This is a genomic window from Janthinobacterium rivuli (assembly GCF_009208735.1).
Lineage (GTDB): Bacteria > Pseudomonadota > Gammaproteobacteria > Burkholderiales > Burkholderiaceae_D > Janthinobacterium.
The window spans coordinates 57672-113747 of record NZ_WFLJ01000019.1 but is presented as its reverse complement, the minus strand read 5'-3'; the positions used below and the strand labels follow the sequence as shown (position 1 = coordinate 113747).

The following is a 56076-nucleotide window of genomic DNA, read 5'->3' as shown; positions in this document are numbered from 1 at the left end:
GCTGATCTCAGCATCGAATTTTGCGGCATCAAGGCGCCGAATCCCTTCTGGCTGGCATCCGCACCGCCGACCGACAAGGCCTACAACGTGGTGCGCGCCTTCGAGGCGGGGTGGGGCGGCGTCGTGTGGAAGACGCTCGGTGAAGACCCTGCCGCCGTCAACGTCTCGTCGCGCTATTCCGCCCTGTACGGCAAGAACCGCGAAGTGGTGGGTTTCAATAACATCGAACTGATCACCGACCGCTCGCTGGAGATCAACCTGCGCGAAATCACCCAAGTGAAAAAGGACTGGCCCGACCGCGCCATGATCGTCTCGCTGATGCTGCCCTGCGAAGAGCACTACTGGGCCGACATCCTGCCGAAGGTCGAGGCGACGGGGGCGGATGGCATTGAACTCAATTTCGGTTGCCCGCACGGCATGCCGGAGCGGGGCATGGGTGCGGCCGTGGGCCAGGTGCCCGAGTACGTGCAGATGGTCACCGCCTGGTGCAAGAAGCACAGCAAACTCCCCGTCATCGTCAAGCTCACGCCCAACATCACGGACGTGCGCATGCCGGCGCGCGCGGCCAAGGCGGGCGGCGCGGACGCCGTCTCGCTGATCAACACCATCAACTCGATCACCTCGCTGGACCTGGACCGCATGGTGGCCTTGCCCATCGTGGGCGGCGCCAGCACGCACGGCGGCTATTGCGGGTCTGCCGTCAAGCCGATCGCGCTGAACATGGTGGCGGAAATCGCCCGCGATCCGCAGACGCGCGGCTTGCCCATTTCCGGCATCGGCGGCATCGGCAACTGGCGCGACGCGGCCGAATTCCTCGCCCTGGGTGCCGGCTGCGTGCAGGTGTGCACGGCCGCCATGCTGCATGGTTTCCGCATCGTCGACGAGATGAAGGATGGCCTGTCGCGCTGGATGGACGAGAAGGGCTATGCGCGCATCAGCGATTTTTCCGGCAAGGCCGTGGCCAACACGACGGACTGGAAATACCTGGACATGAATTACCAGGTGATCGCGCACATCAACCAGGACGACTGCATCAAATGCGGCAAGTGCTATGTGGCTTGCGAAGACACCTCGCACCAGTCGATTGCGCAGCTGATCGACGCCGCCGGCACGCGCACGTACGAGGTGATCAAGGAGGAGTGCGTGGGCTGCAACCTGTGCGAGATCACCTGTCCGGTGCAGGGCTGCATCACGATGGTGCCACAAGCCACGGGCAAGCCATACATGAACTGGACGCAGGATCCCAGGAATCCCCGCGCGTTGACGGAGACGGCATAGGGCACGGTTATTGCGTGCGTTTATTTTATAAACAGCGGCGCGTCTTTGCAGTAAGCTAGATTACTTAAAAGCCGAGCCGTTTCCACACTGCCGTATCCCTGGCGCCTTCGCGTGCCAGCGGTCTAACCGATGGAGCAACCCTGTGAACCACGACTATTCAGGCAACACGCAACTCTGGAATGAAGACCTGGCGCCCACCACGGCGGCGCAGCGCACCTGGCGCTGGTATCACTTCGCCGCGCTGTGGGTGGGCATGGTGATGTGCATTCCCGCCTACACCCTGTCGGCCAGCCTGATCGACAGCGGCATGTCCGGTTACCAGGCCGTGCTCACGGTATTTCTCGCCAACGCCATCGTGCTCCTGCCCATGCTGCTGATCGGCCATGCGGGCACCAAGTACGGCATCCCGTACGCGGTGCTGGCGCGCGCTTCGTTCGGCACCATGGGGGCGCGCTTGCCGGCGCTGATGCGCGCCATCGTCGCCTGCGGCTGGTACGGCATTCAGACCTGGTTCGGCGGGCAGATGATCTATACCCTGATGGGCGTGCTGGTGGGCCATGAGCTGGGCGGCGAGAAGATCGCGGGCCTGGGCATCAACGGTAGCCAGCTGCTGTGCTTCCTGGCTTTCTGGGCCATCCAGTTCTATTACATCCTGCACGGCATGGAGTCGATCCGCAAGCTGGAAACCTATACGGCACCGCTGAAAATCCTCATCTGCTTCGTGCTGCTGTACTGGGTGCACAGCAAGGCCGGCGGCGTGGCCAGCCTGCTGGACCAGCCGTCGCAATTCATCCCCGGCGGTAAAAAGGCGGGCCAGTTCTGGAGCGTCTTCTGGCCGTCGCTGACCGCCATGGTGGGCTTCTGGGCCACCCTGGCCTTGAACATCCCCGACTTCACGCGCTTTGCCAAGACGCAGCGCGACCAGGTGATCGGCCAGTCGATCGGTTTGCCGGTGCCGATGGGATTGCTGGCCATGCTGGCCGTGATCGTGACGGCAGGCTCCGTCGTCATGTACGGCAAGGCCATCTGGGACCCCGTCGACCTGGCCAGCCGCATGACGGGCGCCGCCGTGCTGATCGCGCTGATCATCCTCTTGATCGACACGGTCAGCGTCAACCTGGCGGCCAACCTGGTGGGTCCGGCGTACGACTTTTCCTCGCTGGCGCCGAAGCAGATTTCATACAAGATGGGCGGCTACATCACGGCCTTCATCGCCATCGTCATGATGCCGTGGAAGGTGCTCGAATCGACGCAGGGCTATATCTTCACGTGGCTGATCGGTTACTCGGCCTTGCTGGGTCCCATCGCCGGCATCCTCATCGTCGACTATTATTTCGTGCGCAAGACGCAGCTCGACGTCAGGCAGCTGTACCGCGACGACGGCGTCTACTCGTATGGCAATGGCTGGAACAAGGCGGCGCTGATCGCCTTCGTCATCGCCGTGCTGCCGAACATCCCGGGCTTTTTGAACGCGGCCTTTCCCACGGCGTTTCCCGGCGTGGCCGAAGGGTTTAAAACCATCTACACCTACGCCTGGTTCGTGGGCGTGGCCATCGCCGCCGTCGTGTACGGCGCCATGATGAAGGGCAAGGCCGTGGCGCACGCGCAGCAGGTGCCGCAGTCCTGATCTTTTCGAGAAGGAGACAAGATGACTATACTGATACGTGGCGGCACCGTCGTCAACGCCGACCGGGCGTTTCGCGCCGATGTGCTGATCGAGGGCGACACCATCGCCGCCGTCGGCGAGAACCTGTTGGCACCCGCTGGTGCCTCGGTGATCGACGCGGGCGGCCTGTACGTGATGCCGGGCGGGATCGACACGCACACGCACATGAATTTGCCTTTCATGGGTACCGTGACGTCGGACGATTTTTTCACGGGCACGGCGGCGGGTCTGGCCGGCGGCACCACCACCATCATGGACTTCGTCATTCCCGCGCCGAAGCAGTCGCTGATCGAGGCCTATCACCAGTGGCGCGAATGGTCGGCCAAGGCCGCCGGCGACTATACCTTCCACGTGGCGATCACCTGGTGGAGCGAACAGGTACATGAAGAGATGGGAGTGCTGGTGCGCGAGCATGGCGTGAACAGCTTCAAGCACTTCATGGCCTACAAGAACGCCATCATGGCCGACGATGAAACCCTGGTGAAAAGCTTTACCCGCTCGCTGGAGCTGGGCGCGCTACCCACCGTGCATGCGGAAAACGGCGAGCTGGTTTTCCAGTTGCAGCAAGCCTTGCTGAAGAAGGGGATTACCGGGCCGCAGGCGCATCCGCTGTCGCGCCCTCCGGCCGTGGAGGCGGAGGCGGCCAACCGCGCCATCGCCATTGCCAACGTCTTGCATACCCCCGTGTACATCGTGCACGTTTCGTGCGCCGAGTCGCTCGACGCCATCACGCGGGCGCGCGCCAACGGCCAGCGCGTGTATGGCGAAGCGCTGGCGGGCCATCTGGTGATAGACGACAGCGTCTACCAGAGCGATGATTTCGACTACGTGGCCGGCCACGTCATGAGTCCGCCGTTTCGCGGCAAGCACCATCAGGCGGCCCTGTGGCACGGCCTGCAAAGCGGTAATCTGCACACGACGGCCACCGACCACTGCACTTTTTGCGCCGAGCAGAAGGCGGCCGGCAAGGATGACTTCACGCGCATCCCGAACGGTTGCGGCGGCGTGGAGGAGCGCATGGCCGTCGTCTGGGACGCGGGCGTCAATTCGGGCATGCTGACGCCGTCCGAATTCGTCAAGGTCTCATCGACCAATGCGGCGCAGATCTTCAATATGTATCCGCGCAAGGGCGTCATCGCGGCAGGCAGCGACGCCGACATCGTGCTGTGGGAGCCGCAAGGCACGCGCACCATTTCCGCCGCCACGCAGTTCGCCAGGGGAGGCTTCAACGTCTTCGAAGGGCGCACCGTGCGCGGCATCCCCAGCACCACGATTGCCGCCGGCAAGGTGGTCTTCCACAAGGGTGAATTGATGGCCGTCGAAGGGGCCGGGCGCTATGTCGAACGGCCCGCCTTTTCCCCCACCACCGCATAAGGAGTTGACGATGGATGAATTGCGTATCAATGGCGAACGATTGTGGGCGGCCCTGATGGAGCTGGCGCAGATCGGCGCGACAGCGAAGGGCGGTGTCAAGCGCCTGGCCCTGACGGACCTCGACAAGGAAGGCCGCGACCTGGTGGTACGCTGGGGCAGGGAGGCGGGCATGAGCATCACCATCGACCAGATCGGCAATGTCTTCATGCGCCGCGACGGCACGGACAACACCCTGCCGCCCGTGATGACGGGCAGCCATATCGATACGCAGCCCACCGGTGGCAAGTTCGATGGCAATTACGGCGTGCTGGCCGGCCTGGAAGTGGTGCGCACACTGAACGATTTACAGATCAAGACGCGGGCTCCCATCGAGGTGGCCTTCTGGACCAACGAGGAAGGCTCGCGCTTCGTGCCCGTGATGATGGGTTCGGGCGTGTTCTGCGGCGCCTTTTCGCTTGAAACCGCCTATGCGGCGAAAGACACGGAAGGAAAAACGGTGGGCGAGGAGCTGGCGCGCATCGGATACAAGGGCGAGCAGGTGCCGGGTGAGCATCCCATCGGCGCCTACTTTGAAACGCATATCGAGCAGGGTCCCGTGCTGGAAGACGCCGACAAGGTGATCGGCGTGGTGCCTGCCGTGATGGGACTGTCGTGGTACGACTGCGTGGTAACGGGCATGGAAGCGCATGCGGGACCGACGCCCATGGGCTTGCGCAAGGATGCGCTGCAGGTGGCCACCACCATCATGCAGGAAGTGGTGGCGATTGCCAACCGCTACCCGCCGTACGGCCGCGGCACGGTGGGCATGGTGCAGGTCTTCCCGAACAGCCGCAACGTGATTCCCGGCGAAGTCAAATTCAGCATCGACCTGCGCAACGTGAACGATGAACTGCTCAATACCATGCATGGCGAGATCACGGCCTTCATCGACGCCACGCGCGACAGGACTGGGCTGGGCATTTCATTGGAAAGAGTCTCCTACTATCCGCCGTGCCCGTTCCACCCCGATTGCGTGGGCGCCGTGCGCAACGCCACCGCCAAACTCGGCTACTCCGTGATGGACGTGGTCTCGGGCGCCGGCCACGACGCCATCTACGCGGCCAGGCTGGCGCCGGCCGGCATGATCTTCGTGCCGTGCAAGGACGGCATCAGCCACAATGAAATCGAGGACGCCAAGCCCGAGCACCTGGAGGCGGGCTGCAACGTGCTGCTGCACGCGATGCTGGAGCGGGCCGTCGCCGTGTAGCAGCGCCGGCCCATGCCTGCATCAGGGCTTGGGCTGGAAGTTGCGCAAAAATGCCAGCAGCGCGCGCGCCGCGATGTCGGCGTCGTCGGCCGTCATGGTTTCCAGCGGATTGTGGCTGATGCCGCCATTGCCGCAGCGGGTAAACAGCATGGCCACGTCGGTGATGGCGGCCATCGCCATGGCGTCGTGGCCGGCGCCCGACAGCAGCGCATACGGTGCGATGCCCACCGATTCCACGGCCTGCGCCAGCTGCGCCATCAGCCATGGCGCGCACGGCGCCGCACGCGCCGACAGCAGCAATTCCAGCTGGTAGTCGATCTGGCGCCGCGCGCAGATGGCGGCGATGCCGTCGAGAATATCGTCGACGGCCGCCTGGCGCACGGCATCAACGGCCGCGCGGATATCGAGCGACAGGGTGCAGGCGCCGGCGATCACGTTGACGGAGCCGTTGGGCACGTGCAGCTGGCCCACCGTGCCCACCAGCGCTTCGCCCTGGCTGCAGCGCTGTTCCACCAGCAGGATGATTTCGGCCGCCGCGCTGGCCGCGTCCTTGCGCATGGTCATGGGCGTGGTGCCCGCGTGGCTGGCCACGCCGCCCAAGGTCACGAGGTAGCGCGAGCTGCCGGCGATCGCCGTGACGATCCCCAGCGGCAGGTCGCGCTCGAGCAGCACGGGGCCCTGTTCGATATGCACTTCCACGTAGCCGAGCAAATCGGCGGGATCGCGCGCGATGGCGCCGATGGCGCTCGCCTCGTGACCTGCGGCGGCCAGCGCGTCGCGCATGCTCACGCCATCCGCATCGAGCTGCTCCAGCAGCGACACGTCGAACCTGCCCGTGACGGCCGTGCTGCCCAAAAACGTGCTTTTAAAACGCACGCCTTCCTCTTCGGCGAAGCCGACGACCTCGAAATGAAACGGCAGCTTTTCACCCCGTTCATGCAGGTGGCGCACGACGGCGATCGGCAGCACGATGCCCAGCCGGCCATCGTACTTGCCGCCGTTGCGCACCGTGTCGTAATGCGATCCCGTCATCAGCGTCTTCGCGCCGGGCGTGTCGGAATGGTAGCGTCCGACCACATTGCCGACGGCGTCGATGTGCACCTGCATGCCCGCCTCGCGCATCCAGTCCGCCAGCTGCGCGGCCGTTTTCAGGTGCGCCGGTGTCAGGTAGGCGCAGGTCAGGTTGTAGTCGCTGTCGCTCCAGCCGGCCAGGGTTTCCGCCTGCTGCATGATGGCCGGACCGAATTCCAGGCGCACGTCGAACAGGTCGTTCAAGCGCAGCTCGGCGATGCGCTTGATCTGCCGCAGCGATTCGGCCAGTTCATCGGCGTGGCGGTTTTTCAGGCGCCGCGCAAACGTGGCGATGATGTCCTGGCGCGTCAAGCCTTCGCCCGTTGGGCCTTTGACGGCCAGGATGAAGGGAAAACCGAACTTGGCGTTGTACTCGCTATTGAGGCGCTGCAGGGTGGCGAATTCATCGGCGCTGCACAGGTTCAGGCCGGACTTGGCCTGCTCGCGCGTTGATTCCGCCGTCAGTTGCCCGGCGATGGCGGCCTTGCCGGCCAGCTCGGGGTGGGCGCGTATCAGGCCCAGCTGCTCTTCGGGCGAGGCTTGCGCCAGCACGCGCTGCAGTTCCGTCTTGAGCGCCGTCAGGCTGGCGAACGGCCGGGCGGGGGCCGCGCGCTGGGCGATCCAGGGCGAATGTTCGTAAATGCCATGCAGGTGCGCGATAAAATCGGCCTGGCTGCCGGTGTTCAGGTCTGAAAGGGTGGTCATGGTTTTCCGATCATGCAAGCGGTGATGATAGCGCCCCGTTCCTGTCTCCATTATATGCGCGTGCTGATAGCGGCTATCGCTGCACCAGCGCCTTGGCGGCCGCGCTGACCTGGTCGCGCAGCCATTTGTGCTCGGGCGCCTGATGCACGCGCTGGTGCCACAACTGGTAAAAGCGCATGGGCGGGAATTTCAGGGGCACGGTATACGTTTTCAGCGGCAGCGTCTTTTCATAGAAGCGCATGAATTGCCGGCCCGTGGTGAGCACCAGGTCCGTCTGCGTCAGCATGTAGGGGATCAGGCCGAAATACGCCGATTCCACCACCACGTTGCGCTGCAGGTTTTGCCGTTCGAGGAAGGAATCGATCACGCCGTGGTAGCCGGGCATCATCTGCGACGGCGCCACGTGGGGCAGGCTCAGATAATCGTCCAGCGTCATGGCGTCGCTGGCCGTGCGGCGCGCATAGGCGTTTTCCGCATGCATGGCGCAGATGATGGGGTCTTCGAACAGCTTCGAGATGTGCAGGTGCGCGGGCGGCTCGTCCCAGTTGGCGATCACCAGGTCCAGGCCACCATCGGACAGTTGGCGGATATGGTCGATGCCCGGCCCCAGGCTGTGCAGCACGACGCGGCTCTTCGGCGAGCCGCGGCGCAGCAGGGCCACCACGTTGGGCAGGAACTGACTGTCCAGGTAGTCGGGCGCGGCGATATGGAAGGTGCGCGCCTCTTCCTGTGCGACGAACGGCGTCTTCTTGACGAACAGGCTTTCCGTCTGGTCGAGGATGCGCTTGGCCGGATTGAGCAGGCTTTCGCCATGCTGGGTGGGCACCATGCCGCGCGCGCCGCGCACGAGCAGCGGGTCGCCCGTCAGTTCGCGCAGCTTGCGCAAGGAGGCGGAAATCGAAGGCTGCGGCTGATTGAGTTTGAGCGCCACGCGCGAGACATTCTTTTCCACCAGCAGCAGGTAGAGGATGCGGATCAGGTGCAGGTCGAGGTGTTGCGGCAGGCTGGACATGTGGCGGCGGCTCTGTTGTATATCGATTTGAATATGTCAAATATACGATATTTTTCATGTGATGGGCGGTAAATCCGTTTATCTTGTGTAGATTGGCACGAATATTGGTTCGGTCTGACTAGAGGAAATTTATGGAAGTATTTGCCTACCTGATCCCGTACGGCCTGGAGTGGCTGAACCTGATCGTCCGCTGGCTGCACGTCATCACGGGCATCGCCTGGATCGGTGCTTCCTTTTATTTCGTCTGGCTCGACAACTCGATCCGACCGCCCGCACCCGGCTCCGAGCTGGCGAAGAAGGGCGTGTCGGGAGAATTGTGGGCCGTGCATGGCGGTGGTTTCTACAACCCGCAAAAATACCTGGTGGCGCCCGCCGAACTGCCGAAGGAACTGCACTGGTTCAAGTGGGAAGCGTATTCGACCTGGCTGTCCGGCTTTGCGCTGCTGACCATTGCCTACTATTTCAATGCCCAGGCCATGATGATCGACAAATCCGTGGCCGACATTTCCAGCGGCCAGGCAGTCGGCATCGGCATCGCCACCCTCGCAATCGGCTGGACGGTGTACGACTTGCTGTGCCGCTCGAAGCTGGCGCAATATGAACTGTGGTTCGGCGTGACGGTGTTCGCGCTGATCGTCGGCGCCGCGTATGTGCTCACGCATTTGCTCAGCGGGCGCGCAGCCTACATCCACGTGGGCGCCATGATCGGCACCATCATGGTGGCCAATGTGCTGATGCTGATCATTCCCGGCCAGCGCAAGATGGTCGAAGCCATGGCCGCCGGCAAGCTGCCCGATCCGAAGCACGGCCAGAAGGCCAAGCAGCGCAGCGTGCATAACAATTACTTTACCTTGCCCGTGCTGTTCATCATGATCAGCAACCACTATGCGATGACCTATCGGAACGATCATGCATGGCTGGTGCTGGCGCTGATCATGGCGGCCGGCGTCTTCATTCGCCACTTCTTCAACCTGCGCCACAAGGGTCGTGTCGAGTGGCGCTACCCGGCTCTCGGCGTGGCCTTGCTGGTGGCGGTGGCCGTGGCCATCGCGCCGAAAGCGCCCGTGGCCATCGCGGCCGCGCCGGCGGCGGACCCGGCCGCGCAGTTCAAGCACGTGCATGCCATCATCGCTCAGCGCTGCGCCACCTGCCATTCGGCCCGGCCCACGCAAGCGGGTTTTGCCACGGCGCCGGCCGGCATGATGCTGGATAATGAAACGGAAATCCGCCAGCACGCGGCGCAAATCTACAAGCAGGCCATCGAACTGAAAGCCATGCCGATCGGGAACCTGACCAATATGACGGAGGCCGAGCGCAGCGAATTGGGCGCCTGGCTGCAACTGACCATGCAAGGAGCAAAATGACAACGCACGCGGAACGAATCACGACCTGGATCGACGAACACTTCGACGAAGAAGTCGCCTTTTTACAGCAGGTGGTGCGGCAGCCGACGGATACCCCGCCCGGCAATAATGCGCCGCATGCGGAGCTGGTGGCGCAGTTGCTGCGGGCGTATGGCTGGAACGCCGAGAAGCACGCGGTGCCAGCGGACCAGGTCGAGGCGTATGGCATGCAAAGCATCACCAACCTGATCGTGCGCCGTCCGTATGGCGCGGGCGGGCCGACGGTGGCCCTGAATGCGCATGGCGACGTGGTGCCGCCCGGCGACAACTGGACGTATCCGCCATATGGCGGTCAGATCGACAACGGCTATATGTATGGCCGCGCGACGGCCGTCTCGAAGGGCGATTTCGCCACCTATGTATTCGCCGCGCGCGCGCTCGAGGCGCTGGGCATTCCCTTGAAGGGCCAGCTGGAACTGCATTTCACCTACGACGAGGAATTCGGCGGCTTGCTGGGGCCGGGCTGGCTGCTGGAACAGCAGCTGACGAAGCCCGATTTCGTCATCGCCGCCGGTTTCAGCTACGGCATCGTGACGGCGCACAACGCCTGTCTGCAGCTGGAAATCACCGTGCATGGCAAGTCTGGCCACGGTTCCATGCCGGAGACGGGATACGACGCGCTGCAGGCGGCCAACAAGATCCTCAACGCCATCTACGGCCAGCTGCCGGAGCTGAAGAAGATCAAGTCCAAGGTGGCGGGGATCGACTCGCCCACCATGCTGGTGGGCCGCATCGACGGCGGCACGAACACCAATGTGGTGCCGGGCAAGGTCGTCATGAAGATGGACCGCCGCATGATCCCGGAAGAAGACCCGGTGGCGGTGGAAGCGCAGGTGCGCGCGCTGATCGAGGACGCCGTGCGCGGCGAGCCTGGCATCCGCATCGAGATCCGCCGCCTGCTGCTGTCGCACGCGCTGCGGCCCTTGCCCGGCTCCGAGCAACTGGTCGGCAGCCTGCAGAAAAATGCGCAAGCCATCCTCGGCGAGACGATACCCGCCGTCGGCACGCCCCTGTATGCGGATGCGCGCCTGTATGGCGAACGGGGCATTCCTGCCGTGCTGTATGGCGCCGGCCCGCGCACGGTGCCCGAATCGAACGCGAAGAAGGCCGACGAGCGCCTGGCGCTCGACGACTTGCGCAAGGCCAGCAAGATCGTCGCCCTGACTCTGCTCGACTTCCTGGCCGCTTGACGAGGCGGCGACCATGCCGCTTGCATCCGGTAAGATGCATGCCTGGAAAATCGAGGAGGCAGCATGGATTTGACTGGCAAGAGGACGATAAGAGAACTGGCGGCCGACCTGGCCGCCGGCCGCATCACCAGCGTGGCACTGACGGAACGGATGCTGGCGCGCGCCGAGGCGCACCGGGCGCAGGGCGGCCATGCGTATGTCAGCCTCGATGGCGCACAGGCGCTGGCCGAGGCCCGCGCCAGCGATGCGGCGCGTGCCGCCGGCTGGGTGCCTTCGCCGCTGGCCGGCGTGCCCATCTCGATCAAGGACCTGTTCGACGTCAGGGGACAGGTCAGCAGCGCCGCCTCGCTGGCGCTGGCCGGCGCGCCGCCCGCCGTTGTGGATGCCGGTGCCGTGGCGCGCCTGCGCGCGGCCGGCGCCATCCTGCTGGGGCGCACCAACATGAGCGAATTCGCGTTTTCCGGCCTGGGCCTGAATCCCCATTACGGCACGCCACGCAATCCGCACGACGGCGCGCGCGTGGCGGGCGGCTCCACCTCGGGCGGCGCCGTGACGGTGGCGCTGGACATGGCGGCCGGCGCGCTGGGCACGGACACGGGCGGCTCGATCCGCATCCCGTCCGCCTTTTGCGGCCTGACGGGTTTCAAGCCGACGGCCGCTTCCGTGCCGCTGACCGGCACGGTGCCCTTGTCGCGCTCCCTCGATTCGGCCGGCCCCATCGCGCGCAGCGTCGATTGCTGCGCCATCCTGTACGCGGCCTTGTCGGGCAAGGCGGTCGCCGACGGCGTATCGGCATTAAAGGGCTTGCGCTTCGGCTTTACCCTTGACTACGTCGGCACGCACGTGGAGCCGCCGGTGCGGCAGGCTTTCGACGCCGCGCTGGACAAGCTGCGGCAAGCCGGCGCCCAAGTCGCGCAGTTCGATTTTCCCGAACTGCTGGAACTGCCGGGCATCAATGGCGGCGGCGGCCTGGTGGCGGCGGAAGCCTGGCACTGGCACAGGGCGCTGCTTGAAGAGAAGGGCGCGCAGTACGACCAGCGCGTGGCGGCGCGCATCCGCCGCGGCCAGCAGCAGGGCGCGGCCGACTACATCGACTTGCTCGATGCGCGCGCGCGCCTGATCGCCATCGCCAGGCAGCGTCTGGCGCCGTTCGACGCCTGGCTGATGCCCAGCGTGGCCATACTGGCGCCGCAAGTCGCACCGCTGGAAGCGGACGACGCCACCTTCTTTGCCACGAATGGCCTGGTGCTGCGCAACGCCAGCGTGATCAACTTCCTCAATGGCTGCGCGCTGTCGCTGCCGTGCCATGCCGACGGCGAACTGCCCGTGGGCCTGGGTATTTGCGCCCTGGCGGGCGCCGACGATCAAGTGCTGCAGATCGGACGCGCCGTGGAGGCGCTGTTGCGGGGGCGTGAAAAAGAATAGTGCCGTAGTGCAGGAAAATGCCAATTCTGTCATGATGGCTGGCATTGACATGGGATAGTCGCGCTGCGGGCGCCGGCAAACTTCACACTGTGCACCGATACGACCTGATTAGCTGTCATGACTGCGGCGTGCTGTACCGCAAACGTCCGCTGCGTCCCCGCGAAAAGGCGCGCTGCATCCGTTGCCGTTCGGTGCTGTACCGGGGCGCGCATGCGCGCGGCGCATTGGCCGAATTGACCAAGGTGGTGGCGCTGACCCTGGGCGCCGCCTTCGTCTTCCTGATCGCCCAGTTTTTCCCCATCGTCGAACTCGACGTCAATGGCCTAACGTCCAGCGCCACCTTGCTCGGCTCCATCCGCGTGCTGTGGTCCGAGCAGATGCACATCGTGGCGACGATGGTCTTCCTGTTTACCATCCTCTTTCCCGCCATCGAACTCGGTTCGCTGCTGTATGTGGCGCTGGGCTTGCGCGGCGGCGTCAAGGTGCCGGGCTTCAACCGCGTGCTGCGCGCCGTGCAGACGGCGCGCGAATGGGGCATGACGGAGGTGCTGATGATCGGCATCCTGATCACCGTCGTCAAGATGACCAGCCTGGCCACGGTGCTGCCGCAACCGGGCTTGTTCGCGTTTGGCGCGCTGACCCTGATGCTGGCCATCGTCGTCTCGTTCGACCCCAAGGCCCTGTGGAACCTGGGCGACGACCTGACCCGCCAGGCGCTGCCCGGCATCCGCTACAAGGCTTTCGCATCGGGCGAGAAGGTGCTGCCCTGTCATGCCTGCGGCCTCGTGGCGCCGCCGCTGGGCAAGGGCCGGCACCTGGCGTGCGTGCGCTGCGGCACGGCCCTGCACGTGCGCAAACCGGACAGCATCAACCGTACCTGGGCCTTGCTGATCGCCGCCATGATCCTCTACATTCCCGCCAACCTGCTGCCCGTGATGGTGACGCAATCGCTGTTCGGCGCGCAGGACGACACCATCATGAGCGGAGTGGTGCTGTTCTGGACCAGCGGCTCGAAGGGCCTGGCCATCATCATTTTCATCGCCAGCGTGGTCGTGCCCATGCTCAAGCTGGGCGTGCTGGCGCTGCTGGCGTTCACCGCGCAGCGGCGTTCGCGCTGGCGGCCGCGCCAGCGCACCATCTTGTACCGCATGGTCGAATTCATCGGCCGCTGGTCCATGCTCGACATCTTTGTCGTCACCCTGACGGTGGCGCTGGTGCGCTTCAAGTCGCTGGCCGTGATCACGGCTGGTCCCGGCGCGCTGGCCTTTGGCGCCGTGGTGGTGCTGACCATGCTGGCGGCGATGCAGTTCGACCCGCGCCTGATCTGGGACCCCGTCGATGGGCAGGTGCCTGGCGAGGAAGAACCCGTGGTGGTGGCAAATACCGGAAACAATACAGTGATTGGAGAACAGCATGTCTGACAAAGAAGCGGGCGGCCTTGCCGAAACGGGTGGCCAGGGCGTCCCCCCGTTGCCGGAACCCGATGTGGAACAGGGCAGCCGCTGGCTGCCGTCGCTGGTGTGGCTCATTCCGCTGCTGGCCGCGCTGATCGGCGCCGGCCTGGCGGCCAAGTCCATCCTCGACCAGGGACCCACGGTGACGGTCAGCTTCAAGAGCGCCGAAGGCCTGGAGCCTGGCAAGACCAAGGTCAAATACAAGGATGTCGATATCGGCCAGGTGCGCGCCATCACCCTGGGCGACGACTTGAGCAAGGTGCTGGTGACGATCGACATGAGCAAGGAAGCGCGCCGCTTCGCCACCGCCGATTCGCGTTTCTGGGTGGTGCGCCCGCAGATCGGCGCCAGCGGCGTGACGGGGCTGGGCACCTTGCTGTCGGGCGCCTATATCGGCGTCGACACGGGCAAGTCGGAAGCCAAGAAGGACAATTTCATCGGCATGGAGAGTCCGCCCGCCGTGGCCGGCGACCAGAAGGGCAAGCTGTACACCTTGCATGCGGACAGCCTCGGCTCCGTCGACGTGGGCTCGCCCCTGTTCTTCCACCGTCTGCGCGTGGGCAAAGTGGTCAGCTTCGCGCTGGACAAGGATGGCAACGGCATCACCATGTCGGTCTTCGTGAATGCGCCGTACGACCAGTTCGTCGGCAAGAATGCGCGCTGGTGGCATGCCAGCGGCGTCGACGTGCGCCTCGATTCGAACGGCTTCAAATTGAATACGCAATCGCTGGCGGCCATGCTGGTGGGCGGTATCGCCTTCGAGGCGGAAAATGGCCGCAAGCCCGAAGAACCGGCGCCGGCCAATACCAATTTCCGCCTGGCGGCCGACGAGGCCAGCGCCATGCGCGAGCCCGATGGCGAAGCCATTACGACCGTGTTCTATTTCGACCAGTCCCTGCGCGGCTTGCAGCCTGGCGCCACGGTGGACTTCCGCGGCATCGTGCTGGGCGAAGTGCGTTCGGTGGGCATCGAGTTCGATCCCGTGAAGAAGAACTTCCGCATGCCCGTCACCGTCAACCTGTACCCGGCCCGCCTGGGCATGCGCTTCAAGGCCGCCGTCGACGATGAGGAAGGTTCGGCCGGCCATCAGCTGCTCGAACGCATGGTCAGCCGCGGACTGCGCGCCCAGCTACGCACGGGCAACCTGCTCACCAGCCAGCTGTACATCGCGCTGGACTTCTTCCCGAAAGCGCCGAAGGTGGCGCTGGACCTGAACAAATATCCGCTGGAAGTGCCGACCGTGCCGAATACCCTTGATGAATTGCAGACGCAGATCGCCAGCATCGCCCGCAAGCTCGATCAGGTGCCGTACGCGGAGATCGGCAACAACCTGAACGCCACCATCAAGCAGGCCAATACCCTGTTCAAGCAGCTCGATGGCCAGGTGGTGCCGGAAATGCGCGATACCCTGACGGCGGCGAAACAGACCTTCGGCACGGCCGAACAGGTGCTGCAAAAGGATTCGCCGCTGCAGTCGGACGTGCGCCAGGCCTTGCAGCAACTGACGCAAACCCTGCAATCGCTCAATGCCCTGTCGGATTACCTGGAACGCCACCCAGAGTCCCTGATCCGCGGTAAAAAAGGAGATGAGAAAAAATGAAGCAGCCAATTTTCGCGCTTTTGATGATGGCCAGCCTGCTGGGCGCCTGCTCCACGCCCCAACCCGAGCATTTCTATACGCTCAGCGGCGGCGCCGACGCGCAGCCGGCCAAGCCCGTGAAATACTATGTCGAGGTGCTGGCCGTCAGCGTGCCGCAGCAGGTGAGCCGCAACCAGTTTGTCGTGACGGCGCCATCGGGCCGCATCGAATTGCTGGAGCAGCAGCGCTGGGCGGGGCCGCTGGCCGGCGAGATCGGCCAGGCCCTGTCGACGGCCGTGACGAACGACCTGGGCGCCATCGACGTGTTCCGCACGCCGCATCCGGACAACCTGCCCGTGTACCGCATCAGCACCAATGTGCAGCGTTTCGAGTCCGTGATGGGCCAGTATGCGCTGATCGACGCCGTGTGGAGCGTGCGCCAGATGGCCAGCAACAAGGTGGTCACCTGCCGCACGATCGCCAATGAAAAGGTGGGCGCCGGCTACGATGAGCTGGTGCTGGGGCACCGCCGCGCGGTGAACCGCATCGCCGCCGATACGGCGAGCGTGGTGCGCGCTTTTGACAACGGCAACGCCGCCTGCCCGGCCGCCTGAGCCCCTTTCCGCTACCCAGTCCCGGCGGCCGCTGGTAAAATGCGGCCATGGGAATGACCTTGTTCACGCGCCGCTTTGCCGCCTGGATCGCCTGTTTCGCGATCCTGCTGGCGGCGCTCGCGCCATCGATTTCCCAGGCCGTCGCCAACGCCAAGCAGGAGTCGGGTTCCGGCTGGGCGGAAATCTGCTCGGTGGCCGGCATACGCTTCGTCCAGCTTGATGATGGCGCCGCCGATGGCAAGTCTGGCGGCAAGGCCATGCAGATGGAGCATTGCGCCTTCTGTTCCACGCATGCGGGTTCCGTCGGGCTGCCGCCCGCCAGCCCCGTGCTGCCGCTGCTTGTGGCCAGCGGCACGGCCATTTTCCCGGCCCTCTACTACCAGTCTCCCGCACCGCTGTTCATCTGGTCCACCGCGCAGTCGCGCGCGCCGCCAAGCCTCGTCTAGGTTTTTGCTTTTTCAATGTTGGCGCTGTCCACCTCGCGGTGTGACGCGCCGCATCCGCACACTTATACGAGAATCACATGAACAAGAAATCATTGGTGCTGGCCGTCGCCATCGCCCTGGCTTATCCGTGCGCGCAGGCGCAGCAACTTGACCAAACCGACCACCCCATCGACACCGTCGTCGTCTCCGGCTCGCGCGCGCAAGCGTGGCTGTCCGAGACGCCGCAGGCCATCGGCGTCGTCAATGCGAAGACGCTGGAGCGCGACAAGCCCAAGACCATGGGCGATATCCTCAACCGCATCGCCGGCGTGTACTGGAATGACCTGGGCAACGAGCAGCACAGCATGAGCATCCGCCAGCCCATCGGCACGAATGCCGTCTACCAATACCTGGAAGACGGCATCCCCATCCGTCCGCTGGGCGTCTTCAACCATAACTCGCTCAACGAGATGAACATGGCGGGCGCCAGCGGCGTGGAAGTGGTGAAGGGTGCCGCCTCCTCGCTGTACGGCAGCAATGCGGTGGGCGGCGCCGTCAATTTCCTCACGGCCGGCGCCAGCGCCACGCCGACGGCCAAGGTGGGCGTGCGACGCGACAGCGTGGCCGGCTTCACCCGCTACGACACGTCCGCCAGCGATACCTGGGGCCCGCTGGGACTGCGCTTTTCCCATTACAGTTCGCGCCGTTCGCGCGACAACTGGCAAGAGTACAGCTATGGCGACAAGGATTCGTTTTCGCTGCGCGCCGACTATGTGCTCAGTCCCACCTCGCAGCTGCGCGCCACCATCGTCCACACGGATCTCGATGCGGCCATGACGGGCAGCCTGTTCGAGAACGATTACCGCAATGACCCCGGCAAGAGCCTGAACACGTTCACCTACCGCAAGGACAAGACCACGCGCATGAACCTGGCGTGGGAGGGCGCGACGATGGCCCATGGCACGAGCACCGTTACCGTGTTTACGCGCAAGAACGACCATGGGCAGATTCCCGCGTACTCGATCGGTAGTTGCGCTGGCATGCTGTGCAAGGGCATCATCAACAACAACCACGTCGATTCGCTGGGCCTGGATGTGAAGCACCAGCAGGAATTCGCCTGGCTGCGCTCGCGCCTGATCGCCGGCGTGTATGTGGACAAGAGCGACAATCCCTTTGTCAGCGATAACCTGTCCATCGTGCGCGATGCCGCCACGGGCCGCTACCTGCGCTACACGCTGGCCAATGCCAGCAATCCGCAGGGCGTGCGCGACTACCAGACGGATATCCTCAACACGGCCGTCTTCGCGCAATGGGAATTTTCTCCGCTGGCGGGCGCGCGCGTGGTGCTGGGCGGGCGCTCCGACGCCATCCGCTACGATTACCATAACAGGCTGGCGCCCGGCGGCAGCGTCAATTATGGCGCGCCCGACGAGTCGCGCAGCTTTTCGCATGTCAGCCCGAAGCTGGGCGCCACCTATGCCATCGGCCATGCGGGCAGCGCGTATGCGAACGTCAGCCAGGGTTTTACGCCACCCGAGGTGAGCCAGCTGTATGGCAAGACGGGCATCGCCGATCTGCAACCGTCCGTCTACAACAACTATGAGCTGGGCTTGCGCTGGGCCTTCCTGCAGGGCCGCTTGAAACTCGACACGGCCCTGTACCGGCTCGACGGGCGCGACACCATCGTCAGCTACACGCTCTCGCCGGGCAACAGCGAAAACCGCAATGCGGGCCGCACGCGCAGCGAAGGACTGGAGCTGGGCCTGAACTACGACAGCGGCCCGTTCGACGCGCGCTTCGCCACGGCCATCGCGCGCCACCGCTACCTGCGCTACCAGGTCTCCAGTACCCTCGATTACAGCGGACGCGCCATGCCGCAGGCGCCGCGCGACATCACCTCGATCGAGATCGGCTACAAGCCCGTGGCCGGCGCGCGTATCGCGCTTGAAGCCGTGCACCAGGGTCGCTACTGGATGAACAATGCCAACACGGTGGAATACCAGGGCCACGCCTTGCTGAACCTGCGCGCCAGCTACCAGATCGCGCGCGGCCTGGAAGCGTGGGCGCAGGTGCGCAATGTAGCCGACAAGCGCTATGCCGATTCGGCCAGCAGCAGTTACTCGGGCACGGGCAGCTATGCGCCGAACAGCCAGAACCAGTACACACCCGGTGCGCCTCGCAGCGTGATGCTGGGCCTGGGCTATACCTTCAACGCACTGTGAGGCTGGCCATGGACGATTTCACCTTTCTCATCGCGCGTCGCAAAAGTCTGTACTGGCGCATCCACTTCTGGGCCGCGCTGATCGCCTCGCCGTTTGCCCTGGTGGCCACCCTGACGGGTATTTTGTACGTGTTCACGCCGCAGATCGAGGCAAGGCTGTACCAGCACCTCGATCACGTGGCGCCGCAGGGCTCGATGCTGCCGCTGGATGCCGCCGTGGCGGGGGCGGAACGGGCCGCGCCGCGCGGCTGGGCAGTGCAGCACGTGGTGCCGCCGTTCCAGCAGGACGACGCGGTGCAGGTGGCGTTCGCGCCGTCCGGCAGTGCGCAGGATGAGCATGCGGGCCATGGCGGACATGTCGCGCCGGCCACGCCCGCCAGACCGAAGTTCGGCCTGCCCGCGCAAGCCATCATCGTGTATGTGAATCCGTATGATGCGCGCGTACTCGGTACGCTGGCGAGCGGCGAGCGCTTCGGCAACTGGGCGAAAAAGCTGCATTCGCGCCTGCTGCAAAACGATGGCTGGCGCTGGATGATCGAGCTGGCCGCCAGCTGGCTGATGGTGATGCTGGTGACGGGCGTGGTGCTGTGGTGGCCGCGGGGCGCGCAATCGGGCTTGCCGAAGCGGGGCGCGCGCGGTCGCAATGGCTGGCGCCAGTGGCATGCGTTTCTCGGCGTGGCGCTCGGCGTCGTCAGTGTCGTGATCCTGACGACAGGGCTGACGTGGAGCCAGCAGGCGGGTGGTCGCATCCGCGCGCTGCGCGACGTCAGCGGCCAGGCGCCGCCGCCCGTGCCGCGCGGTCTGCATTCGCGCGAGGAAGGTGCTCCGCTCGACTGGCAGGGCGCCTGGCAGGTGGCGCGCAGCCATGCGCCCGCCATCGCCGTGCAGCTGACGGCGCCGGCCGGCCAGGACGATGTGTGGCGCGCCACCATGGCCGACCGCAGCCAGCCCACCTTGCGCTTCGACCTGCAGTTCGACGCCTACAGCGGCAAGCCTTTGTACTATGCGGGGTGGGAGGCGCAGACGGCGTTCGGCAAGGCCACGGCCATCGGCATTCCATTCCACCGCGGCGAATTCGGCTGGTGGAACCAGGCCTTGCTGCTGCTGTTCGGCGCCAGCGTGCTGTTCTCGCTGGTGTCGGGCTGGGTGATGTTTTTCAAGCGGCGCTTGCCAGGCTCGCTGGGCTTGCCCAAGCTGCTGCCCGGCGCCTGGACCTCGCCTTCCGCGCTGGCCTGGCTGGTGGCGGCCGCCATGTGCGCGCTGATGCCGCTGCTGCTCATTTCCGCGTGCATGCTGATGCTGCTGGAGCTGGGCCTCGCAAAATGCGGGCCGCGTATTGGCCGGATGTGGCTGCGCTAGAATGAGGGGCGCGGCCAGGCTCGTTGCCAAGGGCCGCTCCTTTGTCTTGGCTGACCATGAAATTCATCGATTTTCCCGCCTTGTCCGCACTGGCCGCCGCGTCGGCGCTGGTGACCAAACCATGCAGCTGCTGCGCCGTCCCGCTGGACGCCTGGCAGCGCCTGCCCACCTCGCTGGAGCTGGACCGGTTTGCAGAAATCGGCACCCTGCGCGAAGACCCGTACGAGGAACCGACGTTTGACGAGTACCACCCGCACGGCACGCACTACGACAGCGTCGACGCGCCCATCGCACCGCGCTACTATCCCGCCAACCTGAGTCAGGTGGCCCGCTGCCTGGACTGCGGCCGGCACTACCTGCGCTACAACGAGGCGGGCGGTTATTTCACGGAGCTGCGCATCCGCGCGCTGCGCCCCGAATTGCTGGCCGACGCCGCGTAATCACTGCGACAGGCTTTCCTTGACGTGCGCGATGCCGTGTTCATCGTAGATCGAGTACACGGCGGCGAGGAGGTTGTCCAGCTCCGGCGAGCGATCCATATGCCGCATGCTGAATAAGATGGGCGAGAACGCATGCTTGTCGTCCAGCTTGCGGTACACGACGTTCCGGTGATGCATGGCTTGCACGCTTTCCGGCACGATGGAAATGCCCTGGCCAGCCGCCACCAGTCCCATGGAAATCTGCAGTTCGCGCACTTCCGTGACGGGGCCGGGCGTGACATTGCCTTCGCTGAACATGCCCAGCACCTGGTCGGCAAAGCTGGGGCGGGGCGCTTTCGGATACACGAGCAGGGTTTCGTGCACCAGGTCCGTCAGGCGCAATCCGCCTTCCCCCTTGGCCAGCCGGTGGCCGGGCGGCAGGGCCACCACCAGGCGCTCCTCGCGCAGCAGGATGCGGCGGATGCTGGGGTCTTCGCTTTTCAGGCGCCCGAAACCGACGTCGATACGGCCTTCCTTCAGGGCCTTGAGCTGCTGCACCGTCGTCATTTCATGCAGGGTCACGTCGACCTCGGGATGGCGTTCGCGATAGCGGTGCACGATGTCGGGCAATTCCCCATACAGGGTCGAGGCGACGAAGCCGATCGATAGGGTGCGTTCCAGCTTGCCGACGCGTTGCGTCATCGCCTGCAGGTCGCGCACCTGGTCGAGCAGGGGGCGCGCGTGGGCCAGAAAAAACTCGCCCGCTTCCGTCAGCCGCAGCGGCCGTGACCCCTTTTCGATCAGCGCCACGCCCAGGGTTTCTTCCAGTTGCTGCATCTGCCGGCTCAGCGGCGGCTGCGCGATGTGCAGGCGCGCGGCCGCCCGCGTGAAGTTCCTTTCCTCTGCGACCGCGACGAAGTAACGCAAGTGCCGTAATTCCATCTTCATACCTTTCAGGTATAGGTTTGATACCAACTCGGTGTTGGACGTGGGGGCGTTCGGGGAATATCGTGTCTCCACTCCACAGAATTATACGGAATAAATATGATTCAAAATATCGAGACCTACCTGGTCGATGTGCCAACCATCCGTCCGCACCGGATGTCCGTCGCCACCATGAATACGCAAACCCTGGTGCTGGTGCGGCTGCGTTGCGCCGACGGCATCACGGGCTGGGGCGAAGCGACCACCATCGGCGGCTTGGGCTACGGCGGCGAAAGCCCGGAAAGCATCAAGACGAATATCGATACCTATATCGCGCCGCTGCTGGTCGGCATGGAAGCGAGCGCAGTGGCCAAGGCGATGGCCAGGGTGCGCAAGGCCATCCAGGGCAACCGCTTCGCCAAGTGCGCGATCGAGACGGCGCTGCTGGACGCGCAGGCGCGCCGCCTGAACGTGCCGCTGTCGGAATTGCTGGGCGGCCGCGTGCGCGATGAACTGCCCGTGGCCTGGGTGCTGGCCAGCGGCGACACCGCGCGCGATATCGCGGAAGGGGAAAAAATGCTGGACTTGCGCCGCCACCGCATCTTCAAGCTGAAGATCGGCTTGCGCGACGTGATGGACGATGTGGCCCACGTGCTGGAGATCAAGCGGGCGCTGGGCGAACGGGCCAGCGTGCGCGTCGACGTCAACCAGGCCTGGAGCGAGACGGACGCCGTGCGCGGCATCGCCGCGCTGGAAGCGGGCGGCATCGACCTGATCGAGCAGCCCGTCAAGGCGGGCAACCGCGCCGCGCTGGCGCGCCTGAAACAGCGCTTCGACGTGGCCATCATGGCCGACGAAGCCTTGCATGGTCCCGCCGACGCGCTGGCGCTGGCGCAGGCCGATGCGGCCGACGTGTATGCGGTCAAGATCACCCAGTCTGGCGGCTTGCTGCCCGCGCTGGAAGTGGCCACCGTGGCGCGCCTGGCCGGTGTGGGCCTGTACGGCGGCACCATGCTCGAAGGCGGCGTCGGCACGGCCGCCACGGCCCACGTGTGTTCCACGTTTGCCGAACTGGCCTGGGGCACGGAGCTGTTCGGGCCACTGCTGCTGACGCAGGAAGTCCTGCGCGAGCCGCTCGTGTACCGCGACTTCATGCTGCAAGTGCCGACTGGCCCGGGCCTGGGCGTCGAGATCGATATGGACAAGCTGCGCGCCATGCAGCGTCAATAAGGAGAGACCATGTTATTCCATGTACGCATGAACGTGAACCTGCCATTGGACATGCCCGCCGAACAGGCGGCGCAGCTCAAGCAGACGGAGAGGGAACTGGCGCAGCGCCTGCAGCACGAGGGCAAGTGGCGCCACCTGTGGCGCATCGCCGGCCAGTACGCCAACATCAGCGTCTTCGACGTGGACAGCGTGGACGAGCTGCACAACTTGCTCACTTCCTTGCCGCTGTTCCCTTACATGCAGATCGACGTGATGCCGCTGTGCCGCCATCCTTCGTCGGTGCGCGACGACGATTCCTGAGGAGACGTGCGATGACGCAGATAGACAACGGCAGTGCAGGGAGAATGTGCGAGGTCGACGGTGTCGGCCTGTATTACCGCACGGATGGCGAGCGCGGTAAGCCCTGCCTGGTCCTGTCGAATTCCCTGGGCACGGACCTGTCCATGTGGGATGCGCAGGCGGACGCGCTGGCCAGCGACTTTTATGTCGTGCGCTACGACACGCGCGGCCATGGTCAGTCGACCAGCGGCGGCGCGCCATTCGGCATCGAGCGCCTGGGCCTGGACGTGGTGGCGCTGCTCGATCACCTCGATATCGCGCGCGCCGCCTTCTGCGGCATTTCCATGGGCGGCTTGATCGGCCAGTGGCTGGGCATACACCAGCCGCGGCGCTTGACGCAGCTCGTGCTGGCAAATACGGCGGCGCGCATCGGGGGCGCCGCGCCGTGGCAGCTGCGGGCGGAACAAGTGCGCCGCGATGGCATGGCCGCGGTGGCCGACAGCGCCGCCGCGCGCTGGTTCACGCCGCAGTTCATCGCGCGCGAAGCGGATGCGGTGGCGCGCCTGGTCGACATTTTGCGCAGCCAGGATGCCGGCGGCTACGCGGCCTGCTGCGACGTGCTGGCCCAGACGGACTTGCACGCCGGCGTCGGCACGATCAGCGTGCCCACCCTGATCATCGCGGGCGAGCACGATCCCGTCACCACCCTCGACGACGGGCGCTGGCTGCAGCGGCAGATCAATGGCGCCCGCTTGGCAAGCTTGCCCGCCTCGCATATCTCGAACATCGAGGCGGCGGACTTGTTTACGGCGCAGTTGCGGACCTTTTTATTGTGAGGCTTGCTGTACCGTATCGGTACGGCAGGAATGTGGTTTTCCCCTGAGCACCGCCACCGGCAAGACCGGCATGCGGCAGGGGAAGCTTTCTTGAAAAATAATAATAAGAAAAGCAGACTTGGAGTAGACAGATGGAAAACAGATTGATCATTATTGCCGCGGTCACGGTGGGCTATTTCGCCCTCATGTCGTACATTACGTATAGCGTGCGCAAGCATGCCAACAGCGCCGAAGGCATGACGGCGGGCGGGCGCAACTATCCCGCCTACCTGATCGGCGCGCTGCTGCTGTCGGAATTCATCGGCAGCTCCGTCAGCATCGGCACGGCCCAGAAGGGTTATGAGCTGGGTATTTCCGCCGCATGGAACCTGGTGGCGCTGTCGCTGGGCTTCTTGCTGCTGGCCATCGTGCTGGTCAAAAAATACAAGGAAAGCGGGCAGTCGACGATTTCCGGCATCCTGGCGCAAACCTACGGCGAACCCGTGCGCTATGCGGCATCCATCCTCACCATTGTCGCGCTGAGCATCGTTGCCGTGGCCCTGTATGCGAGCGGCGGCGCCGTGCTGGCGGCCGTGTTGCACATCAATAAAACCGTGGCCATTTTACTGGTGGGCGCCATCACCGTGATTTATGTCAGCCTGGGCGGCATGCGCTCGGTGGTGTACACCAATTTCGCCCACTCCATCGTCAAGTACTTGGGCGTGATCCTGGCGCTGGCGTATGCGCTGGAAGCAACAGGCGGCATCGGCGCGCTGCAGGCGCAGCTGCCGGCCAAGATGTTCAACTGGGTCGAGATCGGCTGGGGCCAGATCATCGCCTGGATGATCGGCGGCATCGGTTCCATCTTCGCCACGCAATACGTGATCCAGGCCCTCGTCAGCACGGACAACCCGGCCGTGGCCAAGCGCGCCTGCTACTACGTGTCGTCGCTGATGATTCCGTTCGGCCTCATGGCGGCCCTGATCGGCATGTGCAGCGCCGTGCTGTATCCGGGCATGAAGTCGATCGACGCCTTTCCGACATTGATCGCCCACATGCCGGCGTTTTCCGCCAGCATCATGATCGTCGGCCTGGCCGGCGCCCTGTTCGGCGGCATTTCCGCCACCACCCTGGCATCGGCGACCCTGGCCATGAAGGATTTTTATGATCCCTGGTATAACAAGGCGAAGAACGACGCGAAATCGCTGATGTTCCTGCGTATCGCCATCGTCGTGGCGGGGCTGCTGCCGCTGGTGCTGGCGCTGTATGCGGAAAAGCTGCTGATGATCGCCTTCCTCGGCAAGGCCCTGCGCGCCACCCTGGCCGTGCTGGTGCTGATGGCCTTCTATGCGCCGAAATTCGGCACGCCGCGCGGCGCCTTCGTCGGCGTGATCGTCTCCGTGATCGCCACCATCGGCTGGTTCCTGGCGGGCAATCCGTACGGCGTGGACAGTTCCTACCTGGCGCTGGCCGGCCCGCTCTTGACGATGGGCATCAGCCATTTGTTCAAGCCGGCGTTGGCGAAATCGTCCGCCTCCCTGCCTTGATTCACACCAGACCCGTCATGTAATAGATGGCAATGACGAGGAACACGGCCACCGTCTTGATGACGGTGATGCCGAAAATGTCGCAGTAGGACTGGCGGTGCGTGAGGCCCGTGACGGCCAGCAGGGTGATCACGGCGCCGTTGTGCGGCAAGGTATCCATGCCGCCGCTGGCCATTGCCACCACGCGGTGCATGACTTCGAGCGGAATGTGCGCCTGCTGCGCCGCCTGGATAAAACTGTCCGACATGGCGGCCAGCGCGATGCTCATCCCGCCCGAGGCCGATCCCGTGATGCCGGCCAGGGTTGTGACGGACACGGCCGCATTGACGAGCGGATCGGGCACGCTGCGCAAGGTATTGCTGACGGCAAGAAAGCCGGGCAAGGCCGCGATGACACCGCCGAAGCCATATTCGGAGGCCGTATTCATGGCCGCCAGCAGCGCGCCACCGACGGCCGCCTTGGTGCCTTCGGCAAAGGCGGCGCGGATGCGCCCGAATGCCGTCACGCACACGAGCAAGATACCCAGCAACAAGGCGCCTTCCACGGCCCAGATGCCGGTCACGGCGGCGATCGACGTCGACACGGGCGCATGCAGGCCCGGCAGGGCGTCGGCGGTGAGCACGTAACTGGCGCCATACCAGTGCGGAATCAGCTTGGTCAGCGCAAAGTTGGCCACGCCCACCAGCACCAACGGCGCCACCGACAGCAACGGATGGGGCAAGTCGCCGCCACCGGTCTTGGCCTGTTCCGCTTCCACTCCGTAACCTTCGCCCGTCGCCATGACGGAGCGCCGGCGCCATTCGAGGAAAGCCAGGCCCATGATCACCGTCAGCACGGCACCGATGGTGCCCAGCCACGGTGCGGCCCAGCCGGTCGTGTTGAAAAAGGTGGTGGGAATGATGTTCTGGATTTGCGGCGTGCCGGGCAGGGTATCCATGGTGAAGGAAAAGGCGCCCAGCGCGATGGCGCCCGGCATCAGCCGCTTGGGGATATTGCTCTGGCGGTACAGCTCGGCCGCGAACGGATACACGGCAAACACCACCACGAACAGCGACACGCCGCCATACGTGAGCGCCGCGCACACGGCAACGATCACGGCATTCGCGCGCGAGCTGCCGATGTAGCGGATGGCGGCCACGACGATGGACTGGGAAAAACCGGACAGCTCGATGAGTTTACCGAACACGGCGCCGAGCAAAAAGACGGGGAAATACAGCTTGATGAAGCCCACCATCTTTTCCATGAAGATGCCGCTGAAGACGGCCGGCACGGCCGACGGATCGGTCAGCAGCACGGCGCCGAGCGCGGCGACGGGCGCAAACAGGATCACGCTGTAGCCGCGGTAGGCGGCCAGCATGAGGAAGGCCAGTGCGGCCAGAACTATCAGGAAAGACATCGGTCAGGCCCTTGCGCGATGGAAGTGTTCAATTAATCAATTGTTCAATTAATATCATACTTCTCAGCAACACGCCAACGCGTGGGTCAAGGCGCAAGCGCTTGAAGTTGGCACAGCGAGGGAAAAAGGCTGGTCGGGGTGAGAGGATTCGAACCTCCGGCCTCTGCGTCCCGAACGCAGCGCTCTACCAGGCTGAGCCACACCCCGCATACTGGTATTACAGCAGATGGCGGGGCGGGTTTCAAGCGACTGCATCAACGCTTATTTCTTTTCCTGCTGGGCCTTTTTGATGTCCGCTTCGCTGACTTTTTTTGCTGGCGCATTTGTCGCCGGCGAAGTGGGCGCCTTGCGGGTGGCGTACGCTTGCGCCATGACGGCGGCGCAGTCCGTGTCGGGCGCCTTGTCGACGTTGACCAGCGGCAGCAGGGCGGCCAGCGGCGTGACGATGGTGGCCAGTGCCACGGCGGCGCCCGCTTTCAGGGCCAGCGGACCTTTTTGCGGACCCACGTCCGGGTGCTTGAACGTGCCTTTCGCGTACAGCGGCGTGCGCAGGGTGATGATGCGGGCGCCCTTGGTACGGGGGCGCACGTCGAGGTCCAGGGTTTCGTTTGCCAGGTTGACGTTGCCCGTGATATTCACCACGGCCGTGTCCGTGTCGAGCACGAAGCGGCGCACGTCGGCCTGGCCATTCGTGACGGCGAAATCGCTGGCCAGGCAGTTCAGGTGGACTTGCTTGTCGCCAAAGATTTTCACGAAGACGGCATTAGCCAGGTTCAGCCCGGCCAGTTCCAGCATGAACTGGCTGACGGAGCCTTCGCTGACGGTGGCCGCCAGCTCGCCATTTGCGCTGGCCAGCATGGCCGAGATGGAATTACCGTGGCCCGTCAGCGCCGCATCGCCATACACTTCGCCGAAGCTCGCCTGCATCGATTGCAGCTTGGGAAACAGTTCGCGGATCTTGAGGTGGCGCGCCGCCACCTTGGCTTGCGCGGCGATGGTCTTTTGACGGCCATCGAGCGTGATGTTCGAGGTGATGTCGCCGCCAGCCATGCCGAAATTGAGCGGCGTCAGACTCAGCACCTTGTCTTTCATGTGGATGTTGGCGACGATATCCTTGAGCGGGATATCGTGCGTGCGCACCAGTTTTTTGCCCGTGAATTTCACGTCGGCGTCGAGCGCATCCCATTTCGCCGTATTGAACTGTTCCACTGGCAAGGCTTTGCTGTCGGGCTGCACGGGCGCCTTGCCGCGCGCCTGTTTCTGCGCATTGCTGTCGGCGCCGATGCTGGGGCCCAGGTCTTCCAGGCGCAATTGCTGCGACGTCACTTCGCCGCGCAGCAGGGGACGGGGTTGGCGCGGCAAGTATTGCAGGGTGCCGGCCAGGTCGCTCTTGCCTACCGTGCCCTTGAAGTCTTGATACGTCCAGTTCCAGGTGGCGCCGTCTTTCTTGCCCAGCAAACGGCCCCTGGTGGCGTAGTCCGGCGTTTCCGGCAGCAGCACGCCCGTCAGCGGATACAGGTCGGCCATGCTGGCGCCAGCCAGACTCAGCTGTAAATCGATGCCCGACAAGGAGCGCGGGTCGGTCAAGGTGCCATCGATGCTGGCCTTGTTCTTGCCCAGCACGGCATGCGCCTGTACGGGATACACGGTGTGGTTGTCGGTCAGGGACAGCACGGCGCCCGCCTTGCCGCCGCCCGTCACGGGCGCCTGGCGGTAGGTGCCGCCCAGGGTGAATGCGATGCCATATTTCTGCACCGGAGCACTGTCTGGCGCGTCGCCCGGCGTCGCATCGGGCGCCGTCGAGCTGACCTTGGCGCGCACGTCCAGCGCGATGGCCTCGTCGAGGTAGCGGATGGCGCCGTCGCCAAAGGCCATGCGCTGGATTTCCACGTCCCATGCCGACGGGCCATTGTCTTTCAGGGTCCAGCTGTTGCTGCCATCGGCGCGCCGCTGCAGGGCGATGTTCGGCGCCTCGAGGGCGAGATCCGTCAGCACCAGCCTGTGCTGCAACAGGGGCAGCGGATGGATGGCCACGTCGATGCGGCGCGCGCTGGCCAGCTGCGGGCCGGCCGTCGCCCAGTCCGGGTTGCTCATGCGCACGTCCTGCGCGCTGATGACGGGGCGCGGCACGTAGCGGCGCCAGCCCGGTTCCGTCTTCATCCCCTGCTTCCATGTGACTTGCAGGTCGCCGCCGATGACGAAGGTACGGCCCGTGCTTGCCGATACCCTCTCGTTGATGTAGGGGCGGGCGCGGTTCCAGTCGAAGGTCAGCACGAAGATGGCCACGATGGCGATCAGGGCCAGCAGGGCGGCCAGGCTCCAGCCGAGGATTTTCAGGGGTGTCGAGCGTGTCATGGGATGCCAATCGCAGTGATTTTTTCATCAAGGTAGACCGATAGGTCATGACGGTCGGTGCGCTGGGTTACGTAAGCTCGGTCGGTCAGGCATGTGGCTTGAAATGATTCAATAATTCGACTATTATTGAAGTATGGAAAATGAAAAGACAATAGCGAGCGGCGCGCCGCCGCTGACGAATGCTGCCGCCATCGCGGCCCTGGCTGCGCTGGCGCAGGAATCGCGATTGGCCGTGTTCCGCCTGCTGGTGCAAGCGGGGCCGCAAGGCATGGCCGCGACGAAAATCGCCGAGGCGCTGGCGATTGCGCCCTCGTCGCTGTCGTTTCACCTGAAAGAACTGGCGCATGCCAATCTGGTGACGGCGAGCAAGACGGGGCGCTCCATCATCTACGCCGCCAACTATGCGGGCATGAACGGCTTGCTGGCCTTTTTGACCGAGAACTGCTGCGCTGGCGCGCCTTGCTGCGTCAGCGAACCACATTTACTGAAGGAAACGACGACATGACGATCACGATCTATCACAACACCGCGTGCGGCACCTCGCGCAATACCCTGGCCTTGATCCGCAATACGGGCGTCGAGCCCGTCATCATCGATTACGTCAAGCACCCGCCTTCGCGCGAGGAGCTGGTCGATCTGATCGCCCGCGCCGGCCTGTCCGTGCGTGCCGTGATGCGCGACAAGGGTGCCCTGTACGACGAGCTGGGCCTGGCCAATCCTGAGCTGAGCGATGCGGCCCTGCTCGACGCCATGCAAGCCCATCCGATTTTGATCAACCGCCCCATCGTCGTCACGGAACTGGGCGTGCGCCTGTGCCGTCCTTCGGAAAAAGTGCTGGAGATCCTGCCGCTGCCGCAGCAGGGCGCGTTTTCCAAGGAAGACGGCCAGGCTGTGGTGGGCGCCGACGGCAAGCCGGTGGTCTGAATGAGTGATTTATCCAATGAGTTGCCCAACATCAGCGTCGCCCACCTGGACGTGCCGGATTTGGACAAGCTGGCGCCGGCGCAGCTGTCCACCCACGCGCCGCGCATTTTGCTGCTGTACGGTTCCTTGCGCGAACGCTCGTACAGCAAGCTGCTGACCCTGGAAGCGGAGCGCATCCTGCGCCACTTCGGCGCCGAGACGCGCGTGTTCGATCCGCACGGCTTGCCCATGGTCGACAGCGTGTCGCCCGCGCATCCGAAAGTGCAGGAATTACGCGCGCTGTCGCTGTGGTCGGAAGGGCAGGTGTGGTGCAGTCCCGAACGCCATGGCGCCGTCACGGGCGTGTTTAAATCGCAGATCGACTGGTTGCCGCTGGAAACGGGCAGCGTGCGGCCGACACAGGGCCGTACCCTGGCCGTGATGCAAGTGTCGGGTGGTTCGCAATCGTTCAATGCCGTCAACGGCTTGCGCGTGCTGGGACGCTGGATGCGCATGGTCACCATTCCGAACCAGTCGTCCGTCGCCAAGGCATACCAGGAATTCGACGATGACGGCCGCATGAAGCCGTCGCCGTACTACGAGCGCCTGGTCGACGTCATGGAGGAACTGTATAAATTCACCTTGCTGGTGCGCGACCGCCGCGATTACCTGGGCAGTCGCTACAGCGAGCGGCTGGAAGCGGAGCCGGCCATCGTGCAGGCATTGGCGGGCGCGGCGATGGAGCATGAGCGCGGCAGCGGAGCATGAAAAACGGCGCCAGTGGCGCCGTTTCTGATTGCTTATATTAAAACACGATCAGTGATTGCGAGCCACGGCAAACGAGCACAGTTGCAGCATCGATTGCTTGTAGACGCTGTCGGGCCAGCCGGCGATGGCATCGGCGGCGCGCTGGCCGGCGATTTCCGCCTGCTGGCGCGTGTAGTCGAGGGCGCCGCTGCTGGTGATGGCCGTCAGCACGGCATCGAAATGCTGTTCGTCGCCTTGCTCGATGCAGCTGCGCACCAGTTCGCGCTGTTCCGGCGTACCGTTTTCCATCAGCCAGATCAGCGGCATCGTTGGTTTGCCTTCGCGCAAGTCGTCGCCCACGTTCTTGCCGATTTCCGCGGCGTCGCCTGCATAGTCGAGCACGTCGTCGATCAGCTGGAAGGCCGTGCCCAGCGAGCGGCCGTATTCGGCGGCCGCTTCGATATCGTCTTCGCTGGCGCCGGCGATCAGGGCGCCCAGTTGCGCCGACGCTTCGAACAGCTTGGCCGTCTTCGAGCGGATGACGTTCAGGTAGCTGTCTTGCGTCACGTCCGGATCGTGCATGTTCAGCAGCTGCAGCACTTCGCCTTCGGCGATCACGTTGGTGGCGTCGGACAGGATTTGCATGACGCGCATATTGTTGAGCGACACCATCAGCTGGAACGAGCGCGAGTGCAGGAAGTCGCCCACCAGCACCGAAGCGGCATTGCCGAACAGGGCGTTGGCCGTCTGGCGTCCACGGCGCATCGACGATTCATCGACGACGTCATCGTGCAGCAGGGTGGCGGTGTGGATGAATTCGACCACGGCGGCCAGCTCATGGTGCGCCGTGCCGCGATAGGCGTGGGCATTGGCCACCAGCAAGATCAGCACGGGGCGGATACGTTTGCCGCCTGCGCTGATGATGTATTCAGCGATCTGGTTGATCAGAATGACATCGGAGTGCAATTTTTGGCGGATCACCGTATTGACTGCGTCCATATCGGCGGCAATCGTTTGCACGATGGTGTTTTGGTTAACGTGTTTGTTAGCGTCAGACAAGGCGAACCTGCATTAGATTGTGGGTGCCGCGATTATACGACAAGGCTTGCGCGCGCGTGATGTTTGCCTATGACTGTAGAGCAATTGATTGATCTGGTTGGCACTGGCGCGGGTTTTGCTGTCCCCCCCCCTGGCGCAAGCCTGACAAGATGGTCAGGTTGTCGACATACCACGATCGTCAAGCTTTGTGAATACTTTTTGACGCAATTTCTCAGTCCGTGTATAATCGCTGGTTCCCCCTGTTGTGCACGGCTTGCTTTTCATGGCAGTGGGACAAATTCTTTCAACATTTGATGAGGTTTCAAATCATGTACGCGGTCATAAAAACCGGTGGCAAACAATACAAAGTTGTCGCTGGCGAAAAACTTAAAGTAGAACAGATACCGGCAGACATTGGTTCCGAAATCACCATCGATCAAGTGCTCGCAGTAGGCGCGGGCGACAGCATCAAGTTTGGTGCTCCATTGGTCGAAGGTGCAACGGTACTGGTTACGGTTGTGGCGCATGGTCGCCATGATAAGGTCAAAATTTTCAAGATGCGTCGTCGTAAGCACTACCAAAAGCATCAAGGCCATCGCCAGAATTTTACCGAAATCCAAATCGTTTCGATCAACGGCTAATCGCCGCTGTTTGAATTAATCAGCTATCAAGGAGTCTTAAATGGCACATAAAAAAGGCGGCGGCACAACGCGAAACGGCCGTGATTCAGAATCAAAACGTCTGGGCGTTAAAGTCTACGGCGGCCAAGCTATCAATGCTGGCGGCATCATCATTCGTCAACGCGGCACCCCAGTGCGCGCCGGCGAAGGCGTAGGCATGGGCAAGGACCACACGTTGTTCGCGCTGATCGCGGGCAAAGTGAAGTTCGTTGTCAAAGGTGCTGGCTCGAAGCAATTCGTGACCGTTGTACCAAACGAAGCAGTACCAGCGTAATTCATCGCGGGGCACTTGCTCCGCTGTGATCGCATGATGTAAGGCGCAAGCCTTCAATCGAAAGGCTCTGCCCAAGGTAGAGCCTTTTTAGTTTTATGGCGGCAAAATTATGAAGTTTATCGACGAAGCAAAAATCGAAGTCATCGCGGGCGATGGCGGCAACGGCTGCGCATCTTTCTGCCGTGAAAAATTCCGGCCTTTCGGCGGTCCCGATGGCGGCGATGGCGGCAAGGGCGGGTCCATCTGGGCCGTTGCCGACCGCAATATCAACACGCTCGTCGATTTCCGTTTCTCCAAAATGCACAAGGCTCGCAATGGCGAGCCTGGCCGTGGCGCAGATTGCTATGGCAAGGGCGCCGATGACATCCACCTGCGCATGCCGGTCGGCACCTTGATCATCGACAACGCGAGCGGCGAAATCCTGGCCGATTTGACCGAACACGGCCAGATCGAATTGCTGGCCAAGGGCGGCGAAGGCGGCTGGGGCAATATCCACTTCAAGTCCTCGACCAACCGCGCACCGCGCCAAAAAGGCGAGGGCAAGGAAGGCGAACGCCGCGAACTGCGTCTGGAACTGAAAGTCCTGGCCGACGTGGGCCTGCTGGGCATGCCGAACGCCGGCAAGTCGACCTTCATTTCGGCCGTCTCGAACGCGCGCCCGAAAATCGCCGATTACCCATTCACCACCCTGCACCCGAACTTGGGCGTGGTGCGCGTGTCGCACGAGAAGAGCTTTGTGATCGCCGATATTCCCGGCTTGATCGAAGGCGCTTCCGAAGGCGCGGGCCTGGGCCATCAATTCCTGCGCCACTTGCAGCGCACGGGTCTGCTGTTGCACATCGTCGACCTGGCGCCGTTTGAAACCAACGTCGATCCTGTCAAGGAAGCCAAGGCGCTGGTCAAGGAATTGAAGAAGTACGACGAGTCGCTGGTCGACAAGCCGCGCTGGCTGGTGTTGAACAAGCTCGACATGGTGCCGGAAGAAGAGCGCAAGAAGATCGTCAAGGACTTCCTCAAGCGTTTCGCCTGGAAAGGTCCCGTCTTCGAGATCTCCGCGCTGAACCATCAGGGTTGCCCGGAACTGGTGAATGCGATTTACCAGCATCTGGAAGCGAAGAAACACAGCGAAAGCCGTGCCGAAGAAACGCAGATGACCGAGGAAGCACGCGGCATCTCGTCGATCGACCCGGATGATCCGCGTTTCAAGATCCTCGACTAAGGCTTTACCCTGATGCCGGTACAGACGGTCGCCGCCGCGCCAGCGCGCAAGCAAGCGTGGCAGCGCCGTGTATTGCATCTGATCGCGTATGCTTACGGGCTGAGCGCGGTCGCCTGCCTGCTGTTCGCCGATGCAATGGCGGCCGGCATGGGCATCTTCCTCAATGGCGTCAACGGCTACAGCCAGTTCTACGCCAGTCATGTCGGCATCTGGGGCGCTACCGCGCTCCTGGCGCTGTTCGCGGCACGGCAGGGCGAACCGCCTGTCCTCGGCGATATCACAGCAATGTTGGTCCTGGCGCAGCCCGCCGGCCGTTTGTTCGCGGCCATCAGCTTCGGCTTGCCCCAGGGTTTTGTGTTGTTCATGTGCGCGATGGAGTTGACGGCGGGGCTGGCCTTGCTGCTGCTGCGTCCTGCGCGCTGACGTCTATTAAGTGAAGAGCGCCGCCCCATGGATTCCGTGATTCAAAAAGCTACCCGTATCATCATCAAAGTCGGCTCTTCGCTGGTCACCAACGATGGCCGCGGACTCGATCATGCCGCCATCGCGCGCTGGGCCGCGCAGATTTCCGGCTTGCGCGCCCTCGGCAAGGAAGTGGTGCTCGTCAGTTCCGGCGCCATCGCCGAAGGCATGCTGCGCCTCGGTTTCGAGCAGCGCCCCACCGATATCCACGAATTGCAGGCGTGCGCCGCCGTCGGCCAGATGGGCCTGGCGCAAATCTATGAAAGCAGCTTCCGCGCCCATAGCCTCGGCACGGCGCAAGTGCTGCTCACGCACGCCGACCTGGCCGACCGCGAACGCTACCTGAATGCCCGCTCCACCCTGACGACCCTGCTGCGCCTGGGCGTGGTGCCGATCATCAATGAAAACGACACCGTCGTCACCGATGAAATCAAGTTCGGCGACAACGACACCCTGGGCGCGCTGGTCGCCAACCTGATCGAGGCCGATGCGCTCGTCATCCTGACGGACCAGCACGGCCTGTTCTCGGCCGATCCGCGCAAGGACCCGAACGCCTATCTGATCACGCAAGGCATCGCCGGCGATCCGGCCCTGGAAGCGATGGCGGGCGGGGCCGGCAGCAGCCTGGGACGTGGCGGCATGCTGACGAAAATCCTCGCCGCCAAGCGGGCCGCCAAGTCCGGCGCCCATACGATCATCGCCTGGGGCCGCGACAGCGATGTGCTCAGTCGCCTGGCCCAGGGCGAAGCGATCGGCACGCAGTTGCTGGCGCAAACGGGGCAATTGACGGCGCGCAAGCAGTGGATGGCCGATCACCTGCATACGGCCGGCGCCGTGGTGCTCGATGCGGGCGCCGTGCAAAAGCTGCGCCAGGAAGGCAAGTCCCTGCTGCCGATCGGCGTGACGGGCGTAAACGGTGAGTTCGGCCGTGGCGCCGTCATCACCTGCGTCGATGCGGCCGGCGTGCCCGTGGCGCGCGGTCTGTCGAACTACACGAGCGGCGAAGCGCGCCGCATCATGCGCAAGCCGTCCACCGAAATTGAAGCGATTCTCGGTTATATGGAAGGCCATGAGCTGATCCATCGCGACAATATGGTCTTGCTGTAAGCGTCCGCTTGCTGCGAATGACAAAAACGGCCCTCGCGGGCCGTTTTTTTTGCCTTACACCACGGCCGGCATCGGCGACTTGTCCTTGTAGTCGCACAGGTCGGCGATCATGCAGTTCCAGCATTGCGGCTTGCGCGCCGTGCACGTGTAGCGGCCGTGCAAGATGAGCCAGTGGTGGGCGTCGTGCAGGAATTCCTTGGGGATGAATTTCAGCAGTTTTTGCTCGACGATATCGACATTCTTGCCCGGCGCGATGCCGGTGCGGTTCGAGACGCGGAAGATATGCGTGTCGACGGCCATGGTCGGTTCGCCAAACGCCGTATTCATGACCACGTTGGCCGTCTTGCGGCCCACGCCGGGCAAGGCTTCCAGCGAGGCGCGGTCGCGCGGCACTTCGCCGCCGTGTTGCTCCAGCAGGATCTGGCAGGTGGCGATGACGTTTTTCGCCTTGGTGCGGAACAGGCCGATGGTGCGGATGTAGCTGGCCAGCTCGTCGACGCCCAGCGCCAGTATCTTGGCCGGCGTATTGGCGACCGGATACAGCAGGCGCGTGGCCTTGTTGACGGACACGTCGGTCGCCTGCGCCGACAGCAGCACGGCGATCAGCAGTTCGAACGGTGTCGTGTATTCGAGTTCCGTTTTCGGGGCAGGGTTGGCGGCGCGAAAGCGCGTAAAGATTTCCAGGCGTTTGGCGGCGTTCATGCGTCTTTTTTCGGGGTGGTGGGAGCTGGCTGGGCGGCGTCCGTGCTGGCGGCGGCGGCTTTGGCGCGCGCGCGCTCCATGGCGGCGGCGATGATGGCGCGCTTGCGTTCCTTCTCGGCCAGTTCATCGGGCGTGACGGGTACTTCCTGCGTCACTTCGCGCATCTTGGCGACGGCCTTGGCGGCCAGGCGCGCCTCGTTTTCTTCCGTTTCGCGGCGCAGGCGCTGCGTGCGGAAATCGTGGCGCGCGCGCGCGTCGTCCGCGTCCATCTGGCTCCAGGCATCCCAGCCGGTGGCGTCGCCGCTGACCGGGTACATGACGATGCAGTCGACGGGGCAGGGCGCCACGCACAAGTCGCAGCCCGTGCACAGGTCGGTGAGCACCGTATGCATCTGCTTGGCGGCGCCGACGATGGCGTCCACCGGGCAAGCCTGGATGCACAGGGTACAGCCGATACACAGCGATTCGTCGATGTAAGCGACCGATCGCGGACGTTCGATGCCGTTGACGGGATTGAGCGGGATGACTTTTTTGCCCAGCAAGCCGGCCAGGCGCGCGATGCCCTGCGCGCCGCCCGGTGGGCACTGGTTGATGTCGGCGCTGCCGGCGGCGATCGCTTCCGCATACGGGCGGCAGCCGTTGTAGCCGCATTTGGTGCATTGCGTTTGCGGCAGCAAGTCTTCGATCTGGTCGGCAAGTGAGGGAGGGGCAGGGTGCGGCACGGTCATCTTCCACGGTAAAACGCCATTATCGGCCATCCGGGCCGCGCACAAGCAAAAACCTGTTTCGTCAGAGGGGGATAGCGTGTGCCGTGCGGGCTGTTGCAGGCGCGCCGCAATCGTATTTTATTTCCCATGGGAATGTCAAAGTGCAAATAAACAACTTTGAAAATTCTTTTTTTTGTGGGAGCATGATTTTTATCAAGCCTGTTATTAAAAAAGCCGACCGCCAGTCCTGTTGCCGCGCCTGCACTACGAGGCGAGCCAGGCCATAGGAGCCAAACATGCGTTTCCTCCGGACAGTTGGTTTGCCCTTCTGTTTGTTCATGCACTCTGCACTTGCCCTTGCACACGGGCAGGCTGGATCGCCCATGGCGGCGCCGGGCGCCGCCAGTTCGCGCATCGTCCGCTTCGCCGCGGAAGACTGGCCGCCCTTCATTTCCCGCAGCCTGCCGGCCGATGGCATGTCGGGCGCCATGGTCAGCGCCGTCTTCGAGCGTCTCGGCTATTCGGTCAAGTATGAATATTTCCCCTGGAAGCGCGCCATGCAGTTTGGCCTGGCCAGTTCCCGCTATGCTGGGCTTCTGGCCGTCTGGCGCACGTCCGAGCGGGAAAAACTCTGCCACTTTTCTGTTCCGGTTGGTAATACGCAAGGCGTGCTGGCCTACCTGAAGGAGGATGGCGTGCCCGGCGCCAGCCTGGCCGAGCTGGGCAAGCTGCGCATCGGCACCGTGGCTGGCTACTCGAATGGGGAGCAGTTCGACGGCATGGTGGCGCGCGGCGAGCTGAAGACGGAAGAGGGCTTGAACGACGTCACGAATTTGAAAAAGCTGTTGATCAAGCGTTACCGCTTGATCGTCATCGAGCGCCATGTCTTGCAGCACTTGCTGATGGGACGCAACTTCAGCAAGGCCGAGCGGGAACGCATCGCCATCATCGATACCGTCTTCAAGGAGCGTCCCGTGCATGTGTGCTTCCAACGCGACGCCGAAGGTGCCGCGCAGCAAAAGCGCTTCAACGAGGCGGCCCGCGAACTCGATACGGCCCGGCTGGAACGCGACTACTGGAAGCGGCTCGACCAGAGCCTGGCCACGGCCCCATCTTCGCCCTGACGTGCCGCGCCGTTGTTGCACGTTGCCAAAACGAAATATCTAAATACGAAACCATTCGTTCTTGTTTGTTTGTCCATCCTTTAGTCTGCAGCCACTGTGTTGACGACTTTGAAAGGATGTTTTCGTATGCTGGAACTGATTCACAAGCACTACCCCGCACCACGCCTGCGGCAACTGGCGCACGCCGTCTCGGTGGCTGTGCTCGCGCTGGCGGCGCCTGGCGCAAGCCATGCGCAAGCGGCGCCGGATACCGCTGGCGCGCTGGCCGCCGCACCGCTCGACGCCGTCATCGTCACGGGCGCGCGCGGCACGGGCCGCACGGTGGCCAACAGCGCCGCGCCGATCGACGTGATCAGCGCGCAGCAATTGCTGGCGACCGGCAAATTGAACTTGCTCGATGCGCTGGACACGGCTTTGCCATCGTTCAACTTGCCGGCCCGCGTGCAGCCCGACCTGGGCAGCATCGTGCGCGCGGGGCAGTTGCGCAACCTCGATCCCTCGCATACCCTGGTGCTGGTCAACGGCAAGCGCCGGCATACGACGGCCATCGTCAATGAGGATGGCTTTCCCGGTTCCGTCGCCACCGACCTGGCCCTGATCCCCACAGGCGCCATCGCCCGCGTGGAAATCCTGCGCGATGGCGCCTCGGCCATCTACGGCTCGGACGCCATCGCCGGGGTCATCAACATCATCCTGAAAGCCGATGACCAGGGCAGCTTCAGCACGCAGCTCGGTTCCACCTATGCGGGCGATGGCACGAACGGCTCCGTGCGCATCGATGGCGGCACGCGACTGGGCGAGCACGGCTTTGCCCACTTCGGCGCCGAACTCCAGCGCCAGGGCATCGCCGTGCGCAATTTCGGCTTGAATCCCGGCTACCTGTCGTATCCGGCCGTGCGCAACGGCGATGGTCAGCTGGTGAAATTGGGGCCGAACAACAGCTTGCCGGCCGGCGCTTCGCCGAACCCGGCCGAAGCGAAGCGCAACAGCAATCCGTGGCGCAATACGGGCGTGCCGCAAAGCACGACCGCCTCGCTCAGCGCCAACCTCGGCTATGACGTATCGCCCGATGTGCAACTGTACGGCTTCGGCACGTATGCGCACCGCGATGCCCGCTCGGCGCAGAATTTCCGCCTGCCCAATACCATTTTCAATAACAACAAAGGCTTGCTGTCCGTGTATCCGGACGGATTCACGCCGTATGAAACGACGAGCGAAAACGATTTTTCCCTGACGGGCGGCATCAAGGGCGAGACGGCGGGCTGGTCCTGGGACTTGAGCACGACGTATGGCCGCGACGATATCGACGTGGGTGTGGAGCACTCGGCCAATTACTCGCTCACTTATCCTGGCGGAAAGACCGATTTTGACATCGGCAATCAGCGCTACAGCCGCTCGACCACCAACGCCGACGTGCGCCGCCCCGTGCAATTGGGGCTGAGCGAGCCGGCTGACCTCAGCCTCGGCCTCGAGTACTCGCATGAAACGCAGCAGCGCAGCCCCGGCGAGCCCGCTTCCTGGCAGGGCAGCGGGTCATCGGCGCTGGCCGGCTACCTGCCCGTCGATGCGTCCGACACGGCGCGCCACAGCTATGCTGCGTATGTCGGCCTGGGCGCCAAACTGACGCCGCAATGGCTGCTCGACACGGCACTGCGCGCCGAGAAATATTCCGATTTCGGCAGCAAGACGACGGGCCGGCTGTCCGCCCGCTATGACGTCACGCCCACGGTCGCCGTACGCGGCACCGTCAGCAACGGTTTCCATGCGCCGAGCCTGGTGACGCAATCGTATTCGAACACGTCGGACCATGCGGGCGTGCCCTACACCCTGGCGCAGCCGAGTTCGGTCGCCGCGCGGGCTCTGGGTGCGCAGCCATTGAAACCGGAGAAATCGACGAATCTGTCGGCCGGCCTGACCTTCCATCCCACGCCCACCCTGCGCCTGGCCGTTGACGCGTATCAAATCAAGGTCAGCGACCGCCTGGGCGTGTCGTCGAACATCGGCATCGACCGCAGCTCGGGCGTGGCGCTCGATGGCAGCGGCCGGCCGCTGACGGCGGCGCAAGCGAGCGTCATCGAGAACCTGCTGCGCTCGGCGGGCCTGACGGTGGGCAATGGCCTCGTCGCCCATTATTTTGCCAACGTGGGCGACACGCGCACGCGCGGCATCGACCTGACTGCCGAGGATGTCGTGCGCGTGGCCGATGGCAAGCTGCGCTGGACGGCGGCCGCCAACATCAATCACACGAGCCTGGTGGGCAAGGCGGCACTTCCGGCCGTGCTGCAAGGCTTGCCGAACATCGGCACCCTGAGCAAATCGGCCGAGTACGACTTGCTGTACCGCGCGCCGCGCGACAAGGAAATCCTCACGCTGGCGTATGAAAAGGCCGGCTGGACAGTGAACGTGCGGGAGACGCGCTACGGCAAGCTCAAGCGCCTGAACGCCATCACGGGCGGCGACTACCAGCTGAAGGCCGCCTTCGTGACGGACGTCAGCGTCGGCTATGACATCAGCAAGCGCATCAACGTGACGGTGGGCGCCAACAATGTCTTCGACCAGAAACCGAGCCAGGTGCCGCGCGAAGCGCGCAGCGCCGCGAATCTGGCGCAGTACACAGGCGCGTACGACAACTCGGGACCATTGGGCGTGCTGGGCGGCTATTACTACGCCCGCGCAACATTGTCATTCTGATGTGCCGCATCCCTCTATCGATCATCAACCACAGGAAATCCTATGTCAGACAACACTCAACACGCGGCCATCGACCTGGAATGGGCCAATCTCCTCTCGCCGCAGCGCCGCACGGTCTTGCGCGGCGGAGGACTCGTGGCGGCGCTGGCCGCCTCTGGCCTGGCCGGGACGGCCGTGGCGCAGGATGGCGCCGTCAAACGCGCCAAACCTGCACCGGGCAAGAGCCCGTGGGGCGAGCATACGGACACGGCGCCCACGCCGCGTCCCGTCAGCGTGCGGCCCGGCGAGGAAACCTTGCCGAGCAAGCCGCGCGCCTATACGGATATTGAAAGCTATCACGCGCATATCTATTTTGACGAGGACAGCTATCAGAAGGCGGCGCTGATACGCAAGTGGGCGGCCGAGCGCTTCCAGATCGAACTGGGCGACTGGAACCTGGAGGCGCGCGGCCCGCACGTGACGCCGTCGTTTTACTTTGGCTTCACGAATGATCTATTGCCCGTGATCGTGCCGTGGCTGCAACTGAACAGCCTGGGCCTGACGATACTGATCCATCCCAACACGGAAGACCCGCGTGCCGACCATCTGTATTACGCGCTGTGGGTGAACCGTTCGCAGCCCGTGAATGGCTATGCGATGAAGAAACCGGGGCCGGGCGAGCCGCGGGTCGAGCAGATATTTGTCAATACGCGCCCGACGGTGAAAATCGAGTGCGCATAAAAAGACGGCACGCCAGGGTAGCCTGGCGTGCCGTTTTGGCCGAAACGAGGGGTATCAGCCGTGTTTCTGGATGAATTCGCCGATTTTCGGGCAAATGATCTCGCGCCAGCGGCGGCCCGAGAAGATGCCGTAGTGGCCGCATTTCGGCGCCACGAAGTCTTGCTGCATCTCGGCTGGGATGCCGGAACACAAGTCATGCGCCGCCTGCGTCTGGCCAGCGCCGGAAATGTCGTCCAGTTCGCCTTCCACCGTGAACAGGGCCACGTTCGTGATGTCTTGCGGACGCACCAGCTGGCCGCCCACTTTCCACGTGCCCATCGGCAGGCTGAATTCCTGGAAAACCGTTTTAATGGTTTCCAGGTAGTACTCGGCCGGCATGTCCAAGACGGCGTTGTACTCGTTGTAGAACTGGCGGTGGCCTTCCGCCGGCTCGTCATCGCCCGTCACCAGGTGCATGTAGAATTCGCGGTGGCTTTGCGCGTGGCGGCCCGGGTTCATTGCGATGAAGCCGGCATGCTGCAGGAAGCCCGGGTACACCTTGCGGCCAAAGCCTGGGTAGTTCGGCGGCACCGCGTAGATCACGGTATTTTCAAACCACGAGAATTTCTTTTCCGTCGCCAGGTTGTTCACTTGCGTAGGCGAGCGGCGCGGGTCGATCGGGCCGCCCATCATCGTCATGGTTTTCGGCATGTGCGGATCTTTGGCTGTCGCCATCAGCGAGATGGCGGCCAGCACGGGCACGGTCGGTTGACAGACGGAAATCACGTGCAAGTCAGGCGCCAGCAGGCGGATGAATTCTTGCACATAATAAATGTAGTCATCGAGATGGAACGGGCCTTCCGTCAGCGGTACCATGCGCGCGTCCGTCCAGTCGGTGATGTAGACATCGTGCTCGGCCAGCAAGCCGCGCACGGTATCGCGCAGCAGGGTCGAGTGGTGACCGGACAGGGGGGCAACCAGCAAAACTTTGGGCTGTTGCAAGCCAGTGGCTTCTTTTTTGAAGTGAATCAGGCGGCAAAACGGTTTTGTCACGACAACGTGTTCGCGGATGTCGACGCTCTCGCCTTTGACGAGAACGGATTGGATGTCGAATTGTGGTTTTTCGTAGTCTTTGCCAAGGCGGTACATCAGCTCGTAACCGGCTGCGATGCGTTGCGAAAACGGAGTGTGGGCCAGTGGGGAAACCGGGTTGGTAAATAACTTGGAGGACATGTCTGCCCATTGCATCACCGGAGTGAGGAAAGAGCGTTGCAGTTCGTGCAGTTGGTAAAGCATATAGAGTCCTTGTTTAATTCCAAGCGCCAATATCGGCTCAAATATCATAATCCAATTTTACGATATTTGTTGAGGACAAAATGTGCTTTACCGCGCATAGGCCCACTGTTTGCGTATCGGTGTGGCCGTGCGCCACACTGCGTGGATAGACCTGCAACGATGTTTCAAAAGCAAAAAAAGCAGCGTTGCCGCTGCTCTTAGTCTGTTTTTTCGCCGCCATGCCCCTGCGGGAAGCGTCTCCCCGCGAGAGCGGCCACGGCTGCCGTGCGCTTAGCGCACCAGCATGTCGAGCTTGTCCTTGACGTCCTTGTATTGCTCGGCTTCCGGCAAGGCAGCTTTCGTCTTGGTGATCGAAGGCCAGTTACGGGCCAGATCGACGTTGATCTTGATGAAGGCTTGCTGGTCGCCCGGCACGTCTTCTTCCGCGAAAATCGCGTTCACCGGGCACTCTGCCACGCAGACGGCGCAGTCAATACATTCGTCCGGATCGATCGCCAGGAAGTTCGGGCCTTCCCGGAAACAATCTACCGGGCAGACATCGACGCAGTCGGTATAGCGACAGGCGATGCAGGATTCGGTGACAACGTGGGTCATAACAGTCCTATCAATTTGGGGAGGTGCTGTAGCGCCTGCAGGAACCTCGGCGACGCATACTAAAGCAAAGCATTGTATTTTAAGGCAATTCGCTATTTCTCACAAATCCCGCTTATATACAATACATATAAGCAAATTCATTTTCTGGCAGTGGCGTTGCCGCGCAGAGCGTGCCATTCAGCGACTATCCGGGACGTTGCCATGAAGAACGCGGCAAGAAAGCGACAGTCGCCCGATGCGGCAGGGTGCGGGACGGGCGACGCAGGGGCTTGCCCTGTGGTGTTTTTGTTTTACCCAAATCAAGATCGGTAAAAATAAATGCCAGGACAGTCAGGCGCTGGCGCGTATTTGCGTCACCAACTGCTGCCAACGTGCGTTTTCAGCACTGCCATCTTCGGCAAACGTGATGGTGCGCCGCGCGGTGGGGGCCTCGACGGTGATCTGCCAATGGGGAATATCGGCGCCCACCTGCGCGCCCGTCGCCTGCTGGTGCGTGAAAAAGCCGCTGCTGGCCAGTGCCGCTTCGAGCCCCGGGCCGGCCGGGTGGGCTTGCGTATCGATGTCGTACTGTTCGCTCAGGCCGGCAAAGCCGCCGCTGCTGCGGGCTGAAATTTTCATGCTGCTCCTTCTTGAGGACGGTGGTGGGGCGTGATGCCGCATGCCATCGCCTGCGGCTGACTGCTGGCGGGCCTGCGGCGCAAGGCGTCTAGCGGGGAGCGTAACTGCGGCACCATGCCGCCAGCGCTTCGCGCTCCGCTTCCAGCAATTGATCCGATTCGCTGTATTCCGCATGGTTCATGGTACCGCAGCAGGCGCGCCTGTCTTGCACCGCACCCTCGTCATCGACGATGCCTGGGGCAAAGGTCATCTGCCCACTCTCCGACATGGCATTGTCCTTGAGCACTTCGCGCACGGTAAAGCTGTTGCGGATGAAATCGAGGTAGGCGCCGTTGCCGTCGGCCTGGGCGATCGTCAGCATGTGGCCAGCCACGTCGGCATACGTGGCCGCTTGGTCGGGAGACGCCACCAGGGCGCGCAAGACCAGGCTGCGCAGGTAGTCGCCGCAACGGTGCAGCACGGCCGCGTCATCTTCCAGCTGGGGCTGACGTTCGTGGGCAAAGATGTCGGCCAGGATGTCGTAGATGGCACCTGTAAACACTTGCGAGATGGCATGCACTTCCGTGCCAGCCTCCGATAATTTGATGTCGTTGTCGGCATTGCGCAAACCGTTCGGCCGGCCCAGCGCCAGGCCGAACTGCTCCGCCAGGTCGGCGAGAAACGTTTTGTCGTGCAGGTCGGACTTGGTTTGCGCGATCACGGCTTCGACCTGGTCCAGCTGCGACAGGGCCAGGAAGATGGCCGTCAGGTCGCCAAACGATTCGTGCAAGCCGCCCGTCTGCGGAGGATTATTGTTGAGCAGCCAATTCGGTTTCAGACCGTCGAGGATGGCGTGCCCAGTTTCGTGCGAGACGATGTCGAGCGAACGGCAGGTGTAGACGCGGTCGGTGGCGCCACTGGGGATGAAGTCGCCGAATTTGAGGGCCTTGTCGCTGCGGCTGTAATAGGCATTCATGACATTGGGCAAGCCGTGCGGGAACACGCGCAGCGGGGCCGTGTTGCTGGCGCTATTCCATTGCCAGGGCAGGGGCGGCGCCGTCTCGTTGCTGGCCAGCGCGCGCTGGTACATGGTGAGCGTCATGCGCACGATGGCAAACGTGTGCACGGCATCGAACTGGTCGGTATTGGGCGAGACGATGAAGTCGCCAAAGGCGTTCGGGCTGACCTGGGCGATGCCCGGTTCGCCAAAGGTGATGCGCGCGTCGCGCGGGCCTTGCAGGATCAGGCCGGGCAGGAAGGTCTTGCGCGTACCCAGTTCGGTGACGGACGGGTCTTGTTTCCAGATCAGCACGCGCGAACCGACGGGCACGGCGGCCAGGTTGCGGACCGTTGTCTCGATCAGGCGGGGCGGACCCGGCTGCAGGGTCAGTTGCGCATTCTTGCGGTGCTGGCGGTATGGCGCCGATGGGGTGGGGACATAGCCGACGGGCAGGGACACGCATTTGGTCAACACGGCTTCGACCGGCACGATGACTTTCTGATCCATGATAGCTCTCCAAGACACGCGCAACTGGAACTGGAATAGTCGTCCCGCTTCGGTGCGTCCGGTTTGATACGGCGCAAACGATGCGCGGGAAGGACGGGCTTTTTTAGCCGTCCGGCGCCGGCTGCCGTCGTGCCCGCCGCATGGCGGCTGGTATGATGCTGGCCGGTTTGCCCCGTTTTTATAATAAAAGGATCGTTTGATGGCGGATATAAATATAGTTCAGCAACATAAGCTGACAGCAGCAAAGGCGCGCGAAGCGGCGCAGCAAGTGGCCGACAAGCTGGCCCAGGAATATGACCTGGCGTGCGCCTGGGATGGCGATGTGCTGCGCTTCGAGCGCAGCGGCGTCGATGGTTCGCTGACCCTGGAAAAAGAGCAGGCGCAACTGCAAATCAAGCTGGGCTTCATGCTCAGCGCCTTCGCTTCCACCATCGAAGGCAAGATCGCCGAAAAGATGCGCAAGGTGTTTACCGAGCCAGCTTGACGGCCTGGCACCCGCTTGTCTGGCGCCATGTTTGGTGCTAGAAAACGTGTAGCAGCGATGGGCGAAAAGACGATGAAACCACGTCGCTTTTCGCCTTTTTTACGTCTGACTGTACGCTGGCGAACATTGCTAGCACATTTCTATTTGGAAAGCCATTGGACTTTGGTGGCTTTTTGCGTTATACTTGAGTCATATTTACAACAGCTACACCGCGTTTCACCTTCTGCTTCGCAGTACTCTCCGCTCGCTGAGTGGTGAATAATTCTTCGGGTTTTACACCCGCATCCAGTTAAAAGTAGCTTGGTCGATTTTTTCGGTCAAATACATTTGGTGCCATGTATTTGCATGGCGCTAGCGTTGTTAAAAGTCCTGAACCACAGCCTCTTTTAGCACGCACACGGCACCCCGGCACCGGCTTTGGCCATCCGCTGGTCACACGCGTGTCACCCCCTGTTTCCTGTCGCTCCCGTGCGCTTTTTTGCGCCGTGGCGTAGCCGACGCAACAGGGTTTGCTGATTCCCGTCGCAAGCTAGCAGCTTGCTGGGTTTCATTCCATTCGTCAAATCGAGGGAGAACCACATCGTGGCAAAACAAATCATTATCGACCATGTGTTCAAAGTGTTCGGCGACAAGCCAGAAGAAGCACTTGAGCTCGTCCGTCAGGGCGCCAGCAAGCAAGACATCCTGGCCAAGACCGACTGCACCATCGGCGTTTTCGACGCCACCTTTACCATTGAAGCGGGCGAGATCTTCGTCATCATGGGCCTGTCCGGTTCGGGCAAGTCGACCCTGGTGCGCATGCTGAACCGCCTGATCGAACCGACCGCCGGCCGCATCCTGATCGACGGCAACGACATCAATACCCTGCCCGACGCCCAGTTGCGCGCCCTGCGCCGCAAGGACATCAGCATGGTGTTTCAGTCGTTCGCGCTGCTGCCGCAAATTAGCGTGCTCGACAACACGGCCTTCGGCATGGAACTGGCCGGCATGCCCAAGGCCGAGCGCCATGCGCTGGCCCAGCAAGCTTTGGAGCAGGTAGGCCTGGATGGCTACGGCGCCAGCTATCCCGACGAATTGTCGGGCGGCATGCAGCAGCGCGTGGGCCTGGCCCGTGCGCTGGCCTGCGATCCATCGATTTTGCTGATGGATGAAGCGTTTTCCGCGCTCGATCCGATTATCCGTACGGAAATGCAATCGGAACTGCTGCGCTTGCAGCAAATCAAGCGCCGCACCATCGTCTTCATTTCGCATGACCTCGACGAAGCCATGCGCATCGGCGACCGCGTCGCCATCATGAAAGACGGCCACGTGGTGCAAGTGGGCACGCCGGAAGAAATCCTGCGTAAACCTGCCAACGATTACGTGCGCAACTTCGTGCGCGGCGTCGATGCGGCCGCCGTCTTCAAGGCCAGCGATATCGCCCGCAAGAGCCAGATCGTCGTCTCCGAGTCGCCGAGCCGTGGTTCGCGCGCCGCGCTGTCGATGCTGGAAGAGCAGGATCGCGCCTTCGCATATGTCGTCAATCCGCAGCGCAAGTTCCTTGGCGTCGTCTCGGCCGATTCGCTGCGCAGTGCGCTCGACGGCCATGTGGGGCCCTTGGGCCTGGCGCATGCCTATCTGCCGGACGTGCAGACCATCAATGCAGATGAGCCAGTCGCCGGCCTGTTCGGCCAGGTGGCGCAACTGCCTTACGCCGTCCCTGTGGTGGCCAATGACGGCAGCTTCCGCGGCGCCATCAGCAAGACGACCTTGCTGAAGTTCCTCGACCGCGACACGCCAGCCATTGCCGAACAACAACAGAAAGGACAAGCATGAACCCAAGCACCGTTTCCACAGTAGAACCTGTTGTTGAACAGGCCGCACAGATCAATCCCTGGGCGCTGACGCCGCCCACCGACGCCAGCACCGCGTGGCTGGACGCCGCCGCGCCTGCCGTGCAGCCGGAGCATGCGACCGGTTTTCACCTGACGCAGATTTTCGACGGCTCGCTGCCGCTGGAAAGCTGGATCAACCAGGGCCTGGGCTGGGTCGTTGCGCATTTCCGTCCCTTCTTCCAGGCCGTGCGCGCGCCGATCGACAGCGTGCTGTCCGGCGTGGAAGGCGTGCTGCTGGCGGCGCCGTCGCTGACGGTGATCGCCATCATCGGCTTGCTGGCGTGGCAATTTACCAGCCGCACCCTGGCCGTCGGCACCGTGCTGGCGCTGCTGGTGGTGTCGATGCTGGGCATCTGGCCGGAAGCCATGACGACCCTGTCGCTGGTGCTCACTTCCCTGGCGTTCTGTCTGGCCATCGGTTTGCCGTTGGGCATTTTCCTTGCCAGCAGCGACCGCGCGCAGAATATCCTGCGCCCCCTGCTCGACGCCATGCAGACGACGCCCGCGTTTGTCTATCTGGTGCCGGTGGTAATGCTGTTCGGTATCGGTAATGCGCCAGGCGTGATCGTAACGATCATCTTTGCCCTGCCGCCGCTGGTGCGCCTGACCAACCTCGGTATCCGCCAGGTGCGTCCCGACCTGATCGAAGCGGCCCGCGCGTATGGCGCCTCGCCGTGGCAGTTGCTGACCCGCGTGCAATTCCCGCTGGCCATGCCGTCGATCATGGCCGGTATCAACCAGTCGCTGATGTTGTCGCTGTCGATGGTCGTGATCGCCTCGATGATCGCCGTCGGTGGCCTGGGCCAGATGGTATTGCGCGGTATCGGCCGCCTGGACATGGGCCTGGCAACCGTGGGCGGCCTGGGCATCGTGCTGCTGGCCATTACCCTGGATCGCTTGACGCAAGCGATGGGCCAGCCACGCCGTGGCGTGCGCCATTGGTACCAGACGGGTCCTGCCGGTTTCGTGCTGCGCCTGGTGCGCGGCAACACGGAAAAAAATAATGTTGAACAGCAAGCTACGCTGGCCAACGCACAATAAAGGAACCACATGCATCAAATTGACAATTTTAAAGTGACGCAAAAATCGCAACGCAAGTTCCAGCTGTTTTCCGCCCTGGCGATCGCCGCCATGGCCCTGACCACCAGCCTGGCCATGGCGCAGACGCCGGCCGCGGCCGCCGATGCGCTGCCCGGCAAGGGCGTCAAGGTGCAGCCGCTGCAAAGCTCGATCGCGGAAGAAACCTTCCAGACCATGCTGGTCGACAAGGCCCTGGAAAAGCTGGGCTACGAAGTGCAGCCGATCAAGGAAGTGGAATATCCGACCGCGCATATTGCCATCGCCAACGGTGACGCCACCTTCATGGCCGTGCACTGGGACCCGATGCACAAGGATTTCTATAACAATGCGGGCGGCGACGCCAAGCTGTCCCGCACGGGCCAGTACGCCGGTCCCGCCGCGCAAGGTTATCTGATCGACAAGGCGACTGCGGAAAAGTACAACATCACGAATATCGACCAGTTGCGCGATCCCACGCTGGCCAAGCTGTTTGACCACGATGGCGACGGCAAGGCCGACTTGACGGGTTGCAACCCTGGCTGGGGCTGCGAAGCGCTGATCGAGAAGCACATGGATGCGTACAAATTGCGCGACACGGTGACGCACGTGCAGGGCAGCTATGCGGCCCTGATCGCCGATACCCTGGGCCGCTACAAGCGTGGCGAATCCATCCTGTACTACACGTGGACGCCGTACTGGGTCAGTGGCGTGCTGGTGCCGGGCAAGGACGTGGTCTGGCTGAAAGTGCCGTTCTCGGCCAATCCGGACAAGGTGAATACCCGCCTCGACGATGGCAGCGATTACGGCTTTGCCGTCAACACGGCACGCATCGTGTCCAACAAGGCCTGGGCGGAGAAGAACCCGGCCGCGGCCAAGTTGTTCGAAGTGATGCAATTGCCGGTGGCCGACATCAATGCGCAGAACGAGCGCATGCGTCGCGGCGAAAGCACGCAAGCCGATATCGCGCGCCATACGGCCGGCTGGATCAAGTACCATCAGAAAACGTTCGACGGCTGGATCGCGCAAGCGCTGGCGGCGGCGAAAAAGTAAGTTTACGGCGGATAACGGCGTAAAAAAAGTGGCTACCGGTTTGGTAGCCACTTTGACGTTAACGGCCTGTTTTTGTGGTTTTTGGTGAGTTTTCAGCCGTTTTCGGCCTATTTCTGCGTAAAACAGGCGTTGTCGGCGTTTAATCCTTCAAGTCGTCGATCAGGTCGATGTATTGCTGTTGCGCCTCTTCCTTCGAGGTGCCGGCCAGGGCCGCCCAGGCGTCGAACTTGGCGCGGTTGACGAAATCGGTCATGCCAGGGCGCTCGCCTGTGGCGTCGCCGCTCGACGCTTGCTTGAACAAGGCGTAGATTTTCAACAAGGTCATATTGTCCGGACGCTCGGACAGGGTCTTGGAATCGAGCTGCGCTTGTTCGAATTGCTCTTGTAAACTCATGATGGCTCCTGTGTGCTGATGGAATCGCTGGAAAAGTGCGGCAGGCCCGGCGGAGTGGCCACCGTGCGTGCTGCAGTGCCTGACATCATAGTGAAAAAAGCGCGCCGTGCATTAGAGGACACACTCAAAACAAAAACGCCGCCGCTGCGTGAACAGGGGCGGCGTCGCTACAGTCGCTTGAGCGCTGCGGAGTCGGTGCTTATACGCCCAGCAGTTCGACGTCGAAAATCAAGGTGGCGTTCGGTGGAATCACGCCGCCGGCGCCGCGTGCGCCATAGCCCAGTGCTGCCGGGATGATCAGCTGGCGCTTGCCGCCCACTTTCATGCCTTGCACGCCTTCGTCCCAGCCTTGAATGACGCGGCCGGCGCCCAGCGGGAATTCGAATGGATCGTTGCGGTCCTTGCTCGAGTCAAATTTCGAACCGGCGCTGCCGTCGTCATTTTGCAGCCAGCCCGTGTAATGCACGACAACATTGTTGCCGGCTTGCGCTTCAGCGCCTTCGCCAACGACGGTATCGATGTATTGCAGGCCGGAAGCGGTAGTGGTGGTGGTCATGATTATCCTTGTGTAGGCGATGAAAGCTTCAGATTGTAGAGCAATGAGTTGCAAAGCGCCATTCCAGGCCCGGCACAAGTAAAAACCGAAAATTACGGCGATGTGTGGCCGCCGGTAGTATTTAAGGGGGGATTTCGCACAATAAATACGGTGTTCCACGTAAAATGCATGTTTTGTATTTAACAGTGATTTCTTCCATGTTCCGCAGTCTACGCCGCCTTGTTTTTTCCTCGCTGTGCCTGGTTTCCGCAATATCGACGGCGCAAGCCGAAGTGGTGGTGGTGCTCAATTCCCGTGATGCTACGGTGCAACTGCTGGACCAGAAAACCTATGCTCCGCTGTCCACCTTTGCCGTTGGCAAGGAACCGCACCATCTGATGGAAACGCCGGACGGCAAGTCGCTGATCGTCGCCAGTTCCGTGGGCAATGAATTGATCTTCCTCGACCCCGTCTCGGGCCAGATCCAGCGCCGCATCAGCAACATCCTCGACCCGTACCAGATCGGCTTTTCGCCGGACCAGAAGTGGTTCATTTCGAACTCGCTGCGCCTGGACCGCATCGACCTGTACCGCTACGACGGCAAGAACCTGACCCTGGCCAAGCGCATTCCGTTGCCGAAACTACCCAGCCATATGGCGTTCACGGCCGACAGCACCATGGCTTTCATTACGCAGCAGGGCAGCAACCAGGTCAGCGCCATCGACCTGGCCACGCAAACGGTGAAATGGACCATGCCTGTCGGTCCGGCGCCAGCCGGCATCACGATGACGCCCGATGGCAAGCATTTGCTGGTGGGTATCATGGGCAGCGATTACGTGGAAGTGATCGACTGGCGCACGCAAAAGACCGTCAAGCGCATCAAGGCGGGCGCCGGCACGCATAATTTCCGCGCGCTCGGCGACAACCGCATGACGTTCGTCTCGAACCGCGTCTCGAACACCATCAACATCATCGACCAGCAAACCCTGGAAAACGTGGGCACCATCAACGTACCGGGCGGCCCGGACTGCATGGAAATCACCCCCGACGGCAAGACCATGTGGGTGACCCTGCGCTGGATCAAGAAGGTGGCCGTGATCGATTTGACCACGCGCAAGGTGATCAAGACCATCCCGGTGGGCCGCTCGCCCCATGGCGTGTATTTCGCCACCCACTCGCCGCGCATGTGATGAGCCGGTGATGATGAAACGCTTCATTTTCGCGGGCCACGCGCCCGCCATGCTGCTGTGCGCCAGCGCCATGCTGTCGCCCGCGCAGGCCGCCGCACCTGCCGCCGCACCTGTTGCCCCAGCCGCCTCTGCGCCTCCGGCAGCCTGCAAGGGCACCATCTACATGACGTTCGACACGGGCAGCCAGTCGCAGGCGCAACTGATCGCCGATGTGCTGAACAAGCGCCATGTGAAGGCGACGTTTTTCCTGGCCAATGAAAAGACCACGCGCGGCGACTATTCGCTCGACCCGTCGTGGGCGCCGTACTGGAAAGCCCGCGTGGCCGAAGGCCATGCGTTCGGCACGCATACGTTTGACCACGTGTACTGGAAGAAGGATCTGGCCAACGGCTTGATCCAGGTCAAGCCCCAGTTCGGCAAGGACGGCGGCAAGCTGGCCTCGTTCACCGATCAGCAGTTCTGCGAGGAACTGCGCCGCGTCGACACACGCTTCCAGGAACTGACCGGCCACAAGCTCGACCCGTTCTGGCGCGCGCCGGGCGGCTACACGTCGCCGCGCACCCTGGCCGCCGGCAGCGCCTGCGGCTACCAGCATGCGGGCTGGGCGCCGGCCGGGTATTCGGGCGATGAGCTGCCCAGCGACAAGTATCCGAACGCCACGCTGCTGAAAAAGGCGCTGGCGAACTTGCGCAGCGGCGATATTTTCATTGCGCACATGGGCATCTGGTCGCGCAAGGACGCATGGGCGCCGGCCAACCTGGACGCCTTGATTTCCGGCTTGCAAGACAAAGGGTTCTGCTTTGCCACCCTGCGCGAGCATCCTGCCTACGCGCAGAAGACGGGCCAGCCATGATCGCCGCCGACATCGTCAGCCACGTCACGCCCGTCATCGACGCCGTGGTCGACGCCTTTGGCGTGGCGCAAGGCTGGCTGTTCCAGACCATCGTCAATCCCCTCGTGTATCACCTGGGCTTTGGCGAATTCACGGAAGAAGCGTTCGAGGGCACGGAGTGGCTGCTGATCGGCTTGTGCGAACTGGTGCTGCTGTTTCTCGTGCTGCGTCCGCTCGAAGCCCTGATTCCCGCGCAAAAGATGACGGACCCGCGCGCCCGCTGGAACGACTTCATTTACACGGTGCTGCACCGCGTCGGCCTGTTTTCCGTCGTGGTCTTTTTCACGCTCGATCCGCTGATGGACGCATTGGCGGGCGCCTTGCGTTTTGACAATATCCATCCATTGAATCTGGAATCGCTGTTGCCCGGCATCAGTCCCTTGCTCAGTTTTATCATTTATTTTGTGATACTGGATTTCGTCGACTATTGCTACCATCGGGCCTCGCACCATTTCGGCTGGTGGTGGGGCTTGCACAGCCTGCATCACAGCCAGCAAAACATGAACTTGTGGAGCGATGACCGCAACCACTTGCTCGATGACTTCCTGCGCGACGTGGTGATGGCCCTGGTGGCGCTCGGCATCGGCGTGCCGCCGGGCCAGTACGTGCTGCTGGTGTCGATTTCGCGCATCCTGCAAAGCTTGCAGCACGCGAATGTGAGGATACACTTCGGCCGCATCGGCGAGCGGCTGTTGATCTCGCCCCGTTTCCATCGCACGCACCACGCGATCGGCGTGGGGCACGAGTCGAAAGGCAAGGGCAGCATGGGCGGTTGCAACTTCGGCGTGGTCCTGCCGATTTGGGATATGCTGCTGGGCACCGCGAATTTCTCGGCGGGCTATGCGCGCACGGGTGTGCGCGACCAGCTGGCCCGCATCGACAGCGATGGCGTGGGCCGGCCGGGGCGCAACTATGGCCGCGGCTTCTGGCAACAGCAATGGCTGGGCCTGCGCCGCATGGTGGAATTTGCAAGATTGAAACGAAAAGGACGCCGTTGATGCGTAATGTGCTGAATTCGTATGGCCGTGCTTTCCTGTCACAATTGCATGGCAGGATACTGCTGCTGAGCATGGCGCCCTTCATCCTGTCGCTGGTGCTATGGGGCGCATTGTTGTATGTGGGCTTGCAGCCGCTGATCGACAGCCTGCATGCGCTGTTCACGCAGTACGATTTCTTCCATACCAGCGGCCAGATGCTGGCCACCTTCGGCCTGGGCGCGCTGAAGGCGGTGATCGTGCCGCTGATCGCCATGTTCATGCTGCTGCCGCTGATGATACTGACGGCGCTCATTTTCATGGGCCTGTTCGCCATGCCGGCCATCGGCCGCCATGTGGGCGGGAGGCACTTTCCGCAGCTGGAAAAGAAACATGGCGGCAGCCTGCTCGGCAGCGTCGGTACTTCGCTGGCCACGTTCTTGCTGTTCATCGTCGTCTGGGTGCTCATGCTGCCCCTGTACGCGTTTCCGCCGGCCGCATTGGCGGGGCAAGCCGTGCTGTGGGGCTGGCTGACCTACCGCGTGATGGCGTATGACGCCATGGCCGACTACGCCAGCGTGGAAGAGCGCCACGCCATCATGCGCACGCAGCGCTGGCCCCTGCTGGCCATCGGCATGGTGTCCGGTGCGGCCGGCGCCGTGCCGGGCCTGCTGTGGATGGGCGGCGTGATGGCGGTGGTGTTCTTCCCCTTCCTGGCGGCGTTCGCCATCTGGCTGTATGTGCTGATCTTTATCTTTACGGGGTTGTGGTTCCAGTATTACTGCCTGGAAGCCCTGGCGCGCCTGCGCGGCCAGCGCGGCATGACGGACGTGGCGCCGGCGGACGCCTGACCATTTTTATCGAATTCTACGAGGAAGCTTCATGGCTATCGGATTGATCATCATCGGCGACGAAATCCTGTCGGGCAAGCGCACGGACCAGCATTTCCCGAAAGTGGTGCACATGCTCAAGCAGCGGGGATTGCAGCTGAGCTGGGCGGAATACGTGGGCGACGAACCGGCCCGCCTGGTCGCCTTGCTCAAGCGCAGCTTTGCCAGCGGCGACATCGTCTTCAGCTTTGGCGGCATCGGCGCCACGCCGGACGACCATACGCGCCAGGCGGCGGCCGATGCGCTGGGCTTGCCGCTCGTGCTGCATCCGCAGGGCAAGGAGAATATCCAGCAACGCATCACGGAAATGGGCGAAGAGGCGGGCGTGCCGGCGGACTTGAACTCGCCGGAAAACCTGCACCGCCTGAAAATGGCGGAATTTGTCGAAGGCGCCGAGCTGATTCCGAATCCGTACAACAAGATTGCCGGCTTTGCCGTGCGCGAGCATTATTTCGTGCCCGGTTTTCCCGTCATGTCCTGGCCCATGATCGAATGGGTGCTGGATACGCATTATGCGCACCTGTTCAACCAGGTGCCGCATGCGGAACATGCCTTGCTCGTGTATGAAACGGCCGAATCCCTGTTGACGCCGCTGATGGTGCGCCTGGAAGCGGAGTTTCCGCTGATTAAGGTATTCAGCCTGCCCAGCGTGGGCGACGCGCAGACGCGCCGGCATATCGAACTGGGCGTCAAGGGCGAGCCCGCGCAAGCGGCGGCCGCCTTCGCGGACATGCGCGCCGCGCTCGACGCGCTGCAGGCGGAATACACCACCATCTGACATGCAGCCGGTGCGGCGCCGGCGGCTTTTCCGCTGGCGTGCCGCCCGCCTTGCATCTTAGAGCCTATCCCAGTAGGGAGCGTCTTCTGCTGGCAGCGCATCAGGAGCGCGGACAAGGCGTGAGGAGGACGCGTGGCGAGCCACGCAACGACGATCAACGCAGTCCCCGCTTCTGAGGGGCGCCAGCAGGGGATGTATTCATCTACTGGGATAGGCTCTTAGTACGCAAGCGTACGTTCCAGGACGTTGTTTTTTTGCGAAAATCTTCAATGAAGCAAGATTTTTGTGCGCGCTCGTCAGTCGTTCTCATGCCGATGTGGTGGAATGGTGAACAGGAGCCTGGCGCGTCAAACGCGAGGTTGCCTGCCTGTGCAGTAGCGTGTTTTTTTGATTCACCGGTATGGACATCATGTTAAGCAAGCTTTGTTGTGACCGGCCCTGGCCGGCCCTGGTCTTATCCCGCGCGGAGCGGTATCGCTGCCGCATTTCCCGCGCCGTCCAAACCCAACCTTACCCCAGCATCCCATGAAAGACACAGGCGTCAATCTGGCCGCGCAAGAGCGGCCCCCCTCTGATCCACTCGCCGACACGGGCGCCGAGGCGCCGCCGCCGGCGAGTCCGC

Annotated in this window: 54 protein-coding genes and 1 tRNA gene (2 of these 55 running past the window's edge); 39 read left to right on the top strand and 16 right to left on the bottom strand. The window is 63.0% G+C overall.

The window, feature by feature from the left end:
• The 4 genes from preA to GCN78_RS23245 form a co-directional block, all read left to right on the top strand.
• Window positions 1-1278, top strand: partial view of an NAD-dependent dihydropyrimidine dehydrogenase subunit PreA gene (gene preA, locus GCN78_RS23260; protein ID WP_226939787.1) — the 3' portion only. Its footprint begins 3 nt before the window's first position; only the last 1278 of its 1281 coding nucleotides appear in the window; its start codon lies beyond the left edge, outside the window; its stop codon occupies window positions 1276-1278.
• A 142-nt stretch (window positions 1279-1420) separates the two neighbouring features.
• Window positions 1421-2905: an NCS1 family nucleobase:cation symporter-1 gene (locus GCN78_RS23255; RefSeq protein ID WP_152253810.1), complete on the top strand. Its 1485-nt coding sequence runs from the start codon at window positions 1421-1423 to the stop codon at window positions 2903-2905.
• A gap of 21 nt (window positions 2906-2926) precedes the next feature.
• The gene (hydA, locus tag GCN78_RS23250) at window positions 2927-4318 is read left to right on the top strand and encodes a dihydropyrimidinase (RefSeq protein ID WP_152253809.1); all 1392 of its coding nucleotides are present in this window, start codon (window positions 2927-2929) and stop codon (window positions 4316-4318) included.
• 10 nt (window positions 4319-4328) lie between these two features.
• Window positions 4329-5564, top strand: a complete 1236-nt coding sequence (locus GCN78_RS23245) for a Zn-dependent hydrolase (protein WP_152253808.1) — start codon at window positions 4329-4331, stop codon at window positions 5562-5564.
• 21 nt (window positions 5565-5585) lie between these two features.
• Here GCN78_RS23245 and GCN78_RS23240 read toward each other — a convergent pair whose 3' ends face one another.
• Window positions 5586-7340 (bottom strand): allantoate amidohydrolase, encoded by a 1755-nt coding sequence (locus GCN78_RS23240; protein ID WP_152253807.1) that lies wholly within the window; start codon window positions 7338-7340, stop codon window positions 5586-5588.
• A 73-nt stretch (window positions 7341-7413) separates the two neighbouring features.
• Complete coding sequence (locus GCN78_RS23235) at window positions 7414-8352, bottom strand: LysR family transcriptional regulator (protein WP_034754583.1); 939 nt, start codon at window positions 8350-8352, stop codon at window positions 7414-7416.
• A gap of 131 nt (window positions 8353-8483) precedes the next feature.
• Between GCN78_RS23235 and GCN78_RS23230 the strand changes: the two genes are divergently transcribed.
• The 10 genes from GCN78_RS23230 to GCN78_RS23185 all read left to right on the top strand — a co-directional run bounded on the left by GCN78_RS23230 (window position 8484) and on the right by GCN78_RS23185 (window position 20462).
• Window positions 8484-9716, top strand: coding sequence for a urate hydroxylase PuuD (locus GCN78_RS23230; RefSeq protein ID WP_152253806.1), 1233 nt, complete (start codon window positions 8484-8486; stop codon window positions 9714-9716).
• Window positions 9713-10945 carry a M20/M25/M40 family metallo-hydrolase gene (locus GCN78_RS23225; protein ID WP_152253805.1) on the top strand — a complete coding sequence of 411 codons (1233 nt, stop codon included), beginning with the start codon at window positions 9713-9715 and terminating at the stop codon, window positions 10943-10945. Before GCN78_RS23230 ends, GCN78_RS23225 begins: the two co-directional genes overlap by 4 nt.
• Before the next feature lie 63 nt (window positions 10946-11008).
• Window positions 11009-12370, top strand: coding sequence for an amidase (locus GCN78_RS23220; protein WP_152253804.1), 1362 nt, complete (start codon window positions 11009-11011; stop codon window positions 12368-12370).
• A 128-nt stretch (window positions 12371-12498) separates the two neighbouring features.
• Window positions 12499-13791 (top strand): paraquat-inducible protein A, encoded by a 1293-nt coding sequence (locus GCN78_RS23215; RefSeq protein WP_413465231.1) that lies wholly within the window; start codon window positions 12499-12501, stop codon window positions 13789-13791.
• Window positions 13784-15424, top strand: a complete 1641-nt coding sequence (locus GCN78_RS23210) for a PqiB family protein (protein ID WP_152253802.1) — start codon at window positions 13784-13786, stop codon at window positions 15422-15424. The genes GCN78_RS23215 and GCN78_RS23210 overlap by 8 nt, the downstream gene beginning before the upstream one ends.
• The gene (locus GCN78_RS23205; RefSeq protein ID WP_152253801.1) at window positions 15421-16017 is read left to right on the top strand and encodes a PqiC family protein; all 597 of its coding nucleotides are present in this window, start codon (window positions 15421-15423) and stop codon (window positions 16015-16017) included. The genes GCN78_RS23210 and GCN78_RS23205 overlap by 4 nt, the downstream gene beginning before the upstream one ends.
• Window positions 16018-16064: 47 nt before the next feature.
• The gene (locus GCN78_RS23200) at window positions 16065-16463 is read left to right on the top strand and encodes a DUF2946 domain-containing protein (protein WP_226939786.1); all 399 of its coding nucleotides are present in this window, start codon (window positions 16065-16067) and stop codon (window positions 16461-16463) included.
• A 77-nt stretch (window positions 16464-16540) separates the two neighbouring features.
• Window positions 16541-18664: a TonB-dependent receptor family protein gene (locus tag GCN78_RS23195; RefSeq protein WP_226939785.1), complete on the top strand. Its 2124-nt coding sequence runs from the start codon at window positions 16541-16543 to the stop codon at window positions 18662-18664.
• Window positions 18665-18672: 8 nt separating this feature from the next.
• Entirely contained in the window at window positions 18673-20022 is a 1350-nt protein-coding gene (locus GCN78_RS23190) for a PepSY-associated TM helix domain-containing protein (protein WP_152253800.1), read from the top strand.
• A gap of 56 nt (window positions 20023-20078) precedes the next feature.
• Window positions 20079-20462 (top strand): cytochrome c oxidase subunit Vb family protein, encoded by a 384-nt coding sequence (locus GCN78_RS23185; RefSeq protein ID WP_152253799.1) that lies wholly within the window; start codon window positions 20079-20081, stop codon window positions 20460-20462.
• On the opposite strand, the gene GCN78_RS23180 is transcribed toward GCN78_RS23185, so the two are convergent.
• Complete coding sequence (locus tag GCN78_RS23180; protein WP_152253798.1) at window positions 20463-21383, bottom strand: LysR family transcriptional regulator; 921 nt, start codon at window positions 21381-21383, stop codon at window positions 20463-20465.
• A 102-nt stretch (window positions 21384-21485) separates the two neighbouring features.
• Between GCN78_RS23180 and GCN78_RS23175 the strand changes: the two genes are divergently transcribed.
• The 4 genes from GCN78_RS23175 to GCN78_RS23160 all read left to right on the top strand — a co-directional run bounded on the left by GCN78_RS23175 (window position 21486) and on the right by GCN78_RS23160 (window position 25236).
• Window positions 21486-22595: a muconate/chloromuconate family cycloisomerase gene (locus tag GCN78_RS23175; RefSeq protein WP_152253797.1), complete on the top strand. Its 1110-nt coding sequence runs from the start codon at window positions 21486-21488 to the stop codon at window positions 22593-22595.
• Window positions 22596-22604: 9 nt separating this feature from the next.
• The gene (gene catC, locus GCN78_RS23170; protein ID WP_152253796.1) at window positions 22605-22895 is read left to right on the top strand and encodes a muconolactone Delta-isomerase; all 291 of its coding nucleotides are present in this window, start codon (window positions 22605-22607) and stop codon (window positions 22893-22895) included.
• A gap of 11 nt (window positions 22896-22906) precedes the next feature.
• Complete coding sequence (gene pcaD, locus GCN78_RS23165; protein ID WP_226939784.1) at window positions 22907-23710, top strand: 3-oxoadipate enol-lactonase; 804 nt, start codon at window positions 22907-22909, stop codon at window positions 23708-23710.
• 131 nt (window positions 23711-23841) lie between these two features.
• On the top strand, window positions 23842-25236 hold the full coding sequence (locus tag GCN78_RS23160) for a sodium:solute symporter family protein (protein WP_152253795.1): 1395 nt from the start codon (window positions 23842-23844) through the stop codon (window positions 25234-25236).
• Window position 25237: 1 nt separating this feature from the next.
• Here the strand turns inward: GCN78_RS23160 and GCN78_RS23155 are convergent, their stop codons facing one another.
• From GCN78_RS23155 to GCN78_RS23145, 3 genes are all read right to left on the bottom strand, one after another.
• Window positions 25238-26632 (bottom strand): GntP family permease, encoded by a 1395-nt coding sequence (locus GCN78_RS23155; protein ID WP_152253794.1) that lies wholly within the window; start codon window positions 26630-26632, stop codon window positions 25238-25240.
• 130 nt (window positions 26633-26762) lie between these two features.
• A tRNA-Pro gene (locus GCN78_RS23150) sits at window positions 26763-26839 on the bottom strand.
• A 54-nt stretch (window positions 26840-26893) separates the two neighbouring features.
• Window positions 26894-28987, bottom strand: coding sequence for an AsmA family protein (locus GCN78_RS23145; RefSeq protein WP_152253793.1), 2094 nt, complete (start codon window positions 28985-28987; stop codon window positions 26894-26896).
• 133 nt (window positions 28988-29120) lie between these two features.
• On the opposite strand from GCN78_RS23145, the gene GCN78_RS23140 reads away from it, so the two are divergent.
• From GCN78_RS23140 to arsH, 3 genes are read left to right on the top strand one after another with little or no spacing between them, the layout of a single operon-like run.
• Window positions 29121-29492: an ArsR/SmtB family transcription factor gene (locus GCN78_RS23140; protein WP_193316836.1), complete on the top strand. Its 372-nt coding sequence runs from the start codon at window positions 29121-29123 to the stop codon at window positions 29490-29492.
• Window positions 29489-29911, top strand: coding sequence for an arsenate reductase (glutaredoxin) (arsC, locus tag GCN78_RS23135; protein WP_152253792.1), 423 nt, complete (start codon window positions 29489-29491; stop codon window positions 29909-29911). The genes GCN78_RS23140 and arsC overlap by 4 nt, the downstream gene beginning before the upstream one ends.
• Entirely contained in the window at window positions 29912-30658 is a 747-nt protein-coding gene (gene arsH / locus GCN78_RS23130) for an arsenical resistance protein ArsH (RefSeq protein WP_152253791.1), read from the top strand.
• A 48-nt stretch (window positions 30659-30706) separates the two neighbouring features.
• On the opposite strand, the gene ispB is transcribed toward arsH, so the two are convergent.
• Window positions 30707-31696: an octaprenyl diphosphate synthase gene (gene ispB / locus GCN78_RS23125; protein ID WP_152253790.1), complete on the bottom strand. Its 990-nt coding sequence runs from the start codon at window positions 31694-31696 to the stop codon at window positions 30707-30709.
• Between the two features lie 308 nt (window positions 31697-32004).
• Between ispB and rplU the strand changes: the two genes are divergently transcribed.
• From rplU to proB, 5 genes are all read left to right on the top strand, one after another.
• Window positions 32005-32316: a 50S ribosomal protein L21 gene (rplU, locus tag GCN78_RS23120; protein ID WP_034754730.1), complete on the top strand. Its 312-nt coding sequence runs from the start codon at window positions 32005-32007 to the stop codon at window positions 32314-32316.
• Between the two features lie 40 nt (window positions 32317-32356).
• Window positions 32357-32629, top strand: a complete 273-nt coding sequence (gene rpmA / locus GCN78_RS23115) for a 50S ribosomal protein L27 (RefSeq protein WP_070219281.1) — start codon at window positions 32357-32359, stop codon at window positions 32627-32629.
• Between the two features lie 109 nt (window positions 32630-32738).
• Window positions 32739-33848 (top strand): GTPase ObgE, encoded by a 1110-nt coding sequence (gene obgE / locus GCN78_RS23110; protein ID WP_077400162.1) that lies wholly within the window; start codon window positions 32739-32741, stop codon window positions 33846-33848.
• Between the two features lie 12 nt (window positions 33849-33860).
• On the top strand, window positions 33861-34271 hold the full coding sequence (locus GCN78_RS23105) for a hypothetical protein (protein ID WP_152253789.1): 411 nt from the start codon (window positions 33861-33863) through the stop codon (window positions 34269-34271).
• A 27-nt stretch (window positions 34272-34298) separates the two neighbouring features.
• Window positions 34299-35417: a glutamate 5-kinase gene (gene proB / locus GCN78_RS23100; RefSeq protein ID WP_152253788.1), complete on the top strand. Its 1119-nt coding sequence runs from the start codon at window positions 34299-34301 to the stop codon at window positions 35415-35417.
• Window positions 35418-35471: 54 nt separating this feature from the next.
• On the opposite strand, the gene nth is transcribed toward proB, so the two are convergent.
• The 3 genes from nth to GCN78_RS23085 form a co-directional block, all read right to left on the bottom strand.
• Window positions 35472-36119 (bottom strand): endonuclease III, encoded by a 648-nt coding sequence (gene nth, locus GCN78_RS23095; RefSeq protein ID WP_152253787.1) that lies wholly within the window; start codon window positions 36117-36119, stop codon window positions 35472-35474.
• A complete protein-coding gene (rsxB, locus tag GCN78_RS23090) occupies window positions 36116-36847 on the bottom strand; it encodes an electron transport complex subunit RsxB (RefSeq protein WP_152253786.1) in 732 nt (243 codons plus the stop codon). The genes nth and rsxB overlap by 4 nt, the downstream gene beginning before the upstream one ends.
• Before the next feature lie 61 nt (window positions 36848-36908).
• Window positions 36909-37166, bottom strand: coding sequence for a hypothetical protein (locus tag GCN78_RS23085; protein ID WP_152253785.1), 258 nt, complete (start codon window positions 37164-37166; stop codon window positions 36909-36911).
• A gap of 43 nt (window positions 37167-37209) precedes the next feature.
• Here GCN78_RS23085 and GCN78_RS23080 point away from each other — a divergent pair, with 43 nt between their 5' ends.
• The 3 genes from GCN78_RS23080 (at window position 37210) to GCN78_RS23070 (ending at window position 41361) form a co-directional block, all read left to right on the top strand.
• The gene (locus GCN78_RS23080; protein ID WP_152253784.1) at window positions 37210-37950 is read left to right on the top strand and encodes a substrate-binding periplasmic protein; all 741 of its coding nucleotides are present in this window, start codon (window positions 37210-37212) and stop codon (window positions 37948-37950) included.
• A 126-nt stretch (window positions 37951-38076) separates the two neighbouring features.
• On the top strand, window positions 38077-40641 hold the full coding sequence (locus GCN78_RS23075; protein WP_152253783.1) for a TonB-dependent receptor plug domain-containing protein: 2565 nt from the start codon (window positions 38077-38079) through the stop codon (window positions 40639-40641).
• Window positions 40642-40683: 42 nt separating this feature from the next.
• Complete coding sequence (locus tag GCN78_RS23070; RefSeq protein WP_152253782.1) at window positions 40684-41361, top strand: DOPA 4,5-dioxygenase family protein; 678 nt, start codon at window positions 40684-40686, stop codon at window positions 41359-41361.
• Between the two features lie 54 nt (window positions 41362-41415).
• Here the strand turns inward: GCN78_RS23070 and GCN78_RS23065 are convergent, their stop codons facing one another.
• The 4 genes from GCN78_RS23065 to GCN78_RS23050 all read right to left on the bottom strand — a co-directional run bounded on the left by GCN78_RS23065 (window position 41416) and on the right by GCN78_RS23050 (window position 45334).
• Window positions 41416-42636, bottom strand: coding sequence for a polyhydroxyalkanoate depolymerase (locus tag GCN78_RS23065; protein WP_152253781.1), 1221 nt, complete (start codon window positions 42634-42636; stop codon window positions 41416-41418).
• Window positions 42637-42906: 270 nt separating this feature from the next.
• On the bottom strand, window positions 42907-43230 hold the full coding sequence (fdxA, locus tag GCN78_RS23060) for a ferredoxin FdxA (RefSeq protein WP_010395176.1): 324 nt from the start codon (window positions 43228-43230) through the stop codon (window positions 42907-42909).
• A 330-nt stretch (window positions 43231-43560) separates the two neighbouring features.
• Window positions 43561-43848 (bottom strand): protealysin inhibitor emfourin, encoded by a 288-nt coding sequence (locus GCN78_RS23055; RefSeq protein WP_152253780.1) that lies wholly within the window; start codon window positions 43846-43848, stop codon window positions 43561-43563.
• 88 nt (window positions 43849-43936) lie between these two features.
• Window positions 43937-45334, bottom strand: coding sequence for a gluzincin family metallopeptidase (locus tag GCN78_RS23050; RefSeq protein ID WP_152253779.1), 1398 nt, complete (start codon window positions 45332-45334; stop codon window positions 43937-43939).
• Between the two features lie 199 nt (window positions 45335-45533).
• Between GCN78_RS23050 and GCN78_RS23045 the strand changes: the two genes are divergently transcribed.
• The 4 genes from GCN78_RS23045 to proX all read left to right on the top strand — a co-directional run bounded on the left by GCN78_RS23045 (window position 45534) and on the right by proX (window position 49801).
• On the top strand, window positions 45534-45818 hold the full coding sequence (locus GCN78_RS23045) for a polyhydroxyalkanoic acid system family protein (RefSeq protein WP_034760280.1): 285 nt from the start codon (window positions 45534-45536) through the stop codon (window positions 45816-45818).
• A gap of 582 nt (window positions 45819-46400) precedes the next feature.
• Entirely contained in the window at window positions 46401-47633 is a 1233-nt protein-coding gene (gene proV, locus GCN78_RS23040; RefSeq protein ID WP_152253778.1) for a glycine betaine/L-proline ABC transporter ATP-binding protein ProV, read from the top strand.
• Entirely contained in the window at window positions 47630-48733 is a 1104-nt protein-coding gene (gene proW, locus GCN78_RS23035) for a glycine betaine/L-proline ABC transporter permease ProW (protein ID WP_152253777.1), read from the top strand. The genes proV and proW overlap by 4 nt, the downstream gene beginning before the upstream one ends.
• A 9-nt stretch (window positions 48734-48742) precedes the next feature.
• A complete protein-coding gene (proX, locus tag GCN78_RS23030; protein ID WP_152253776.1) occupies window positions 48743-49801 on the top strand; it encodes a glycine betaine/L-proline ABC transporter substrate-binding protein ProX in 1059 nt (352 codons plus the stop codon).
• 139 nt (window positions 49802-49940) lie between these two features.
• On the opposite strand, the gene GCN78_RS23025 is transcribed toward proX, so the two are convergent.
• Both GCN78_RS23025 and GCN78_RS23020 read right to left on the bottom strand, forming a co-directional pair.
• Entirely contained in the window at window positions 49941-50195 is a 255-nt protein-coding gene (locus tag GCN78_RS23025; RefSeq protein ID WP_152253775.1) for an acyl-CoA-binding protein, read from the bottom strand.
• A 199-nt stretch (window positions 50196-50394) separates the two neighbouring features.
• A complete protein-coding gene (locus GCN78_RS23020; protein ID WP_034760263.1) occupies window positions 50395-50751 on the bottom strand; it encodes an FKBP-type peptidyl-prolyl cis-trans isomerase in 357 nt (118 codons plus the stop codon).
• A 197-nt stretch (window positions 50752-50948) separates the two neighbouring features.
• On the opposite strand from GCN78_RS23020, the gene GCN78_RS23015 reads away from it, so the two are divergent.
• The 6 genes from GCN78_RS23015 to GCN78_RS22990 all read left to right on the top strand — a co-directional run.
• A complete protein-coding gene (locus GCN78_RS23015) occupies window positions 50949-51920 on the top strand; it encodes a YVTN family beta-propeller repeat protein (protein ID WP_034760259.1) in 972 nt (323 codons plus the stop codon).
• Between the two features lie 10 nt (window positions 51921-51930).
• A complete protein-coding gene (locus GCN78_RS23010) occupies window positions 51931-52773 on the top strand; it encodes a polysaccharide deacetylase family protein (RefSeq protein ID WP_226939783.1) in 843 nt (280 codons plus the stop codon).
• Window positions 52770-53810: a sterol desaturase family protein gene (locus GCN78_RS23005; protein WP_152253774.1), complete on the top strand. Its 1041-nt coding sequence runs from the start codon at window positions 52770-52772 to the stop codon at window positions 53808-53810. Before GCN78_RS23010 ends, GCN78_RS23005 begins: the two co-directional genes overlap by 4 nt.
• Window positions 53810-54637: an EI24 domain-containing protein gene (locus GCN78_RS23000; protein WP_152253773.1), complete on the top strand. Its 828-nt coding sequence runs from the start codon at window positions 53810-53812 to the stop codon at window positions 54635-54637. Before GCN78_RS23005 ends, GCN78_RS23000 begins: the two co-directional genes overlap by 1 nt.
• Window positions 54638-54668: 31 nt before the next feature.
• Window positions 54669-55454, top strand: a complete 786-nt coding sequence (locus tag GCN78_RS22995; protein ID WP_152253772.1) for a competence/damage-inducible protein A — start codon at window positions 54669-54671, stop codon at window positions 55452-55454.
• A gap of 525 nt (window positions 55455-55979) precedes the next feature.
• Window positions 55980-56076, top strand: the beginning of a protein-coding gene (locus GCN78_RS22990) for a transglycosylase domain-containing protein (RefSeq protein WP_152253771.1). 3032 nt of this gene lie beyond the right edge of the window; only the first 97 of its 3129 coding nucleotides appear in the window; the start codon lies at window positions 55980-55982; the stop codon falls past the right edge of the window.

What these genes read in the sequence shown, in the direction of transcription:
- GCN78_RS23205 (WP_152253801.1), top strand. Translation starts at nt 15,421, where the DNA reads ATGAAGCAGCCAATTTTCGCGCTTTTGATGATGGCCAGCCTGCTGGGC.
- GCN78_RS23195 (WP_226939785.1), top strand. Translation starts at nt 16,541, where the DNA reads ATGAACAAGAAATCATTGGTGCTGGCCGTCGCCATCGCCCTGGCTTAT.
- proB (WP_152253788.1), top strand. Translation starts at nt 34,299, where the DNA reads ATGGATTCCGTGATTCAAAAAGCTACCCGTATCATCATCAAAGTCGGC.
- GCN78_RS23245 (WP_152253808.1), top strand. Translation starts at nt 4,329, where the DNA reads ATGGATGAATTGCGTATCAATGGCGAACGATTGTGGGCGGCCCTGATG.
- GCN78_RS23005 (WP_152253774.1), top strand. Translation starts at nt 52,770, where the DNA reads ATGATCGCCGCCGACATCGTCAGCCACGTCACGCCCGTCATCGACGCC.
- GCN78_RS23240 (WP_152253807.1), bottom strand. Translation starts at nt 7,340, where the DNA reads ATGACCACCCTTTCAGACCTGAACACCGGCAGCCAGGCCGATTTTATC.
- GCN78_RS23025 (WP_152253775.1), bottom strand. Translation starts at nt 50,195, where the DNA reads ATGAGTTTACAAGAGCAATTCGAACAAGCGCAGCTCGATTCCAAGACC.
- arsC (WP_152253792.1), top strand. Translation starts at nt 29,489, where the DNA reads ATGACGATCACGATCTATCACAACACCGCGTGCGGCACCTCGCGCAAT.
- GCN78_RS23155 (WP_152253794.1), bottom strand. Translation starts at nt 26,632, where the DNA reads ATGTCTTTCCTGATAGTTCTGGCCGCACTGGCCTTCCTCATGCTGGCC.
- GCN78_RS23200 (WP_226939786.1), top strand. Translation starts at nt 16,065, where the DNA reads ATGGGAATGACCTTGTTCACGCGCCGCTTTGCCGCCTGGATCGCCTGT.
- GCN78_RS23080 (WP_152253784.1), top strand. Translation starts at nt 37,210, where the DNA reads ATGGCGGCGCCGGGCGCCGCCAGTTCGCGCATCGTCCGCTTCGCCGCG.
- GCN78_RS23145 (WP_152253793.1), bottom strand. Translation starts at nt 28,987, where the DNA reads ATGACACGCTCGACACCCCTGAAAATCCTCGGCTGGAGCCTGGCCGCC.
- GCN78_RS23185 (WP_152253799.1), top strand. Translation starts at nt 20,079, where the DNA reads ATGAAATTCATCGATTTTCCCGCCTTGTCCGCACTGGCCGCCGCGTCG.
- nth (WP_152253787.1), bottom strand. Translation starts at nt 36,119, where the DNA reads ATGAACGCCGCCAAACGCCTGGAAATCTTTACGCGCTTTCGCGCCGCC.
- GCN78_RS23055 (WP_152253780.1), bottom strand. Translation starts at nt 43,848, where the DNA reads ATGAAAATTTCAGCCCGCAGCAGCGGCGGCTTTGCCGGCCTGAGCGAA.
- GCN78_RS23230 (WP_152253806.1), top strand. Translation starts at nt 8,484, where the DNA reads ATGGAAGTATTTGCCTACCTGATCCCGTACGGCCTGGAGTGGCTGAAC.
- rplU (WP_034754730.1), top strand. Translation starts at nt 32,005, where the DNA reads ATGTACGCGGTCATAAAAACCGGTGGCAAACAATACAAAGTTGTCGCT.
- pcaD (WP_226939784.1), top strand. Translation starts at nt 22,907, where the DNA reads ATGACGCAGATAGACAACGGCAGTGCAGGGAGAATGTGCGAGGTCGAC.
- GCN78_RS23010 (WP_226939783.1), top strand. Translation starts at nt 51,931, where the DNA reads ATGATGAAACGCTTCATTTTCGCGGGCCACGCGCCCGCCATGCTGCTG.
- GCN78_RS23085 (WP_152253785.1), bottom strand. Translation starts at nt 37,166, where the DNA reads ATGAACAAACAGAAGGGCAAACCAACTGTCCGGAGGAAACGCATGTTT.
- GCN78_RS23070 (WP_152253782.1), top strand. Translation starts at nt 40,684, where the DNA reads ATGTCAGACAACACTCAACACGCGGCCATCGACCTGGAATGGGCCAAT.
- GCN78_RS23015 (WP_034760259.1), top strand. Translation starts at nt 50,949, where the DNA reads ATGTTCCGCAGTCTACGCCGCCTTGTTTTTTCCTCGCTGTGCCTGGTT.
- GCN78_RS23000 (WP_152253773.1), top strand. Translation starts at nt 53,810, where the DNA reads ATGCGTAATGTGCTGAATTCGTATGGCCGTGCTTTCCTGTCACAATTG.
- GCN78_RS23220 (WP_152253804.1), top strand. Translation starts at nt 11,009, where the DNA reads ATGGATTTGACTGGCAAGAGGACGATAAGAGAACTGGCGGCCGACCTG.
- GCN78_RS23075 (WP_152253783.1), top strand. Translation starts at nt 38,077, where the DNA reads ATGCTGGAACTGATTCACAAGCACTACCCCGCACCACGCCTGCGGCAA.
- arsH (WP_152253791.1), top strand. Translation starts at nt 29,912, where the DNA reads ATGAGTGATTTATCCAATGAGTTGCCCAACATCAGCGTCGCCCACCTG.
- GCN78_RS23065 (WP_152253781.1), bottom strand. Translation starts at nt 42,636, where the DNA reads ATGCTTTACCAACTGCACGAACTGCAACGCTCTTTCCTCACTCCGGTG.
- GCN78_RS23210 (WP_152253802.1), top strand. Translation starts at nt 13,784, where the DNA reads ATGTCTGACAAAGAAGCGGGCGGCCTTGCCGAAACGGGTGGCCAGGGC.
- GCN78_RS23105 (WP_152253789.1), top strand. Translation starts at nt 33,861, where the DNA reads ATGCCGGTACAGACGGTCGCCGCCGCGCCAGCGCGCAAGCAAGCGTGG.
- GCN78_RS23045 (WP_034760280.1), top strand. Translation starts at nt 45,534, where the DNA reads ATGGCGGATATAAATATAGTTCAGCAACATAAGCTGACAGCAGCAAAG.
- fdxA (WP_010395176.1), bottom strand. Translation starts at nt 43,230, where the DNA reads ATGACCCACGTTGTCACCGAATCCTGCATCGCCTGTCGCTATACCGAC.
- hydA (WP_152253809.1), top strand. Translation starts at nt 2,927, where the DNA reads ATGACTATACTGATACGTGGCGGCACCGTCGTCAACGCCGACCGGGCG.
- GCN78_RS23190 (WP_152253800.1), top strand. Translation starts at nt 18,673, where the DNA reads ATGGACGATTTCACCTTTCTCATCGCGCGTCGCAAAAGTCTGTACTGG.
- GCN78_RS23225 (WP_152253805.1), top strand. Translation starts at nt 9,713, where the DNA reads ATGACAACGCACGCGGAACGAATCACGACCTGGATCGACGAACACTTC.
- GCN78_RS23175 (WP_152253797.1), top strand. Translation starts at nt 21,486, where the DNA reads ATGATTCAAAATATCGAGACCTACCTGGTCGATGTGCCAACCATCCGT.
- GCN78_RS23180 (WP_152253798.1), bottom strand. Translation starts at nt 21,383, where the DNA reads ATGGAATTACGGCACTTGCGTTACTTCGTCGCGGTCGCAGAGGAAAGG.
- obgE (WP_077400162.1), top strand. Translation starts at nt 32,739, where the DNA reads ATGAAGTTTATCGACGAAGCAAAAATCGAAGTCATCGCGGGCGATGGC.
- GCN78_RS23235 (WP_034754583.1), bottom strand. Translation starts at nt 8,352, where the DNA reads ATGTCCAGCCTGCCGCAACACCTCGACCTGCACCTGATCCGCATCCTC.
- GCN78_RS22995 (WP_152253772.1), top strand. Translation starts at nt 54,669, where the DNA reads ATGGCTATCGGATTGATCATCATCGGCGACGAAATCCTGTCGGGCAAG.
- proX (WP_152253776.1), top strand. Translation starts at nt 48,743, where the DNA reads ATGCATCAAATTGACAATTTTAAAGTGACGCAAAAATCGCAACGCAAG.
- rpmA (WP_070219281.1), top strand. Translation starts at nt 32,357, where the DNA reads ATGGCACATAAAAAAGGCGGCGGCACAACGCGAAACGGCCGTGATTCA.
- GCN78_RS23160 (WP_152253795.1), top strand. Translation starts at nt 23,842, where the DNA reads ATGGAAAACAGATTGATCATTATTGCCGCGGTCACGGTGGGCTATTTC.
- catC (WP_152253796.1), top strand. Translation starts at nt 22,605, where the DNA reads ATGTTATTCCATGTACGCATGAACGTGAACCTGCCATTGGACATGCCC.
- GCN78_RS23020 (WP_034760263.1), bottom strand. Translation starts at nt 50,751, where the DNA reads ATGACCACCACCACTACCGCTTCCGGCCTGCAATACATCGATACCGTC.
- proW (WP_152253777.1), top strand. Translation starts at nt 47,630, where the DNA reads ATGAACCCAAGCACCGTTTCCACAGTAGAACCTGTTGTTGAACAGGCC.
- GCN78_RS23050 (WP_152253779.1), bottom strand. Translation starts at nt 45,334, where the DNA reads ATGGATCAGAAAGTCATCGTGCCGGTCGAAGCCGTGTTGACCAAATGC.
- GCN78_RS23140 (WP_193316836.1), top strand. Translation starts at nt 29,121, where the DNA reads ATGGAAAATGAAAAGACAATAGCGAGCGGCGCGCCGCCGCTGACGAAT.
- rsxB (WP_152253786.1), bottom strand. Translation starts at nt 36,847, where the DNA reads ATGACCGTGCCGCACCCTGCCCCTCCCTCACTTGCCGACCAGATCGAA.